Genomic DNA, 57,671 nt, shown 5'->3' on the forward strand with positions numbered 1-57,671 from the left:
CCCTTGCTCCTTCCTCAAACGACCGCTGCCGTGAGACAACAACGCTCAGTTAAGGGGCGAGCCATCCATAAAGGGGGTTCTGGACATCGACGCGGCGGATGGCGTGACGCTGTGGTACACCCGCCCGCTGACCGGGCCGGTGGCGATCGACTATGACGTTATGGCCGTTCAGGCGAGCGGGCCGCATGATGCGGTCAGTGACGTCAACGCCTTCTGGATGGCGCATGACCCTGCGGTGCCCGGCGGCTCCGTCCTCGCCCGGCCGCGGGATGGTCGCTTTGCCAGTTATGACGGTCTTGAGACCTATTATGTCGGGATCGGTGGCAACCGGAACACGACCACGCGGATGCGGCGCTATGTCGGGCGTGCAGGCGATCGCCCGCTCCTGCCGCAGCATGACCGTCGCGATCCCGCCGCGATGCTGGTCCCCAATCGCTGGACCCATATCCGACTGATCGCAAGCGGGCGAGAGATCGCCGTGGAGCGGGACGGTGTCCGGCTCTTCACGCTGGACGATGCCGCGCCCTATCGCCGGGGATGGTTCGGCCTGCGCACCACGCGCAGCCATTTGCGGGTCCGGTCGCTCAGGATCACGACGCTGACCCGATAAAACGGGGCCGGATCATCGTCGATCCGGCCCCGCCGCCTTTTAGAACTTCAACGTCAGGCCCGCGAAGAAACGCTGACCGGGATAGAAGACCTCGGACGTGCCGATATTCTTGATGAAGGTTTTGCCATATTCCTTGTTGATGTTCTGCATCTCCATGAACAGGCTGTAGTGCCAGTCCGGGAAGCGGAAGATGACCTTCGCGTCCAGATAGCCTTCCGCCTTGCGATAGAGCGGCAGGTTGCTGTTTGTGGAGTCGGCGACGGTCTGCAGCCAGTCGGAACGGTAATTATAGGCCAGGCGCGCGTTCAGCCAGCCCTTGTCGTAGAAGATGCTGGCGTTCCAGGTCCATTTGGACAGGCCGGGATAGTCGTTCAGCGGCTGGCCGGTCGCGACATTGGTCAGGTTGGTCCGGATCGCGCGGGCGAAGGTCATGTTGGCGCTGGCACCCAAACCGTCGAACGGGGCGGGCAGGAAGGTGAAGGCGGTCTGCGCGTTCGCCTCGATCCCGTCCAGCAGCGCGCCGAAGCCGTTGGCGGGCTGGCGCACGGTATAGGTTATGCCGTCGTTGAACAGGTCGACGCCGGAGCGCACGATGTTCTGGATGACGAAGCTGTTCTCGTATTTCTTGTAATAGCCCAGGCTGACCAGCGTATCCTTGTTGGGATACCAGGCCAGGTTCACTTCCCACTGGTCGGCGCGATAGGGCTGGAGCGCCGGGTTGCCCGCAGTGCAGACATCGTCGGCGGCCGCGACGGTCGCGTCGTCCAGACAGTTGATGTTGGGGACCAGGTCGGTCGGCCGGGGGCGCGCCATGTTCTTGGCCCAGTTGGCGCGCAGCACCAGGTTCGGCGTGAACTCCAGCGCCGCGTTGAACGCGGGCAGGATATCGACATAGGTATTGTTGAGCGACAATTGCTGTGCGCCCAGCGTCACCGTCTCGGTGCCGCCAGTCGCGGTGAAGCGGGTCTGGCGGCGGATGTTCGTGCCCGTGCCGACATCCTTGGTAAAGATGTAGCGGACACCGGCATTGCCGCTGATCCGCATGCCGAAGATCCGGGATTCCAGATTGCCCTGAACATAGCCCGCCGCGATCGTCTCGTCGATCTTGACCTGCGGGATCTGGGCCAGGCCATTGGCCTGACGGACGAGGTCCTGATCGAAGCCAGACAGGTCGTAGAACAGCCCCAGCACCTTCGGATTGAAGTTCGCATAGGCGAGGCGGTTCGGGACCGCAGAGGGGATGCCCTGCTGCCCTGTGAACATAGGCGCGCCGCCGGTCGTCGTGCCCAGCACGTTGATCAGGTTGGCATATTCGGTGCGCGTCAGATAATAGGTATTGCCATTCACTCGTTGCGGCACGGTATCGGCATTGACGACCTGTGTCGTGAACGAGACGTTGGCGCTCGTCTGATAGACGGCCGGGGTCGAGCCCGAAGCGGGCGTCAGCATCCGCGTGCCGCCACCCATATAGGTGTAATAGTCCGCCCAGCGGAACTGGCCGCCGAACTCGACACTCTTCAGCGGGCCGAAATCGGCATCGAAGACGCCGTCCAGTTTCAGCTGGTTCTCGGAATTGCCAGAGTCGCCGGGGCGATACTGGATGTTCGGCCCGGCCGGCGCTGTGTTTCCGGCGCGGGTATAGTCGGTATAGGTCGCGGGATCGGCCGGATTGACCGAGCTGGGATAGATAAGGACCGGCACGCCCAGGTCGTTGCGGCGGTCGACCTGCATCCCGGCGATGCCGGTGCTGACCGAAATGAGATTGGTGTTCTGGAGCGTGCGCGACTCGCTGCGCGACGCCAGGCCCTTCAACCGGAAGCGATCGACGTTCCAGTCGAAGCCGGTGATATAATAGCGCGAATTCTGGTTGTATTGAAAGTCGCGCCGCTGAACGCCCAGGATATTGGCCGAGCCATTATAGTTCGGGGCGGCCGCCGACCCGATGTTCACGGCGGACAGGGCCGTCGTGTAGCTGGTGACGACATGGTTGGCATCGACCGTCGACGTGCCCAGCTTCACCTGTGGCGTCGAGCTGGTCCCCAGCGACGGGTCGAGCTGATAGCGCTGGATACGGCTCATATCGAGCGCGTAGTTCACATCCTGCAACCGCTGGTTGCGGCTGTTGAACTGGAGTTCGGCGAAGGCGCGGAAATTGTGCGCGAACTCGTACTGGACCGTGATGTCGCCCGACAGGCGCTTGTCGCGACGCACGAGGTTGCGATAGCGCGGCGAGGTCGGGGCCCAGTCGAAGAACTGGTTTTCGCAGGCCGCGCGTCGGGTGGCGAAGGTCTGGCTGGCGGTCGCGCCCACCCCGGCGCAGCTGGCATAGGTGTTGAACGCCGAATAGGCGTCGTTGGCGACCGTCTTCTGATCCGAATGATCGAAATCGGCGAGGCGGCTATAGCCGGTGTTGCTGGCGTAATCCTGCCGCGTCGACACGTCGCTATAGGTGACGTTGGCCAGGACGCCCAGGCCGTCGATCAGGAAATGGGGCGTGCCGACCACCACCGTCGCACGCGGTTTCCAGTCCCGGGTCGTGTCCAGATGCTGTTCGGACAGGTTGATCGTGCCGAGCGCCTTCTTGATCTCCAGCGGCTTGCGCGTTTCGATCAGGACGGTGCCGCCCAGGCCGCCTTCGGTCAGCTTGGCCTGATAGCCCTTATAGACGTCGATCGACTTGACGAGTTCGGAGGCGAATTCCCGGAAGTCGCCGGCGCGGGCGCCCAGCGCCGAGGACTGGCCGACGCCGTTGATCTCCACGCGGTTGAGGTCGGGCTCGACGCCGCGGATCGAAATCTGGTTGCCCTCGCCGAATTCACGGCTGAGCTGGACGCCGGTGATGCGGGCCAGGCTGTCGCCGATATTCTTGTCGGGGAAGCTGGCGATGTCGTCGGCGACGATCGAGTCGACCACCGTGCCCGCGTTGCGCTTGCGGGCGATGGCGGATTGCAGCGATGCGCGGGTGCCGACGACGATGATGTCCTCGGGGCTCGCGCCATCCAGCGAGTCCGACGATTGGGCACGGGTGCCGCCCGTGCTCGTCTGGCCGTTCGCCCGGGCGTTCTGGGCGAGCGCGGGCGCGCCCAGCACCAGCCCGGCGGCCAGCACGCTCCAGGCCGACGTACGCAGCATCGTGCGCATGACGTGCCGGCCGTTCGTGTCGTGCGACCCGGTGATTGCGATGGAACCAGTCATGGCATCCTCCCTCTTGCCCCGGATGCCGCCGATGTTTCTCGGCTGACGATTACGGGGGCCCCTGATATGTGACACCGGTGTATATGACCACAATGTGGAATGCAATCATATAGATTGGAATTTTCTTGAGCGGCGCTATTCTGGTCTGCGTCGCGCCAAAGGGTCGATAAACGACTGGAATGGCGGCATTTGGGTCTGGAGGATGGACATGAAGGGCGCACGGGGCTTGAGGGGCGGCATCGCATCATGGGTGTCGCTCGCGGCGGCCGCACCATTATGCGCGGCCACGCCGACGGGGGAGCGGCAGGCGGAGCGATGGGACCGGGGCGTCGTTGCGGTCCCGGCCCAGGGTGGCGGTATTCTGGTCAGTTGGCGCTCGCTGGCGAGCGATGCGAAGGATGCGGGCTTCGCGGTGTATCGTGACGGGCAGAAGATCACGACTCGCCCGGTCACCGACTCCACCAATTTCCGCGATGCCGCCGGGACCGCCGCCAGCCGCTATGCCGTGCGCATGATCGCGACGGGCCCGGCGGGGGCGCTCAGTCCGGCCGTACCGGTCTGGGCGAAGGGCTATACTTCGATTCCGCTCGATCCGCCCCCGAGCGGCGTCACCCCGGATGGCGAGGCCTATAGCTATACCGCCAATGACGTGGGGCTGGGCGATCTGGACGGCGATGGCCAGCCCGATCTGGTGCTGAAATGGGATCCGACCAATAGCCACGACAACAGCCAGGCAGGCTATACCGGGCCGGTCTATCTGGACGGTTATACGCTGGCGGGCAAAAGGCTGTGGCGGATCGACCTGGGCTCCAATATCCGGGCGGGCGCGCATTACACCCAGTTCCTGGTTCAGGATTTCGATGGCGACGGCCGTGCCGAGGTGGCGATCAAGACCGCCGACGGCACGATCGACGGGACGGGACAGATGGTCGGCGATGCCAAGGCCGACTGGCGCGAACATGGCGGAGAGGTGCCACAGGCGGACAAGACGGGCGCACACCTCACCGCCGACGGCCGGATGGTGGCGAAACTCGCCGGGCGCATCCTGACCGGGCCGGAATATCTGACGGTGTTCGACGGGCGGAGCGGCAAGGCGCTGGCGACCGCGCCCTATGATCCGCCGCGCGGGCCCCGCAACGATCCGGGCTTTGCCCAGATGGCCAAGCTGTGGGGCGACGGCTATGGCAACCGGGTCGACCGTTTCCTGGCGGGCGTCGCCTATCTCGACGGGGGGCATCCCAGCATGATCTTTGGGCGGGGCTATTATGCCCGCACCGCGATCGCCGCCTGGGATTACCGGGACGGCAAGCTGACCGAGCGCTGGCTGTTCGACACCGACCAGCCGGGCAATCAGGACTATGCCGATCGCGGCAATCACCAGCTGAGCATCGCCGATGTGAACGGCGATGGGCGCGACGAGGTGATCTATGGCTCGATGGCGGTCAGTGCCGATGGGAAGGGGCTATGGACGCAGCCGCTCTATCACGGCGACACGATGCATGTCGGCGATCTCGATCCATCGCGGCCGGGACTGGAGAAGTTCGGCGTGCATGAGCAGATCGCGCATAATGGCGGCATCGGCTCGGCGCTGCTCGATGCGCGGACGGGGGAGATTCTTTGGACCAAGCCCGCCGAACACGATACCGGGCGCGGCCTGTCGGCCGATATCGACCCGCGCCATGTTGGCGAAGAGATGTGGGGATCGAACCAGCCCGACCTGTACGAAGTGCACGGCAAGGCCATCGGCCCGCATCCCCGGCAGACCAATTTCGCCATCTGGTGGGACGGCGATCTTTTGCGCGAACTGCTCGACGGCACGACCATCTCCAAATGGAACTGGAAGACGGGCAAGGCCGAGCCGCTGCTGGTGGCCGAGGGCGCAGCGTCGAACAACGGGACCAAGGCGAACCCGGCGCTTCAGGCCGACCTGATCGGCGACTGGCGCGAGGAGGTGGTATGGCGCAGCGCGGACAATCGCGAACTGCGCATCTACACCACGCCCTGGCAGACCACGCACCGGATTACGACGCTGTTGCAGGACCCGGTCTATCGCGCGGGCATCGCATGGCAGAACACAGCCTATAACCAGCCGCCGCATACCGGCTTTTACCTGGGCATGATCAAGCCGTCCGATAAGGCGGAATAACCCGGTCAGAGGACCGGGTTACGCCCCCAAAGCTGGTCGTAGCGCCAGCCCGACAGGTCCTCGACCACTTCGCGGGTCAGCGGGCTGGCGGGGTCGCGTTCGCCCGCGCGCAGCCGCTCGATCTCGTCCATCAGCACCGCATGAGATGCGGGGTCGAGCCGGAACCGCAGCGACACCCACAGGCCGAAGGCGAGCAGCGCCAGCGTGCCGCCGACCATGACGATGACGATCGCCTGGACGGTCTGCGCCGACTGGCTGGCCGCGCCGGTGACGAAGCCCGAGGCCTGCAGGATCTGGCCGACCATGATGAGGGCGGCGGCCTGCGACATCTTGCGCACGAAGGTCATGACCCCGGCAAAGGCGCCCTCGCGGCGGCGGCCGGTGACGATCTCGTCGACATCGGCCATGTAATTATAGGTCGCCCAGGGGATATAGTTGAGCGCGCCGCGCCCCAGCCCGGCAAAGGCGACGGGCAGCACGAAGACCCAGCCGCTGGCCCCCTGTCCGGTCCACCACAGTCCGAGGAACAGCAATACGCCTAGCGCGAAGCTGCCTACCGCGATCCGGTAAGCGCGGGCGGGCGAGGCGCGCAGCGCGAAGTTGATCGCCAGCAACACCGCCAGCGTCTGCACCGCATAGGTGAGGCCCGCCAGGTTCGACACGGCCAGCGTCGTGCCGCCGAGCGCGAAGACGACGAAATAGGCGAAGGCGGCGTTGAAGATGTCCTGGCTGATATAACCACCCAGATACATGCCCAGATGCAGCCGGAACGCGCGGATGCGCAGTGTCGAGAACAGGTTGCGATAGAGGTCGCGGATCGCCGCCAGCGGCGTCATCCGCTCGCGGGCCAGCGCCATGGTTTCGGCCGAACGCGGGCGTTCCCAGCTGAACAGGTACAGCATCGTCGCCGACGCCATGAACAGTACGGAGAACAGGATGCCCATATAGAGGTAGGTGTCGGGCGAATCCTTGCCGAGATGCTCGATCAGGCGGCCGGGCAGGATGGCGGCGAGGATCGCCGAGATCTGGCCGCACATGATCCGCCAGCCGGCGAACTTCGCCTTGGTCCGGTAGTCGCTGGCCATCTCGGCAGCGAGCGTCTCGAACGGGATGATCTCGAGCGCATAGACCAGCTCGAACAGGACATAGGTGACGAGATAATACCAGAAGCTTTGCCCCGCGACCCACATGATGGCGAAGGAGGGGAGCAGCGGAATGGCGGCCAGCACGAAGGCGCGCCGCCGCCCGAACTTGCGCCCGGCCCATGTGTTACCGAACCGGTCGGAGACATAGCCGATGGTCGGGCTGGCCACCGCGTCGAGCACGCGGGCGATGCCGAAGATCAGCGTCGCCTGCGCCGCCGACAGGCCGCAAAAGCTGGTGTAGAAGAACAGCACCCAGGTGCTGATGACCGCCATCGACCCGGCGCCGAGGATGTCGTTCGATCCATAGGCGGCGAAATTATACCAGCGGACCGGACGGGCGGGGGCGATGGCGGCGGACATCAGATATAGGTCCGCAGAAATTCGCCGAGCGCACAGATCGCCAGGCTCTGGCCGTACGGCATCGAGGTGAGCGCGATGTCCTTGTAGAATTGCATCGTGTCGCCCATCGCGGTGCCGAAGCTGACCTGCTTCAACTCGCCCTTGTCGTCGATATTGGCGAGAACCGCGCGGATCGCCTTGATTCCGACCGCCTCATAGTGACGCGGCAAATACCCCTTCCGCACGGCCTTCAGGATGCCATAGGCGAAGCCTGCGGTGGCCGAGGCCTCCAGATAGCTGGTCGGATCGACGATCAGCGTATGCCAAAGCCCGCTCTCGTCCTGATGCGCGGCCAGCGTCTTCACCTGCGCGGCCAGCGTGTCGATCAGGAAGGTGCGGAAGGCATCGCCCGGCGGAAGGTCGAGCATCTCGATGATCTCGGGGATCGCGATCGTGACCCAGCAATTGCCGCGCGCCCAGAGCGCGCCCGCGAAATTGTGCCGCCCGTCGAAGGTCCAGCCATGATACCAAAGCCCGGTCTGGCGATCGAACAGATATTTGATGTGGATGAGAAACTGGCGCTTGGCCTCCTCGATATAGTGCGGGCGATCCAAAATCTGGCCGATGCGCGCCAAGGGCAGCACGCTCATCATCAGCGTGTCGTCCCACATCTCCTGCGGGTTCTCGTCGTTGAAGACGATATGCTGGAATCCGCCTTCCTCGGTCTTGGGCAGGCCGTCATCGGCCATCAGCCATTCGGCCCAGATGTCGAGATAGGGCAGGTACGTCTGGTCGCCAGTCTGCTCGTAGAGGTTGGCGAGCGTCAGGAAGGGCGACATGGTGTTGATGTTCTTGGTCGGCGTGCCCGCGGCGAAGCGGTCCTCGAACCATTTCAGCATCACGTCCCAGGCGGCCGCGTCGCCGGTCTGCTCCCAATAGCGATACAGGCCGAACAGGCCGATGCCGTGCGTCCATTCCCAGTCGTTCCACCCCTTGGTGTCGATGACCCGGCCGTCCTCCAGCCGGAGCAGGAACTCGCCGGTCTCGTCCTTGATGTTGACGAGATTGTCGATCAGCTTGGCGATCTGCGCCGTCACCTCGGCGCGGGGGATGTCGTGTGTCAGGGCTGCCACGGGAAATCGTCTCCGAAGATCAATGGGATGGAAAAAGGTCGCGATAGGTGGGTGCGGTCACGTCGGTGACGCCCACGCCGCCGCGCGCGTGATGCAGGGTGACGAGCTTGACCGGCTCGATGGCGTTGCCGGGCGCGCCGTCGCTGGTGACGGCGAGAGCCAGCGTATTGCGGCCGCGATGGTGCAGGATGCCCTCTGGGATCGGGAAGACGCGCTGCGGCCCGACATTCGCGACGAACTGGCCCATGTTCCAGCCATTGACGAAGATCAGGATGCGGTATCGGCCGGGCGAGCGCGGGGTCTTCGAATCGCCGATCTGGAGGCCGATCGTCGCGTCGTCGTTCTTGGGGACGGACAGGTCGAAGTCGGTGCGATACCAGCTGGTGCCGGCATAGGACTTGGCGTCGGACAGCCTGACCGCCTGCCACGCGCTGTCGGGGAAGCCCGGCAGCGTCCAGCCCATGCGCTCGCCGTAAAGCCCGCCATTGTTGCTGGGGCCGCGCGCGACGTCCCTCAACTCTTCGCCGCCCGCGCGCCCCTGGATCTTCCAGGCGATCGGCACGGCGAAGCTGTCGCCGCCCGCTTTCGCCAGCGATACGGAGATCAGCCCGCGCGGCTCCTTGTGCGCGTCGTCGACGTCGAGGTCCCAGTTATGGCCGTTCACCCGCACCATCGCGGCGAGCACATGTTCGCCGGGCGCCTGCGCCTCGGGGGGAAGCGCAAATTCCGCGACCCCGGTGGTGATAGGCCGGGGCAGGCCGCCCGCCAGTTCGTGCTGGCCGATCAGTTTCCCGTCGAGGAAGAGCTGCAGCATCCCCGCGCCGCCCGCGCCGTAATGGATCGTCGCGGTCTTCGCCTGTGCCGAGCCGGTGAAGCGCCCGCGATACCAGACATCGCCGTCATGGAAGCCGTACGCATCGGCGCCGAGATTGGGCTGGCCGGTGGGCGGCCGAATGGTCGCGACATTGCGCGCCGTGCCTGCGGCTGTCCAGCCGGAGTCGTCGAAATCGGGGCGGGCTTCGGGCGAACCCTCGGCATAGCGCCAGCGTGCTGCCATCAGGTCGGGCAAGGCCAGGGTTTGCAGCGCGGGCAGGGGGCGCTTGGCGATCAGGCTGCCGCTGGTCGAGCGGGTAACGGCCACCGCCTGACCGTTCCAGCGGATCGAACGGACGGCGCCCCAGACCTCCAGCGGTGCGGCCGTCTCGGTATCGCCGGTCAGGTCGAGCGTGCCGCCACGCACCGTCGCATGGCGGACCAGCGTGGGGCCACGTTCCAGCAGGCCGTCCTGCCGGAAGAAGCTCTGCCCCGCTGCCACGTCGCCGATCAGCAACAGCAGCGGTGCGCGGCCGCCGCCTTCTATCCGCACGCGGGCAAGCCCTTGGTGCGTATACGTCAGGCGAAGGTCGCCCTTGGCTGGATCGAAGGCATTCGCGACCTGGCCCGCAATCACGGTGACCTTGGGCGCGCTGGCATAGCGCAGCACGGTCTCGCCCGGCTCGTCCGCTCGACCGTAGAACAGCACAACGTCCTCCACACCGTGGCGGATCGTCGTCTGGAGTTCCGAGGTGGAATAGACCAGCCGCTGCCGTTCGAGGTCTACCCCCGCCACCAGCAGCTTGGCATCGCGGCCATGAAGTTCGCTGGCGAAGCTGTATCGCCCGTCCGGCAGGTCCGCGGTGATGGTGAAGCGTGCATCGCCGGTCGCGTTGGACGGCTTGGGCGCGACGAACAGCAGGCGCGCGTCGGTATCGGGATTGCGGTCGTGATAGACCTGCACCGCGTCGCTGCCGGTGATGGTGACCGGCGGCGCCTTTTCCAGCCGGGCGAGATCGGGCACCGCGCTAAGGAATTGGCCGATCTGCTTCAGCTCCAGCGCCTTGGGCCGCAGGTTGCGCGCCTCGTCGATCGCCGAGCCATAGTCGTAGGAGGTGTAGACCACCGGTGCGGGCAGCCAGCCCCAGCTGGTGCCGCCATAGCCCATATAGATGCTCTGGATCGCGATGCCGTTGGCGATGTTGGTGCCGTAGAAGACGCGCTGATAGCCCGACCCGCGCTGGATCGCGTTGCACGGATACATGCCGTTCGACCCCCAATAGTCGAACCAGCCGCCGCCGAACTCCGCGATGAAGCCGGGAGTCCTGGGCGAGGCACTCGCGCCCCCCTTCGCCCCGCCAGGACCGTACAGACCCCAGTCGGGAGCGGGGGCACCCTTGGTCGGCTTGTTGTCGACACCGCACACGCCGCCGGGATAGCCGTCGAAGGCGTACAGCTCTTGCGGGCCAGGCACGGTCAGCGGCACGTCCGAGCTTTTGGGGACCCAATAGCCGTTGCGGCCCTGGTCGTTGTGGAACATCGGCACGGTGATGCCGTCGGCGCGCGCCTTGTGGTACAGGTGCTGCATGTAGCGGCCCTGTGCGGGTGTGGTCAGCGCCAGCTCGTTCTCGATCTGGTGCAGGATGACGCTACCGCCGCGTCCCAGCTGATGCCGCGCGATGATCGGGTTGATCCGGTCGAGCCATTCGTCGATGGCGGCGAGATATTCGGGATCGTCGGTGCGCGCCTTGCCCGGCTGGTTGACCAGCCAGCCCGGAAAGCCGCCACGCGACAGCTCGGCGTTCACATAGGGCCCGGCGCGGGTGATGACGTAGAGCCCTTCCTCCTGCGCCATGGTCAGCAGCCGGTCGATGTCGCGGATGCCGCTGAAATCGTAGACGCCCTTTTTCGGGCTGTGAAAGCCCCAGTCGATATAGATGGCGACGGTGTTGAAACCGCTGGCCTTCATCTTTTGCAATATGTCCCGCCACAAATCGGGCGAGGGCAGGCGGAAGGGGTGGAACTCGCTCGACCAGATCAGGGTCGGCTTGCCGTCGATGCGCAGCGAATAGCGGTCGTAGCTGACGCGCGGCGCGGGCGGCGCGGCCTGCACCGTCGCCCCACTCGCCAGCAACAGGGCAGCGGCCAGGCTCATGCGAAATGGAACATCGGGGTCAAGGGCGCCTCGACCGGGCGGTTGCCCGGCTGGACCTCCATCAGGTCGGCCATATAATCCCACCAGCGCTGCATGACCGGCTGGCCGGGCAGGTCCTCGCGCTTGTCGTCCGGGCGCAGCCGGAGAACGGCGAACAGCGCGTTCGTCTCTTCGTCGAGGAAGATCGAATAGTCGTAGATCCCGGCGTTGCGCAGCGCCTCGGCCAGGTCGGGCCAGATCGCGTCGTGGCGGCGGCGATATTCCTCCGCCATGCCGGGCTTCAGCATCATGCGAAAGGCGATGGGGCGGGTCATGAATCGTCTCCGGGAATGGGCAGGCCATGGCGATGGGCGAAGGTCGCGAAGCGCGAGAGCCAGCTATGCGGCTTTCCGTCCGGGCCGATCAGGCGCGGGCCGTGGCCGCCCGTCTCGACGATATGGAGTTCGGCCGGGCGGGGCAGAGCGTGGACCGCCTGGAACATCGCGATGCTGTTGGCGACCGGCACGACCGGATCGTCGGCGGCATGGCCTAGGAAGGTCGGAGGCATGTCGGCGGGCAGGTCCAACTCGGCGGAATAGCGCGCGGCCAGGGCGGCATCCGCGTTCCGGCCCAGCAGCTCGCGCTTGGATTGGCCATGGGCGAAGCTTTCCGTCATGGTGATGACCGGAAAGAGCAGTCCGACCACCCTCAGCGTCGTCGGTTGGCTGTCCGCCGCGTCGATCGGGTCATAGGTCTTGAGCGCCGATCGGGCGGCGAGCCGTGCCGCGAGATGTCCCCCTGCGGAAAAGCCCATCGCCGCCACATTGGCCGGGTCGATGCCCCATTCCCCGGCCCGCGCCCGGATCACGCGCAACGCGCGCTGGGCATCCTGGAGCGGCGCATCGGGGCCGGCTGCCCAGCCGTCGTGGGGCAGACGGTAGAGCAGGTCGAAGGCCGTCACGCCCAGGCTCGCGAACCAGCGCGCGACGGGGGAGGGTTCGCGACCGACCGCGACCCGCGCATAGCCGCCGCCGGGGATCAGCAGGACCGCCGCGCCGGTCGGCTTGGCGGCCGGGCAGACGGTCAGCATCGGCGTCGCGACATGTGGCCAAGCAATGTCGTCGGCCGCGCCATTGGGCGACCGCTTGACGAAGCTGTCGGCCACCGGCGGGTTCGGCATCCCCGGCGGCGTGGCGGGCCAGATCGGAAAGCGGCTGGGCGCGGGCGCCGCCACCGCCGCGCGCGGTGTCGCGGCCAGCGACAGCCCGGCGGCGATCAGGGTGCGCCTGCCAAGTATCAAGGGGTCTAGCGTCATGGTCAGTTTCCAGCCGGTCGTTCGCTGCTGCGCATGGTGCTGGCCGCCAGCCTGACACTCTCTGGTGCGGGCGGCTGGCCGGGGTCGAAGGAAGGCAGTTCGCTGCGCACGAATCGCGCGAGCGCGGGCATCGCCCGCATCCGCTCGGCAATATCGCGGGCCAGCACCCAGGCACCGTAATTGTCGTGATGCGTCGCATCGCGCCCGCCGTCGTTGAAGGCCAGCGGCGCACGCGCCTGGCCCAGCGCCTCGTAGAAACGGATCGAGTCCGCATTCAGGTCGATCACCGGCACATGCTCTTCCGCACCGACCGCGCGGACGGTTTGCGGATAATCGCCGAGGGTCGGCCGGATATGCCCGTCCGCCGTCCATTGCCGCCGCTCGGGCGATGTGACCAGGATCGGCGTCACGCCGCGCCGCCTCAGCTCGGCGATATAGGTGCGCAAATATGCGCGATAGGTCGTCGCGGCCTCGGCATAGGTTTGCGGCCACTGCGCCTTCTGGTCGTTATGGCCGAACTGGATCATCGCAAAGTCGCCGGGCTTCGCACTCGCCAGCACCTTGTCGAGCCGCAGCTCGGTTAGGAAGGATTTCAGCGTCTCGCCCGACTCCGCGTGGTTGGCGACCGCTATGTCGGGGGCAAGGAACAGGGGCAGCATCTGGCCCCAGCTCGCCGCGGGTTCGGCGGGCTGGTCGGTGACGGTCGAGTCGCCCAGCAGGAAGAGCGTCGGCACCTCGACCGGCGCGACCGCCACGGTGCGCAGGGCGGGTGCGGGGCCGAGGATTTCCAGCGTCAGCCGATCGTCCCAGTTGAACGACCCAAGCTCGCGGGGCTTCAAGCGCACAGCGTCGCCGCCCGGCGCATTGGCCGGTGGCATGGCCAGTCGTGAGTCGCGGACATTCACGATGAAGCGTCGCGTGACGATCTCGCCCGGCCGGGTGCGTACCGCGTCCAGCATCAGGCGGCGATTCTCGGCCTTGATCGTCGTATCGGTCGCACGGGCAGGATCGCCCAGCGTCACCGTTATGGCATAATTGCCCGGCGGCACCGCGACCGAGAAAAGATGGCGATCGGCCTCATAGCCATAATCCCGGTCGAACCGCCGATCGGCCGCGACCGTGATACCGTCCGCATCCTGCACGCCGGGCGAGAGAACGAACCGATGCGTTACGGACTGCGACTGGGCGGAGGCGTTCATGGCCATGCCCAGCGCCGCGATCACGATCAACCGGCGCATGACGGCCCGCCCGCAGGCGTCGTGCGGGTCAGCGCGGGGCGATCCTTCAGGATATGGCGGGCGATGGGCAAATGGGTCTGGACCAGGCCGTTCGCGACCAGATCGGCGATCCTGCGCGCGCCCAGCTCGCTGAAATGCGTGTCGTCATCGACCGCGTCGGTATAGCCGGGCAGCCCTTCGCCCTTGGCGTAATGGAGATAATAGACACGCGAGCCGTCCAGCCCCAGCTGGTCGATCCAGCGTTCGGACAGGGCCGCGAGGTCGATCAACGGAACCTGTTCTTCGGCGGCGACGCGCTTTGCCGCATCCGAATAGGTCGGAAAGCTGGGGATGACATGGCCGTCCTTGAACACGCGCCGCGTGACCGGGGTCAGCAGTACCGGCTGCGCCTTGGCGGCGCGGGCCACCGCGATGAAGCGTTTCAGATTGGCTTCATATTCGGGGATCGGGGCATAGCGTTCGGGCTTGGCCTGATTGGCGTCGTTATGCCCGAACTGGATGAGGAGAGTGTCGCCCGGCTTCAGGTCGCGGGCGATGGCGTCCAGCCGCCCCTCGGCCATGAAGCTCTTGGTGCTGCGCCCCGCCATGGCATGGTTGGCGATCGTGACTTCCGGTCCGAAGGCGCAGCGGAGCATCGAGCCCCAGCCCGAGAGGGGATATTTCTCGGGCTTATAGTCCTGTGCCGTCGAATCGCTGGCGATGAACACGCGGGCGGGGGGCAGGTCGTGCGGGGCGGCCCCGGCGAGCCATAGCGGCAGGGACGCCACCAAGAGTCCGACAGTCGCCCGATGACGCCGCGCCATGCATCCGCTCCCTAGTCCTGCCTCGCGAACCTCTTTGCGATCCGCTTTCCAAGACTATGCGCGTATATCCCACATAGTGCAAGTGGACTTTGGCATTTGGGATAGATTCAGCGGCGATCCTTTTCCCGCCAGCCGAGATCGCGGCTGATCGCATGGGCGGTACCCAGCACGTCGCCGGTCAGCGCGGTCATCCGTTCGTCGGACATATATTGCGCCGCGCTCGACACGCTGATCGCGGCAACGATGCGGCCGCTCGCATCGCGGATCGGGGCCGCGACGCAGCGTATCTGATCCTCGTTCTCCTCAAGGTCATAGGCGCAGCCCAAGCCGACATAGCCGCGCATCCGCTCCAGCCAGACATCGTAATCGGGGGCGTTGGGATCGCCCGCGCGCTCCTCTTCGAAGCGTTGCCGCCAGTGCCGGGCCTCGTCGTCGAGCATCAGCGCCTTGCCTAGGCCGGTTGAGGTCATGGGCTGGCGGTCACCCACCCGGCTGGAGATGTCGACCCGCCGGCGGCCGGGAATCTTGTCGAGATAGAGCGCCTTGTCGCCATCGCGCACGCCCAGATGGACGGTATCCTCCGATGCGGCCGCCAGCGCCTCGATATGGTCGCGGCCGATCTGCACCACGTCCGCCTGCCGCTGCGCGAGGAAGCCCAGTTCCAGCAGCTTGGGGCCGAGGCGATAGCCCTGGCGCGGGGTGAAGATCAGGAAGCGCCGGTCGATCAGCGCGCTTGCCAGACGGTGCGTGGTGCTGCGCGTGAGGCCCAGCCGGTCGGCCAGTTCGGCCAGAGCGATCGGCCGGTCGGCGACCTCGTCGATCAGGTCCAGGCCGCGCAGCAGCGTCTGGCTGCCGGTCGGGCCCTTGGTCTCTCCGGCGTCGGACTTGGCGGATTTGGCGGATGCGGGCATCGGAAAATCTCTCCTGTCGCGCCGCAGACTCTGCTGGCGCGTACCATATTGTGGAAGTGTTTGCCTGTAGTGTGGGGCGCTGTCGAGGGTAATCAGCGGGATTCAGGCCAGAATGGTGTTTCCCGCACTTTGCCCAAGACCACATCGTCGAGAATGACGGGTGGCCGGGCGTCCACTCCGTCATGCGACAGCGTCAGCCGATCGACGTGCAAGCCCGCGACATGCCGCGCCCACAGGCCCCAGCTTGGCAGCGTGCCGAACATGCTCGGTTCCGGATAGGCTTCGGGCAAGGCTTCGGGCACATGCCGGCGATCCGCTTCCGTGCCCCCGCCGCGATACCGCAGCCTGATGCGGGCCAGCGTCACGTCGCGAATGGGATGGCCGCGCAGGCCGGCCAGGATCAGGGGATAGCGATGGTCGATCCCCGTCGCGGTGATGTCGGCCAGGGTGATACCCTGCATCGCGCCGATGGTTGTGCCGGCCGGTCCACGTCCGCGCTGGCCGAGTCGCAGGAAGATCGGCGCGCTGGTCACATCGTCCATCGTCAGCCGTCGTGCAGTGACGCCCTTCATGACGCCGCCGTCCACGGTCTCCAGCGCCAGGCCGCGGCTATGGTAGAAGCGGCAATCCTCGATCAGGATGTCGCGAAAATCGCCATTGCTCTCGGTGCCGATCTTGATCCGGCCGGTCGGCCCGTCCCGGTCGGGGGCCAGCAACTGCGTCGTGGCCAACCGACCGTCCAGCATCGTGCCGCGATCGTACCCCGACACCGCGCAATCGCGGATGACGATGTCCTCGACCGGCATCGGATTGCCCATCGCGAGGCTGCTCTTGATGACGATGGCGTCGTCATTGGGCGTGTTCACCCGGCACCGTGTGACCCTGGCATCGCACACGCCGTCCAGGTCGATGCCGTCGCGCTCGCTGTCGATGGTCAGCCGGTCGAGCGTCACATGGGTGCATCCGGTCAGCAGCACCGCGATGTGACCGCCACCGTCGATGGTCAGCCCCTCGATCGTGACGCCGTGGCAATCGCGCAGGCCGATCGCCTTGTTGCCTTGCCCGTGCATGGCCTCGAAGTCGGGCTCGAGCGCGGCGATGGCGGCGGGGCTCATGTCGCGCATCGACAAGGGGCGTTCGCCCAGCTGGGCGCGCCAGCGCGAGCCGGGGCCGTTTCGGGTCAGCCCGCGTCCCTTGATCCGGCCCGGCCCGCCGATGGCGACATCGCGCAATCCGTCGCCCCAGATCAGGCTATTGTGCCAGTGGCTATGCCCGAAATCCTGGTAGAGCTGTTCCCCGCGCGGTTCGGGATCGTCATAGCGGCCAGGATGGCGTGCGGGATCGGCGGCTTCGATCACCGCCCCCTCGGCCAGCCGGAGCGCGACGCCGCTCGCCAGCCGGATGGAGAAACAGAGATAGCGTCCGGCGGGCAGCGCCACCGTCCCGCCGCCGGTGCGTGCGACATGGGCGATGGCGCGGTTGATGGCATGATGGTCCAGCGTCCGCCCGTCGCCCCGCGCCCCGGCCTCGCGCACGTCCAGCCATTGCCGGGCATGGACCGGCGCGGCGAAGTCCATCGTCAGGGCCGCGTCTTTGCGACCTCGACTGAATAGACGTGGCTCGCGCCCTGCATGTTGGAACGGAAGACCAGCCATTTGCCGTCGGGCGTGAAATTGGCATTGGGCTCCAGCCGGTAATCCTGCGCTTTCATGTTGACGAGCTTTTCCGCCTCGAACACGCCGGGCTGGATCAGCGTGTCGGCATCGGGTGCGCGGATGCCCGCGACATCGGGAATGGCGCGCGGGCGGAGAAGGTAGAGCCATTTGCCGTCGGGCGCATGGGCGACCATCTCGCTATCGCCACCATCGCCGGAAAAGAGCGTGCCGTCGGGCGAGCTGTGGAAATGCACCGACCATTCATTGCGGTTCAGGTGATAGCGGGTCCGCTTGCCGCTCGCGATCTCATAGCCAGCGACCCAGAAATCCTCGCCGCGCGGGGTTTGCAGGTCGTACCAGATTGTCCGTCCGTCATGCGAGAACCATTCGTGCCCGGCAATCTCCATGTTCATGGTGCGGGTGTGGATCTTGCGCGGGCTGTCATTGGGCCGATCGACGCGCATCAGCCAGAGCCGGTCGACCTTGTGCCAAGGCCCCTCGTGACAGAACATCAACAGGCCCGTATCGGTCGGCGAGAATTGTAGATGATTGAGCCAGTCGGTCGCGCGGTGGACGATGCGCTTCTGGCCGGTGCGCGTGTCGATGACGAACATCGCCATGGGCACCCGCGCCTCCAGCCGCTCGTTCATCCGCACTTCCTTGGCCTCGGCATAGGTCAGCCGTTTGCCGTCTGGCCCGGTCGCCCGGTAATCGGCCTGATCGTAGCGGGCATCCTTCTTGGCGAAGAGGGCCAGCGTGTCGGACGATGCCTTGGGATCGGTCTCGACCCCGCCCAGCAGCGTTTCGTCGGCGTTGATCGTCTGGATGTCGCCCTGCGCGATCGTGGCAATCTTGCGGGCTTTACCGCTGTCGATATCGGCGGCCCAGATGGTCTTGGGCCCCTGACCGTCGGCGCTTTGCGTCTGGTAATAGACGGTCCGCGTCCGGTGGCCGGTGAAGAGGAGGCGGAACGGCCCCGCGATCGGCACGATGGTCTTCAACACGCGGGTCTTCAGGTCGACCGAAGCGATGCCCCTGGGCGTCGAGATCAGCAGCTTGTCGCCCTGCGGCGTATAGCCGTTGAAGTTGAAATAGAGGCTGGCACTGCCCGGCTCGTCCGACAGGCGGACGATGCGGTGGCCGGTATCGGGATCGACCCACTCGCGCGGTGGCGCGGTGTCCGCCGCGAGCGCGACGGATGGGGCCGCCAGCGCCAGCAGCATCGCTGCCCCAAGCCTCATTGCAGGTTCACATAAGCGCCGCCATCGACCAGCAGCGCCGCGCCGGTGACATAGCGCGCCATGTCGGAGGCGAGGAAGACGGCGGGCCCCGCCATATCCTCCGGCACGCCCAGCCGCCCCAGTGGCACGCGGCCTTCCATATATTTGCGCTTGGCCTCGTCGGCGAGGTCGTCCTTGTTGATCTCGGTCAGGATGGTGCCGGGGAGCAGCGAGTTGCAGCGGATATTGTGACGGCCGAGCGCGATGGCCGCCGACTGCATCAGCGAATGCAGTCCTGCCTTGGTCGGGGTATAGTGCGTCTGATACTCCCCGCCGACGAGCGCGGAGATAGAGGAGACGGCGATGATCGACCCGCCATGGCCCTGTTCGACCATCTGCCGCGCCGCCGCCTGGCACATATAATAGCCGCCATGCAGGTTGACCTGCATCGTCCGCTCGAACGTCTCGACCGGCATGTCGAGGAAGCTGTGGAAGGGGCAGATGCCCGCGTTCGACACCATCACATCGACCTTGCCGAACGCCTCGACCGCGCGGGCGATGAAGTCGGTGGCGGTCGCAGGATCGGCGACGTCGCCCTGGATCGCCACCGCGCGGCGGCCATGCGCCTCTATGCCCGCGACGCACTGCGCCGCGCCGTCCGAGTCGCGCGCATAGTTGATCGCGACATCCGCGCCATGTTCGGCCGCGCCGATGGCGATCGCCCGGCCGATGCCCGTCGAGGCGCCGGTGACGACGACGGTTTTTCCTTCCAGCAGCTTCACGGCCTTGCTCCTCATCCTGTTCGTCTGCTCACTTGGCCGACCGGTTTTTGCAAAACAACCGATTGACCTTCAGAGTCTCAACAATTAGCATCCTATTCCATAAAGTGAGAAAGTAAAGCCGGGAGGATCGGATGCGGGGCGGTTGCCAAAGGACGCAGGCCAGCGAGGGCGGGCGATGAGCCTGTCGCGGATCAAGCATGTCCGCGCCTTCGTCGCGCGCGGGGCAGGGGCCGATTATCATGACCAGGGCGCCGGCCACTGGATCGACGATCACATCGCCACGCCGATGAGCCGCTATCCCGAATATCGCCAGTCGCGGCAGAGCTTCGGCATCAACGTGCTCGGCACGCTCGTGGTCGAGATCGAGGCCGAGGACGGCACGATCGGCTTCGCGGTGACGACTGGCGGCGAGCCCGCCGCCTATATCGTCGAGAAGCATCTCGCGCGCTTCCTCGAAGGCCGCTCGCCGGTCGAGGTCGAGAAGATCTGGGACCAGGTGTATTTCTCGACCCAATATTATGGTCGCAAGGGGTTGGTCGTGAACGCGATCTCCGGCGTCGACCTGGCGCTATGGGATCTGCTCGGCAAGCTGCGCGGCGAGCCGGTCTATCACATGCTGGGCGGCGCGGTCCGTGACGAGCTGCAATTCTACGCCACCGGCGCGCGGCCCGACATCGCCAAGGAGCTGGGCTTCATCGGCGGCAAGCTGCCGCTCCATCACGGTCCGGCCGAGGGGCTGGAAGGGATGGAGAAGAACATCGCGCTGCTCGCCGACATGCGCGCCAAATGCGGTGACGATTTCTGGCTGATGTACGATTGCTGGATGGCGCTCGACCTGGATTACGCCACCCGGCTCGCGCACCGCGCCTGGAACGAATGCGGGCTGAAATGGATCGAGGAGGCGCTGAGCCCCGACGATTACTGGGCCTATGCCGAACTGCGCAAGAAGGCCCCGCCGGGCCTGCTCGTCACCACCGGCGAGCATGAGGCGACCCGCTGGGGCTTTCGGATGCTGATCGACATGGGCTGCTGCGACATCATCCAGCCCGATGTCGGGTGGTGCGGCGGCGTCACCGAGCTCATCAAGATCGCCAACTATGCCGACAGCCGCGGGGTGATGATGATCCCGCACGGATCGAGCGTCTATAGCTATCACTTCGTCATCACCCGGCACAATTCGCCCTTCGCCGAATTCCTGATGATGCACCCCGGCCCGACCGAGGTGGTGCCGATGTTCGCGCCGCAGCTGCTGGGCGAGCCGGTGCCGCAGAATGGTCGCATCCGGGCGAGCGAACTCGACAAGCCCGGTTTCGGGGTCGAGCTGAACGCCGACGTGCCGCTCCACCGCCCTTACACCCATTGAGGATTTTCCCATGAAACTCTGCCGTTATGGTCAAAAGGGCGTGGAAAAGCCCGGTATGGTCGATGCCCAGGGGCGCATCCGCGACCTGTCCGGCATGATCGACGATGTCACGCCCGCCATGGTCACGCCCGAGGCGCTGGATCGCCTGCGCAGCGTGGACCCCGAAACCCTGCCGCTGGTCGAGGGCGAGCCGCGCTACGGCGTGCCGGTCGCCGGTATCGGCAAGTTCATCGCGATCGGCCTCAACTATGCCGACCACGCCAAGGAATCCGGGCTGGAGCCGCCGCCCGAGCCGATCTTCTTCACCAAGGCGATTTCCTGCCTGACCGGCCCCAACGACCCGGTCATGATCCCCAAGGGCGCGGAAAAGACCGACTGGGAGGTCGAGCTGGGCGTCGTGATCGGCAAGACCTGTCGCTATGTCGAGGAAGCCGACGCGCTGGATCATGTGGCGGGCTATGTGCTGGCCAATGACGTGTCCGAGCGGGCGTACCAGAAGGAGCTGGGCAGCCAGTGGGACAAGGGCAAGGGGTGCGACACCTTCGGGCCCGTGGGACCGTGGCTGGTGACGCCGGACGAGCTGGGCGACTGCCAGGACCTCGACATGTTCCTCGACGTCAACGGGCGGCGGATGCAGACGGGCAATACCCGGACCATGATCTTCCCGGTGGCGGAATGCATCGCCTATGTCAGCCGCTTCATCACGCTGCATCCCGGCGATCTGCTCATCACCGGCACCCCGCCCGGCGTGGGCGAGGGGCAGAAGCCCGACAAGATCTTCCTGAAGCCGGGCGACACCATGCATTTGGGCATCGCCAAGCTGGGCGAACAGCGCCAGACCTGCATCCCTTTCGCGATGGAGCTTCCCCAGTGACGATCTACGGGGGGCGCTTTGCGGGGCGGTCCGCGATCGTGACCGGGGCGGCCTCGGGCCTGGGTTGCGAGGTCGCGCGCCGCATCGTCGCAGAGGGCGGCACGGTCGTGCTCTGGGATGTCGATCGCGACAAGCTGGCGGTGGCGGCCGATGTGATCGGCGCAATCCATTACGAGGCCTTCGACATCGCCGATGTCGCGGCGGTCGAGCGGGCGACCGCCACCAGCGTGTCGGTGCTGGGCAAGGTCGACATTCTGGTCTGCTCGGCCGGGATCACCGGCGCGACGGCCAGCGTGCAGGACTATCCGCTCGACAGCTGGCAGCGGGTGGTGGACATCAACCTGAACGGCGTCTTCTACTGCTGTCGCTCGGTGGTGCCGCATCTGCTGGCGAACGGCTATGGCCGGATCGTCAACGTCGCCTCGGTCGCGGGCAAGGAGGGCAATCCCAATGCCTCGGCCTATTCGGCGACCAAGGCGGGGGTGATCGGCTTTACCAAGTCGCTGGGCAAGGAACTGGCGGCCAAGGGCGTCATCGCCAATGCGATCACCCCGGCGACCTTCGAGAGCCCGATCCTCGCCCAGCTGCCGCAAAGCCAGGTCGATTACATGCGCGGCAAGATCCCGATGGGGCGGCTGGGACAGGTGAGCGAGACGGCGGCGATGGTCTGCTTCATGGCGTCGGAGGAGTGCAGCTTCACCACCGCCTCGACCTTCGACACGTCCGGTGGACGGACGACCTATTGATGATCCCGTTCGTCGACGCGCATATCCATTTATGGGATTTGGGGCGGCTGCGCTATCCGTGGCTGACCCCGCCCTTCGTCGATGACGGGCCGAACGGCTCGGTCGAGGCGATCGCGCGGACCTATCAGCCCGCCGATTACCGGGCGGAGATGGCGCGGTGGAATGTCGTCGGCGCGGTGCATGTCGATGCAGGCGCGCATCCCGGGGACGCGCTGGCGGAGACCGAATGGCTGGAGGGGCTGGCCAAGGATGACGGACTGCCGACCGCCATCGTCGCCTTTGCCGCGCTTGACGATCCCGATCTCGATGCGACGCTGGCGGCGCATGTCCGGCACGGTCGCGTCCGGGGGATTCGCCATATCGTCAACTGGCATCCCGATCCGCAGCGCAGCTACATGCCCCATGACGTGACGCGCGATGAAGCGTGGCAGCGGGGCTTTGCCCGGCTGGCCGCTTATGGCTTGTCCTTCGACCTGCAATGCTATCCCGCGCAGATGCCGGGGCTCGCCAATTTGATTGCACGGCATCCGGACATTCCGGTGATCCTGAACCATGCGGGCATGGCGGTGCCCGGCGATCCTGACGGCATCGGCGAATGGCGATGGGGACTGGCGGCGCTGGCGGCCTGTCCGAACGTCTCGGTCAAGCTGTCGGGCTTTGGTTTTGCCCGGCGCGACTGGACTCCTGCTTTCGTGCGCGACACGGTCCGCACCGTCATCGACCTGTTCGGCATGGATCGCGCGATGTTCGCCAGCGACCTGCCGACCGACCGCCTGTTCGGCAGCATCGACGCACAGATGGAGGCCTGTCATGCCGCCGTTATGGACTTCAGCGAAGAGGATCGCCGCGCGCTGTTCGGGCGTAACGCCGACCGCATCTATCGCATGGGACTGGGCTGCTGACCGCGCCCGTTTAAGAGACAGGATTTGGGAGTGAACCGCATGTACGATCGCACTTACTACGCCACCCACCCGGACATGATGGAGTGCGTCTCCAATGACGAGCTGCGCGACCGCTATCTGATCCCGGACTTGTTCCGCACGGGCGAATGCGTGCTGAACTACACCCATGCCGAGCGTTTCGTGATCGGCGGCGTGGCGGTGGGCGATGCGCCCGTGAAGCTGCCCGACCAGACCGAGCCGAAATCGGCCGCCGGGCACCCTTTCCTGGAACGCCGCGAGCTGGCCATCGTCAATGTCGGCGCGGTCGAGGGCCGGGTGACGGTGGACGGCGAAATCTTCACATTGGGCAACAAGGACTGCCTCTATGTGACGATGGGCGCACGGGAAGTCTTCTTCGACGGGCAGGGCGCGCGTTTCTATCTCGCCTCCTGCCCGGCCCACAAGGCGTTCCAGACCCGCAAGCTGGGCATCGCCGACGCCAATGCGCTGGATCGCGGAAGCCTGGAGGAATCCAACGAGCGGACCATCTATCAGCTGGTCATCCCTGGTGTCTGCGATAGCGCGCAGCTGGTGATGGGCCTGACCGTCCTGAAGCCGGGCAGCGTGTGGAACACGATGCCCCCGCACATCCATGAGCGTCGCAGCGAGATCTATTTCTATTTCGAGCTCGACAATCTCGACACCGACCGCGTCATGCACTTCATGGGTGAGGGCGAGGCGACCCGGCATCTGGTGGTGAAGAACGAGGAAGCGGTCATCTCGCCGCCCTGGTCGATCCATATGGGTGCGGGCACCAAGGCCTATGCCTTTATCTGGGCGATGGCCGGTGAGAACCAGGACTATACCGACATGAACGTGCTCGACATCTGCCAGCTGGCCTGAGCGCGATGACCCATCCCTTCGATCTTTCGGGGCGCGTCGCGGTCGTCACCGGCGCGAATACCGGCATCGGCCAGGCGATTGCGGTCGCGCTCGCCCAGGCGGGTGCCGATATCGCCTGCGTCGGCCGGACCCCCGCCGAGGAAACGGTCGCCTCGATCCGGGCACTCGGCCGCCGGGCGGAGATCATCTCCGCCGACCTGTCGACGATCGAGCCCGTCGACCGGGTCGTCACCGAGACACTGGAGCGGCTCGGTCGCCTCGACATCCTGGTCAACAATGCGGGCATCATCCGCCGCGCCGATGCGGTCGACTTTACCGAGGAAGACTGGGACGCGGTGGTCGACACCAATTTGAAGTCGGTGTTCTTCCTGTGCCAGGCGGCGGGGCGGCACATGATCGCGCAAGGGTCGGGGCGGATCATCAACATCGCCTCGATGCTGACCTTTCAGGGCGGGATCCGCGTGCCGAGCTATACCGCGTCCAAGTCGGGAATCGGCGGCCTGACCAAGCTGCTCGCCAATGAATGGGCCAAACACGGCGTCACGGTGAATGCGATCGCGCCGGGTTACATCGCGACCAACAACACCGCCGCCCTGCAGGCCGACCCGGTCCGCAACACAGCGATCCTGGACCGCATCCCCGCCGCGCGCTGGGGCAATCCGGCGGACCTGGGCGGGGCGGCGGTCTTCCTGGCCTCCGACGCGGCGGCCTATGTCCAGGGGCATATCCTGGCCGTCGACGGCGGCTGGCTGGCACGTTGAGATGACGGGCCGGTCGGGGCGTTCCCGATCGGCCGTCATATCCTGCCGCACGAGCGACGGTTGCGGGTCTGGCGGTGCGCGGCCTTTCCCGGTCGTCAGGCCGCCAGCGCGTAGCGGCGGCAATGATCGAGATAGCCGACCTCATGCCGCCCTGCGAGTGCCACGACGCTTTCCCATAGCCAATTGGGGGTATCGAGCGCGGCGCGGCGGTCCGCCTCCAGTATGTCCAGCCATTCCATGCGGCTCTTGTCGTCCATCTGCCGGGCATGGGCCTTGCCTACCACAAAGGCCAGGTGGCGCGCAGCACGGACCGCCTCGCTATGGCTGAACTGATCGACCTCCAGCTTCAGGTCTTGCGGGGTCAGCTCGCGGATGAAAAGCGACCGGCCGCACATCCGGACGGGCATCATCCGCGTGCCGAGATGGGGGGACAGCGCACGGGCGGCCGCGACGACGCGCTCGGCATTGTCCTTGGGCATCTTTACGCCGGGCGCGGCGGGGGCGATGGGATCAGTCGCTTCCTTCAGGTCGACCAGCGCATAGGACCAGCGACCCTTGCCGGTCTTCAGCGCGACGATCGCGGCATAGCGCAACAGGCCCAGCGAGCTGCATCCCTTCATCCAATAGGCCGCATCGACCAGCCGGACCTCGCGGTCCTGCGGCTTGCCCTTCAGCGACAGGATCATGGCGGCGACATGCTGGTCGGCGAACAGCGCGGTCAGGGCATCGCGTTCGTCCGGTGCCAGCTCCCAGAATTTTTTGCCCAGTGGAATGCGCGGCTCGACCGCGTCCAGCCGCTCCTTGGCAAGGTGCCGCCAACGCCGCCCCAGAGCCTCCCGCTCGACGCTGCGCACGATATCGGAATCGGGGCCGTTATCCTCGCCGCCCGGATCGGCGATGGCGGCGGCATAGCCGTCGACCATTTCCTCCATCATCCGCATCGTCACCACGCCGGGCAGGTCCGATCCCCGCGCCGCCGTCGCCAGCGAGAGGCCGAGCCGGATCAGGTCATGCGCCGGATTGCCGATGACCGCCTGGTCCAGATCGCGGATCTGGATCTCGACCGCGCCCTTTCCGTTGGCGAGCGGCCCCAGATTGCCGAGGTGACAGTCGCCGCAAATCCAGATGGCGGGCCCCTCCGGCACGCGGCGCGCGGCGGCCGACTCCGCCAGCCAGTCGTAGAATTTCGCCGTATTCCCCCGAACATAGGCATGGGCCGATCGGGCCATTTTGAGATTGCGTTTGGTCGTGAGAAGGTCGCGACGCTCGGCGGGCAGGGGCATGGATGATGGGGCCTCGTTCGGATTATCCTGGGATAACGCCGACCAAGGCCGAAAGTAACGAAAGATTGCTGGATTTCGCTGCCGCGTCGGCGACGCGACAGCGATTGGTATCTGGCCGGGCTATCGCTTGAGCAGTGCCACGAACTTCGATTCCGGACAGACGGCGCCGCAACCCGGCACCGGCAGTACGGCGACATATCCGGCCCCCGGCGCAAGGCTGCGTAGCTGATCGAGCGTCTGCGAGCGGTAGAGCGCGCGCACATAGCGCTGGCCCTTCGTATTGACCAATCGTTCGAAGATGATCGCACCGCCGGGAAGGGGATCGTCGGCGGCCAGGCGCGGCACCTGCCAATGTAGGTCCAGCAGCCCGCCCAGATTGGCGACATTGGTGTCGTGGCCCGAAATCATCGTCACCACCGGGCCCTTCTCGGCGGTGAGCGCATCGGCGATCAGGGGCGTCAGCAGCGCCAGATTGGCCTTGGCGATATAATGCGGCCGCGCGAGCAGCCGGAACTCGGTGGCATGAAATTCGGCGATGCGTCCGATGTCGGCGGGCGTGGCGCGACCCCAGCCGACCTCCGCCATGGATTTGCCCTCGGCATATTCCAGCAGCAGGATCTGCGCGGCGGTCGAGGCACGGTCGAGGGCGCCTGTCAATTTGGGCCGCTTGCCGGGTTCGACGGGGGCCAGGCCGCTGGGCAGATGCGATACGCCGCAGGACGGCGTCACCGGTGCGCAGAGAATGGTATCGAGCCGGGTAAGCAGCGGGCGGAGCCGGGCTTCCTCGGCCGCGATCCCGCCTTCGCCGCCTGCCTCGGACAGCACCGCCGCCCGCGCGGTCGCCGGATCGAAGGCGACGCCCGGCTGATCGAGCGGGGAGAATAGAGGATCGGGCTCGTCCTGCGGCTTGGCCTCGATCGCAATCGGGCAGCCGGGGGCGAGGGCGGCGGCATAGGCCCGCGCCGTCTCGATCGTGCGCTCGTCGCTATCGGCGACGATCCGCACCTTCGTGCAGCCACTGCGCGGCAACACACCCGCCTGGATCCAGCGGGCCCTGTCGTCCGTGCCGAGCAGCGCCACCCCTGCGCGACCATGTTCGGTCAGATAGCCGGGCTTGACCGACCAGCTGGGCCAGGGCGCGCTGGCGGTGCCGGCGGGCATCGGCGTCGCCTTGGTCGGCGGCCGTACGCCGTGGCGCATCACCAGCACGACGCGGTCGAGCTTCATACCCGCAGGCAAGGCCGGTTCCTGGGCAGCGACCGGAGCGGCGACGACCAGCGCGGCGCCGAGGAGGATGGACTTCATCACGACTGGGCTGATCCTCTAGAAATGGAGCTGGGCGCCCCAGCGGAAGCTGTATCCGTAACGTTCACGCTCGACCAGTTGCGCGCGTGTGCCGATATAACGCCGCCACGGCGCATCGGTGAGGTTCAGCGCCTGGCCGAAGAAGGTCAGCTGCGGCGTGACTTCATAGGACAGGTTGACGTCGAGCTGGCCGTTGCGGTCGGTATATTGGTCGGCCGCCGCCGTCGCACCCAGCGTGTCGAGATATTTCGATCGCAACGAATAGGCCGCCCGGACCGCCAGGCCATATTTTTCGTAAAAGACCTGCGCCGTGCCGACGTCGCGCGACTGGAGGAACAGCGGGAAGCGCCCGCTGCGCCCGCCGGGGATATTGCCCTCGCCGTGTCCGGTGATGTGCGCATAATTGGCCGACACGCCGAACCCGTCCAGCACGCCGGGCAGGAAGGTGAAGCGCACCTGCATATTCGCCTCGATGCCCTGCAGCACCGCCTGGTCGACATTGGTCGCCTGCGTCACGGTCACGCCGGTCAGCGCCTGCCCGGCAAAGGTGCCGTTCACGTTCAGTGTCGCGCCGGTATAGATTGGATCGTCGATATGCTTGTAGAAATAGCCGAGCGAGATCAGCCCCTGTCCGGGCAGATAATATTCGATCGCGCTGTCCAGATTGATCGCCTTGTAGGGCTTCAGGTTCGGATTGCCGAGGGTGACGCTGTTGGGCGACGTCGTCTGGTCGACCAGCACATAGGGGGCGAGATCGGGATAGTTGGGCCGGCCGAGCGCGGTGGTCGCCGCGGCCCGGACGATCAGGCCCTCGGTCACTTCCCACTTGGCGTTCACCCCGGGGAAGATGTTCGTGTAATCCTTCGACCCGAACGCGTTATAGCCGCTGTTGAGCGCGGTCGTGGCGGTGATCAGCTTGCCCTTGCTCCGGTCGCTCGTATGCTCGACGCGGACGCCCGGCACGATGGTAAAGGCGCTGAAATGCGCCGTCGCCATCGCATAGCCCGCCCAGATCCGCTCCTGCACGTCATAGTCGTTGGCCAGGCTATTGGCGCGGCTCGACCCGATATTGGCGGTGATGATGCCCGGATTGGCGGCGATATAGGCCTGGCCCGCATCATATCCGACCCGCACGGGGAAGACATACCGGTCGTAGAAGCTGGTGTCGCCCAGATAGGCGACATTGGCCAGCGTGAAGGTCCGGCCGCTGGTCAGCCCATAGGTCAGATAGTCGCGGTCGTTGGTCTTGTGCCGGTCGAGATATTTGACGCCCAGCTTGATGCTGCTGTCGTGGCCGATCGCGAAGGGCAGGGTCAGGTCGGCGCGGCCCTGCCACAGCGTCTCAACGGCGTTGCGGTGGTCGTAATTGACGCTGTTGAGCGAATAGGCGGTCTGGTTGGCGTTGGGCTGGACCGTCGGGATGAAGTTATAGGGGGTATCCGACACGTCATAATTGACGGTCAGCGCGCTGCCGCCGGTGCGGAAATTATATTCGGAGCGCAGCGGATCGCGCTTCTGCGCCCGCGTCCATCCGCCCGCCAGGTCGAGCGCGGCGTCGCCGAGCTCAAAGCTGCCGCCGCCCTGGACGGACTTGGTATTGTCCGTCTCCTGCCGCCGCCGCACGCGCTCGCTGCCCCGGCCTCGAAAGGTGCCGGTCGTCGCGCTGGTCGCCAGCACGTTCGACTGGTTGTCGATGATGAGCTGGTCGCGCGTCTCGTTATCGTCGAACCGCGAAAGCGTGCCGCGCAGGAACAGCTTGACCGCATCGGTCGGACGCCAGTCGAGATTGAGGACGACGCCCTGCCGGGTACGGACCAGGTTATAGTCGCGCAGGCCCGCCTGATCGGGCAGGACGACGCTGGGCACCGACGATCCGGCAGCGGTGGTGACCGAACGCCAGTTGGTCGAGCCCTGGAAATTCTCGGACTCGATCGGGCGGTGCGAGTAATTGACCGACAGGACCGCACCGAATTGCTGGTCCCGGCCGAAGCGTCCGCCGACCTGGACATCGCCCTCATAGGGATGACCGCCGTTCAGGTGATAGGCGCCATATTGTGCGCGTGCGTCGGCGAACAGAGGTGCCTTGCGATCAAAGGCGGTCAGGGTGCGGATATTGACCTCGCCGCCGATCGCATTGGCATCCTGATCGGGGGTCAGCGACTTGGTGACGATCACCGAGTTGATGAGCGCGGAGGGGATGTCGTCCAGCTTCACCTGGCGGCCGTCCGGCTCGGGCGCGGGCAGCGTCAGGCCGTTGAGCGTGACGTTGACCAGGTTCGGATTGACGCCGCGGATGATGACATAGCGGCCCTCGCCCTGGTCGTTGGCGACCGACAGGCCGGGCAGGCGGCGTACCGCCTCGGCGACATTCTGGTCGGGCAACTTGCCGACATCATTGGCGTAGAGCGCCTCGACGACGTTATCGGCCTGGCGCTTCGCCTCGATGGCCTTTTTCTCACCCTGGGCGGTGCCGACGACGACGATTTCCTGGCCGTCCTTCGCATCGGGTTCGGCCGCAGGGGACGTGGTGCTGGCGGTGCTCGCCACCATCTGCGCCTGGGCGGTGTTCGCCGACAGCATGCCGAGCGCGGAAACACCCGCGAGCAGCGCGAAGCTCTTCATGTCTCAAATCCCCCATCGCCGCATATCCGGCTTTGTCGGGGGCGCTACGACAGATTGGCGACAAAATGGGGAAGGGTCGGTTACCGGTTCGTGACAATCGGCGGGCGGCTATGGTCGTATCATATCTGCCATAGCCACCCACCCGCCATCCTTACCGCGTGAAGCGCAGCCCCACGAAGAAGGTGCGGCCGATCACGTCATAGACGCCAGCCTGATAGCTCAGCTCGAAATTGGCGCCGCCCGCCTCGGCACCCGGAATACGCGGGGGCTTGCGGTCGAAGGCGTTGTTCAGGCCGCCCGACAGCTCCATATTCTTGGTCAGGCGCACCCAGCCGAAAAAGTCGTTGTAGAAGACGTTCGGCGTGAAGACCGGGTCGTACTTCGCCGCCGTGATCGTGGTCGCCGCCTTCATCGGCGAGAAGTGGCGCAGCGTCCAGGTCGTGCCCCAGGTCGGCTGCGAATAGGTGGTGCGGATCACGCCCTTCCAGGTCGGGCTGCCGAAGACGCCGCGATATTCGGTGATCGTGTTCGGATCGCTGGGGTCGAGCGTGTAGCGGCGGTTGAGCAGCCGGGTATAGTTGGCGTTGATCGACAGATTGCCCGCCCCCGCGCCCAGGCCGAACCGCTCCAGATCGGTGGCATAGGCCAGGCCGAAGTCGATGCCGCGCGTCAGATACTGCGCCAGGTTCAGCTTCTGCGTGACCACCGACTTGATGTTGTTGCCCGCGTCACGGGTGACGAGCGCGCAGAATACGTTGGTCAGGCTCGGCTGGTCGACGCACTTGTTGATGATCGTCTGCGCGCCGAAGGCGTCGATCGCGTTGCGCAGGTCGATGTCGTAATAGTCGACGGTCAGCGACAGCCCGCGGATGAAGCGCGGCTCGATCACCGTGCCGACGGTCAGCGTCCGGGCGGTCTCGGGCTTCAGCGCCAGATTGCCCTTCGAGATGATGTCGCGATAGATCCAGTAGTTGCTCAGGTCGCTGGGGTTGATCGCCTTGCAGTTCGGCGCGGTATATTGCGTCCGGGTGATCCGGTTGGCGAGATTATAGGCATTGCAGGGATCGGTCACCCACATGCCGCCGACGCTGCTGGCGGTGAACAGCTCGCCGATATTGGGCGCGCGGACCGCTTGGCCATAGGTGGCGCGGAAACGGATATCGCGGATCGGCGCCCATTCGCCGCCCGCCTTCCACGTCGTGGTCCGGCCCGCCGTACTATAGTCCGACAGGCGCACCGCGCCGTCGATCGACAGGCTGTTGAAGAAGGGCGTGTCGCGCAGGATCGGCGCATGGAGTTCGCCATAGGCTTCCTTGACGCTATAATTGCCGATCAGCGGCATCTGCGTCACGCCCAGGGTCGGGTCGTATTTCGGGCTGTCGGCGTTGTATTCCGCCGATACGCCGATGTCGTTGCGCTCCTTGCGATATTCGGCGCCGATCACCGCCTGGACCGCACCACCTGGCAGGTCGAACAGCCCGCCCGAGACATAGCCCGAGGCGACCTGCTGCGTCATGGTCGACTTGGCCCAGCTCGACGTGTACTGGATATAGTTGATCATCGGCTGGGTCAGCGTGACGAACGGATTGATCGGCACGCATCCGTCGTTCGGGCTGGTCAGCGTGCTGCGGCAGATCGCATTGCCGCGCGCGTCGGTCGTCGAATCCAGGCCCTGATACCAGCGGGCATAGGAGGTGGCGTTGAAGTCGCGCACCTGCTGCTCGGACCGCCCATAGGAATAATAGGCGGTGTAGTTCCAGTTATGTGCGAGCAGGCGGAAATCGCCCTCGGCCCCGGCGACCGCCTGAATGGTCTTGCGGCGATACTGGGTTTCGGGCGTGCCGACCTCCATCACGCGCCGGGCGAAGTTGACGCCGCCGGCGGGCACGGTGCCGCCCGCCGCCTGGCGCATCTGGTCGGTGATATAGGGGCTGTCAGCCGGGACGGCGTCATAGCCGAAGCCGGTCAACGGCGCATAGGCCGCGGTGGAATAGTTGCGGGCGAAGCTGACATTGCCGAACAGCTTGAACGCATCGCTGAAGTCGTAATGGCTGGCGACGCGGGTCGAGAAACGCTCCGAGGGCACCGACAACAGCCAGCCGTCATAGCGGCCATGATATTCGCTGCCGTCACCCGCCAGCAGCGTGCCGAGCGCTTCGCTGGTATTGGCCATATTGACCGACTGCGGGTTCAGGAAGCCCGCCGGACCCAGATTGGGCGCGCGCAAGCTGCCATTGGCCGCGACGGCATAGAGCTGCTTGTTGAGGATGACCTGCGCCGAGTCGGACGAATAGATGTTATAGTTTCCATCATAGATGGAGTATTTCGTCGCCTCCTTGGTCTTGCCGTAATAGGGATAGCCCTGCGCCGTCCAGGGGCGGTCCGCACCGCTGACCAGACCCGGCTGGTTGTCGTAAAAGGCGTAGAAGGTGACATTGCCGCGACTATCGGCAAAGTTGCTGCCCGCCAGCAGGTCGAAGCCATATTGGTTCATGTCGTCGCGGGTCGACGCATTGTAGCGGAAATTGGACTCCAGTCCCTGGAAGTTCTTCTTCAGGATGAAGTTGGCGACGCCCGCGACCGCGTCCGCGCCATAGAGCGCGGAGGCGCCGCCGGTCACGACCTCGACCCGCTCGACCAGGCTGGAGGGGATGTTGCTGAGATCGACCGCCGAGGTGCCCGGGATCGCGGGCACCTGGCGATGGCCGTCGACCAGCACCAGCGTGCGCTGCGTACCCATGCCACGCAGGTCGAGCGCGTTGATGCCGGCATTGCCCGCCAGATTGCTGGTCTGGTTCGTCTGGGTGATCGCCAGTGCGGGCAGCTGGTTGACGACGTCGGTGATCTGCTGCGACCCGACCGTCCGGATGTCGGCGGCGGTCACGACCGCGACGGGCGAGGGGCTGTCCTTCGCATCGCGGCGGATGCGCGACCCGGTCACCAGCACTTCGCCGCCGTTACCCGCATCGTCGGTCGAGGCCTGGGTTTGGGTTGTCTCACGCTTCTCGGTCTGCGCGCACAATTGCTGTGCATAGAAAGCGCAGCCGAGCATCAAGGTCGTGCGAAACGCACTTTTGCGAACAATCATGTCTCTAGCCCCCTTAAGTATTTCGTATACTGAATATGCAGCGGGGCGATCGAGTCAAGTGACATATTGGGAATGAAGGGGCGATTTCCGGCTTCTATTTCGGCAGCAACCCGCTGGACGAACGGCCGCCGTCAGGGTCGGGCGCGTAGCCCGGAGCGAAGTGATCTCACCCCTTGGCGGCGACGGCGCCCAGTTCTTCCAGGTCGAGATCATGCTCCAGATCATGGAGCGTCTCGTCGTCGATGCGACCGGCGCGGTGAAGTCGGACCAGCTCGACGCGCCCGGCCGCGACCGCGGCGATGATGACGTCGAAATGGCTCGCGATCGCCGCCTTCAGTTCCTCGGCGGTGCCCTCGAAGCTCTGGCCCGCTCGGGCCCGCGTCTGGTAGCGTTTCAGCAGCTGTGGGTGGATCAGCTGCCCGGCCTCGTCATGGGCGATGCGCTCGACCGCCGCCAGTTGGGCCCGGAACATCGCCTGTTCGGCCGCCTGCAAATCCAGCGGGGGCAGGGCGGCCGGGTCCTCGGCGGGGTCGGCGTGACGGATGATCCAGCCGAGCGAGGTTCCCTGCAACAGGACGGTGACGAGGATCACGATAAAGGCGGTCACGAGCATCAGGTCGCGCGCGGGCATCGCCTCCGGCAAGGACAGCGCGACCGCCAGCGTGACCACGCCACGCATCCCGGCCCAGCTCATGACGAGCGCCGCGCGCGGGCCGAGCGGTCGGGCCTGGTGCCATCCGAGACGGCGGAGGACCGCGACCAGGCCATCGGTGCCGAAGACCCATGCAAAGCGCGCGACGATCACCGCCAGGACGATCATCGACACGGGCCACGCCATGGTGTCGAAGACGACGCGCAGGTCGCCCACCCGCTCCAGCAGGCCGCGTAGCGACAGCCCGATCAACGTGAAGACGGCGGCCTCCAGCAGGAAGACGAGCACATGCCAGAAAGCCAGCGCGCGGATGCGGACGCTGGCGCTATACACGACATGCTGGTGCCAGCCGCAGGTCAGGCCCGCAGTGACGACCGCGATCACGCCGGAGACATGCAGCATTTCGCCGACGATATAGGCACTCCACGAGACCAGCAGCGTGGCGGCGATCATCAGCGTGTCGTCGCCCAGTCGCCGGAGCGCGACGACCCACAAGGTCCCGATCGCCGCGCCCACCGCGATGCCGCCCAGGACCAGCAGGAAGAAGCTGCCCGTCGCGGCGCCCAGGGAGAAACTGCCGGTCAGCACGGCGGCGACGGCGAAGCGGAACAGCACCAGCCCGGCGGCATCGTTCAACAGGCTTTCGCCCTCCAGCAGGGCGGACAGGCGGCGCGGCAGGCGGACCTGTTGCAGGGCGGCGCGTGCCGACACCGCATCGGGCGGCGACAGGATCGCCCCCAGGGCGACGCAGGCGGCCCAGGGCAGGGTGGGCACCAGCAGCTTGGTGACGATGGCGACGACGGCGGTGGTAAAGAACACCGCACCGATCGCCAGCGACAATATGCCGACCATATGACGGCGGAACGGCGCGATGGCGGTGAACCAAGCGCCGTCCATCAACAGCGGCGGCAGGAACAGGACGAGGACCAGTTCCGGGTCGATCGCGATGCTGGGGAGCCCCGGCATGAAGGCCAGCGCGCCGCCCCCGACGATCAGCGCGGCGGCGGGCGGCAACGATAGCCGCTGGGCGAGATAGTGCAGCACCACCACGACCAGGAACATCGCGATGATCAGTTCAAAGCCTTGCGCCGCACCCATGATGTTGTCCCCCCGTTGCCGGATCGGGGCAAAGCGCAAAATCGGCTTTCGATCAATAGGTTCGGGCCCTGGTCGGCCGGTGGCGCCCGATCACTTCGCCCGGACGGTCCGATCGGCGCGGTAGCGGAGCAGGTCCTCGACCGCATCGGTCTGAAGCAGGCGAACGCCCTGGTCGGCCAGGCGGCCCCAGACGCTCTCGGGATCGTGACGGGCCTCGGGGTCGCCGCCCATGCCGGTGACGAAGCCCTTGAACAGCGTATTGATCCAGACCGGCACGCCCAGCGCCCGAGCCTGGGTCATGACGGCAGGCAGGGTGGTCACGGGCAGGACCGGCAATTCGATCGCAATCGGCTTGACCGGCCCGCGCATCTGGTCGGCGATGATCTGCGGCACGTCACCGGCCTGGCGGTCGGTCGTGATCGGGATCACGGCGAACGGCACGCGATCATAGGGGGCGATCGAGGCGAGCGGTACCGAGGCGATCCCGGCAAAGGTCTTCACGATCACCCGGTCCTGCGCACCCGCCCGGTGCACGGCGTCGACCACCTCGCCATAGACGGCGTCCTTCACGTCCAGGTTCAGGACGATGCGGTCCTTGGCCAGTGCCAGGATTTCGTCGAGCGTGGGCACCCGCTGATCGGTGAGGGGCGTCGATGCCCCGCCTTCGTCCTGGCGCAGGTGCAGCGCCTTGATCCGGGCGAGCGAGAGGTCGGCGACCTTGCCGGTGCCGTCGGTGGTCCGGTCCACGCTGTCGTCGTGCATGATGACCAGATAGCCGTCGCGCGTGCGTCGTACGTCCGTTTCCATGACGTCGGCGCCGAGCTTCGCACATTGCATCAGCGCGGCGGGCGAGTTTTCCGGCGCGGTGCCGAAGCCATGGCGCGGCGCGGCCTCGTGGCAGCCGCGATGCGCGATCACGATCAGCCCGCCCTTGGGGTCGTGGAGGCGTCGCAGGGTTTCGACGGGGTCGGCATGGGCGGCGGAACAGGCGCACAAAGCGAGCGCGGCGACGAAAAGCGGACGGAACATGGCGGGCTTTCGGAATAGGGAGCAGGGCGGGGCGACCGACGGGCCGCCCCGGTCAACAGGTCAGCGGACGCTCACCACTTGCGGCTGACGATGAAGCGGACATTCCGGCCGAACAGCGGACGACCGAAGATCGCGGTCGGCACGCCCTGGCCGAAGCGGTCGCCCGCCGTGTTCCCCTCGGTAAAGCCGTGCGCGTTGGTGACGTTGTCGCCCACGACCTGGAACTGCCACGGCCCCGACGACACGATCCCGCCCAGCCCGAACGACCCATAAGCGGGCAGCGCGGTCGTGTTGAAGAAGTCGGTATAGCGCTGGCTGACATAGTCGTAGCGGCCGTAGATGCTGACATCCGCGCCCCCGACCTGGAAGTCGGCGGTCGGCCGGACGTTCAGGAACAACTTGGGCTCGCGGACGATCTGCTTGCCGTTGGCGCGGCTGCCGTCGAGGCCGGTATTGCTGCTGAAGTTCAGGTAACGCGGGTTCTGGACCGTGACCGACCCGGCGAGCGAGAAGGGTCCGGCCAGCTTCAGGCGACCATCGGCCTCCATGCCCTTGGTCTCCGCGGTGCCGATGAAGTTGGTTGTCACGTCGGCGCGGCCGGTCGCCGGGTTGAAGCCCGCAAAGCTCGCGTTGAGCGGATCGAACTTGGTGTAGAAGCCCGTGACGTAGAGATAGGACCGGCCCGAGGCGAGCTTCACACCCGCTTCGTACAGCTTGGCCTTGGTCGAGACGATGGCGGGCGTCGGATAGTTGAAGGCGAGTGTCGTGTTCGGCGGCACCTCCAGCTGCGACGCGCGCAGATACATGCCGATATGGCGGCTGACGTCGAAATTGGCGCCGACGGTCCAGTTGGTCGCCTGCTGCTTCAGCTTCAGCGTGCCGATGCCGCCGGTGAAGCCGCGCGTGCTGTTGTCGGCCAGCGTGGTCGCGTCACCCAGATTGTACGAGCCGGTTAGGCGGGCATAGCCGCCATAGCTGTACCATTCATGCCGGATCCCGGCGTCGAAGCGCAGCCGGTCGGTGATGTCCCACGTATCGGTGCCGTAGAGCGCGATCACCTGTCCCTCGACGCTGCCCGCATTGAGCGACACGGCATCGTTCAGCGAGCCGCGATCGGTCACATAACCCTGGACCGCGCCGTTCGCCGAATAGGCGGCGAGGTCGAGCACCTTGGGCTGCGACTTCACCTGGATCAGATAGTTCTGATAGGCGGTGAACATCTTCTGGCCCCAGGCCGAGGCATAGGTGCCGATACGGATGTCATGGGTGCCGATGCCGGTCTCGAACTTGCGCGTGACCGACAGGTCGCCCTGCGTCGAATAGAAGTCGGTCTGGATCGAGCGATATTGCGCCTGCATCACCAGTCCGGAGTCGGTCGAGGGATCATAGGCGGTCAGGCCGTTGGTCCCTGCGATGCTATAGCCCATGCGCGCGACGCCGGGGCCGAACGCGCTGGTCGCCGCCGCCAGATAGCCATTGGCGAAGCTTGCGCCGTCGACCGGGTTCGAGGTCGAGTAGAAGGCGTCGAAATGCACCTTGCCCATGGTCAGCCCGCCCTTGGCGGAGACGTGCCAGTCGCCATGATCGCCCTCATAGTCGAAGGCGACATTGCCGAACTGGATGTGGCGGCCATTGGCCAGGTCGCCGCGCTGGGTCTGGATCGTGCCCGAGGCATCGCGATAGCGGATCGCGACGTTGCGCAGGTCGGGCGTGTTCAGCGTGCCGTTGAAATAGTCGAGATACTTGTCGAGGCTGACCGATGGATTGCGCGGGTCGTTGGTCGGGATCGACAGATAGAAGACATTGTGGTCGTCGGTATACTGGCCGGAAAGCTTGATGAAGCCGTTGGGCAGGTCATGCTTGATATTGGCGCGGATCTGGCCACCGCGGTCGCTGGGGAAGCCGGAGTCGCGATAGCCGTCATGATAGCGGATGAAGCCGCCGACCGCATAATAGGTGTCCTGGTTCAGCGGGCCCGCCTGATAGGCGTCGAGCCGGTAATAGCCGGTGTCGCCGACCGTCGCCTGCACCTTGCCCCGCGTGGTGTCGGTGCCAGTCACGGTGATGACGTTGGCGATCGCCGCCGCCGTGCTGGCATAGATCGGCGCCGGACCGCCGCGAACCACCTCGATCCGGTCGGTCATCAGGTCCAGGCGGTTCATGCCGTCGCCCTGGTTGAAGAACCAGCCGTCCAGTTCCTGGAACAACGGCAGGCCGTCCTGCTGGTAATAGAGGAAACCGCGATCGGTCGGGATGCCGCGCACGCGGGTGATGTTCTGCACCTCGCCGCCGGTCGCTTCGACATGGATGCCGGGCAGCGTGCCGATCAGGTCGGTCGTGCTCTTGGGCGCCAGCTTCTGAATGTCGTTCTGCGACAGCGAATTGACGGCATAGGACACGTCGAAACGCCGCTGCTGGCGCGCGGAGCCGGTGACGATGATGTCCGAATGGTCGGTTTCCTTCGCGGTGCTTTCCGGCGCGCCCGACGCGGCGGCGGCCTGATCCTGTGCGAAAGCGGGCTGGGCGGCGAACGGCGCGATGCCAAGGGCCGCGCTCAACAGCAATTTGGTCTTCATGGTAACCCCCATTGGTCGGAATGAGGGGGCCCTTGGGCGTGAAGGATGACAATTTTATTTGCTTACATGTAATTAAATCGCATGGAGCGCGGACGTCACAGCATGGACCGGGATCATCGCGGCGCCGATGACCACCGCCCGGCTGCCGATAGACGAGGCCAGGATTTCGGGCAGCGTCGAGCGATAGCCGTCCTGGCGAAGCCGCGACCGTTCCGCCAGGCCCGAGGCGATCCGTTGGATGAGCGGTAGGGGAAGCGCACCGGATATCACGATCGCGCCGGGGTCGAACCAAGCGGTCCCGCTCATGACGGCCAGGTCCAGCTGCGCGATCACCCGGTCGGTCCAGGCGTCGATCAATGGGCCTTGGCTGTCCAGCAATCCCTCGATCTCGGCCAGCGAGTCGATCGCGATGCCGGCGTCGCGCAGCACATGGAGAAGGTCGATCCCCGAGGGGCGGGCATGATGGCCGGGAAAGAGCCGTCCGACCTCTCCGGCATTGCCATATTCGCCCAGGAACAGTTCGCGCTCGGTCATGATGCCCCCGCCGATCCCATGGCCGAGGAACAGCGTCAGCACCGACCGATAGCGACCGATGACGCCCGGCTGATAATATTCCGCGAGGGTCGCCGCGCTGGCATCGTTTTCGATCCAGACGGGCATGTTCAACGCATCGCCCAGCGTCTCGGCAAGCGGCAGCTCGTTCCAGCCCGCCACCCGGTCGACGACCACGCGCCGCGTCCGGTCGCCCGGCAGGGCATAGCCGGGCACCGCGACGCCCAGCCCCAGGAACTTGCCGCGCATGAAGCCATGGGTCGCGGCGATCGCCTGCAACCGCGCCTCGACGGTTCGGGCGAAGACACGCGGATCGGGGCTGTCGAACGGCGTCGTGTCATGCACCAGCGGCACCCCGCGAAAGTCGACGATCACCAGTTCCAGCCAGCCGGGATGGGGCGTCGCGCCGATCGCCCAGCCGCCCTGGCCCGACACGGTCAGCGGCACCATCGGCCGACCGCGTGCCGGCGCGTCGCGCGCGTCCATCTCCTCGACCAGATCGAGCGCGAGCAGCGACTGGGTCAGCCGCGTCATCGTCGCGCCGTTCATGCCCAGCAGGTGCGCCAGCCGGGTGCGCGGGGCCCCGCCTTCGATCCGCAACTGCATCAGGATGCGGCGCTGCGGCTCGCTCAACAGGATTTGCGGGCGATGGGGTCGGGACATGGGCGGGCGATATATTTCCACCATGTCAAATAAATGAAAGCGATATGCGATAGAGGCGGCGGATCATGGCCTCGCTAGGTTCCGACATCCCCGTCCCGTCCTCGCATTCCCTGGCCATGCAGGTGGCGTACAGCGCCGCCAATCTGGGCAAGAGCGTGGTTTGGACCAGCTTCGACAGCATCATGCTGTTCTACCTCGTCTCGATCGCCGGATTCGGGCCATTGTCGGCAGCGGCCTTACTCGCCGCGGCGTTGACATGGGACGCGCTGTTCGACCTTCAGGTCGCGCGCTGGGCGGATCGGCGGGGCGATCGGAACCGCCTGGCCAGGCTGGTGCTGTTCGGCGCGCCGCTGTGAGGGATCGGCTTTTGGTGCATCTTTCTGTTTCAGGCACCGGGCGCAATCGCGACGGCGATCATCGCGTGCCGTGTCGGCTATTCGCTGTGCGATGTCGGGCACAACACGCTGCTGATCCGCGTCGCGCGCGCGCCGGGCGATGCGGCGCGGGTATCGGGCCTGAGGCTGTTGTTCAGCGCGGGCGGCGTGGCCCTGCTTGCCCTGGTATCCGGGTGCAGCCTGTCGCTGGCCGCACCGGAGGCGCAGCGCCATGCCTTTGCGTCCGGCGCGGTCTTTGGTGCCTTGTTGTATGTCGGGACCCTATTCGGTGCGATGCTGGCGACGCGCAACCTGGCCCCGCCATCCGTCGGGACTGGCGGACCACGGGCGATCGTGCCGCTGCGCAGCTATTGGCGGAACGCGCCCTTTCGCCGCCTGCTGTGCGTCATCGCGGTGCAGGCCGCCCTGGTGCCCCTGTTCCAGCGGGCGCTGCCCTTTTTCGGGCAGGCCGTTCTGGCCGATGCCAGCTGGGCGGGGCCTGCGTTGCTGACCGTGACCATCGCCCAGTCGCTGGCGCTGCCCGGGTGGATGATGCTGGCGCGCCGGTGGACGTCGCGACGGATCGCCATGACGGCCTATGGCATGACCATCCTGGCGATGGTCGGGATGACCGTCATGCCGATCGGCCTATGGGGAACGGGTATGCTGACCCTGCTCGGCGTGTCGATGGGGGGCATGAACCTGGCCATCTGGGCGCTGCTCACCGAGACGGTGCAGCAGTCGATGGCGGCGGGGACGCAGGAGGAGGGGACGCCGGTCGGGCTGTTCCTGGCGGTGCTCAAGGGGGCAGCAGCGGCCGGGAACCTGTTGTTCGGGGCCATCGTCGCAGCGGGAACGGTTCGACTGCCGGGCCAGAATGGTACCGAGGTCGAACTGGTGCCGCTGAGCGCCACGATCCTGCCGGTCCTGGGAAGTGTCCTGGCCCTGGCGCTGCTCGCCATGGGCAGCCGTCGCGCCCCACCGGCGTGATGGAGGGCCCGCAAACCGTCAGGCGGCGGCGCGTTCCTCGTCGATGATGGCACGCGCCAGGACGGCGCATTGCCCGCATTTGGGCTGACGGCCCAGCGCCTGGTACATCTGGCAGGGGGTCATCGACCCGGCCCGTGCGGCGTCGCGAACCTGCGACTCCCGAATGGCATTGCATACACACACGACCAAGGGGGCTCTCCATTAAAAGCCCGCCCCTCATAGCGCTAATGATAGTGGCTCGCAAGGCTCTTGCGAGGCGTTTGCAGATATCAGGTCGTTTTTCCGCGGGCCGCCAGCCGCCAGACTCGTTCCAGCGGCCCCTGTCCGAAGCGGTCGAGCCAAGGCTTCGACCAGAGCAGCATCAACGCCCAGACCGGCAGGACGAGCCAGTAGAGCTGGGCCCGGTCCCAGCGGGCGAACTGGCTCAGGCCATGGCCATAGAAGATCAGCGTCATGATGATGCTGGTCCCCAGATAGTTGGTGAAGGCCATGCGCCCGGCCGCGGCGATCCGGTCGGTCCACCACCGACCCGGCCGCAGGACGAGCAGCAGCAGCGCGGCATAGCCGATCGTCCCGATCAGCCGGAACGGCACGTTGAGGAACAACTCCACCAGCACGACCGTGCGCACCTCGAAGCCGCTGGCGATGATCGCAACCGTCATCGCGCCATAGGCCGCCACCGACAGGCCGATTCCGATCCCGGCACAGCGACGATAGGCGAGGGTCGACCAATCGCCGGTCAGGAAGCCGGACTTCAGCGCCGCCATGCCGAGCAGCATGGCGCTCAGCGTATCGGGACCGATCTGTATCAGGTCGAGCAGCGGATTGCCTTCATGGGCCCAGCGAAAGGCGGTCGCATCGCCCCATGATCCCCGCATCGCGGTGATCTCGGGCATCAGCCGCGCGACGCCGGGCGCTCCGAACGCGTTCTGGTAAAGCTGCCACAGCGAAACCGCCTGCGGCGTATCGCGCGCGGCGGCGGAGGACAGGCCCATGCATTCCAGCCAGCCCATTGCCATCGACAGCCCGGCCATGGCGATGGCAGCCGCGAGCAGCCGACGCGCGCTGAGCCCGACAAAACCCAGCGCGACCACGCCGACCAGCGCGTAATGCGCCAGGATATCGCCGCTCCAGATGAAGGTGCGATGGACCATGCCGAACAGGAAGAGCACGGCCATGCGACGCAGGTGCAGCGAAGCGCCGTTCTGCCCCTTCTCTTCGGCGCGCTCCAGGATCAGCAGGGTCGACGCGCCGAACAGGAGGGAGAACAGGCCGCGCATCCGCCCGTTGACGAAAATCTCGGTCAACGCCCAGGCGGTCAGATCCGCTGCGCCGCTGCCGCCCCAGGCCAGTGGATTGGAATAGGCGGGATCGGGCAAGGCGAAGCCGGGCAGATTGGCCAGGAGAATGGCCATGACCGCAACCCCGCGCAGGGCATCGAGCGTGAAGAGCCGGCCCATTGGGGCGGGGGCGGGAAGGGGACCGTGGGCCAAGGAAAAGCTCCGTTCAGGCTCGGGGGCTTAGCGGGTGAGGATCGCGATGCAACCGCCCCGGGGCTCCAGGCATTGCCAGACCATGGGATTATCACCTCGCCTGACCGGCCGCGCCACCGCCCGCGCCCATCATTCGCCTGTGGCGTCGGCCTTTCTGCGCAAGATCGAGCCCTTCTTTGCTGGGCGCGAGGTCACGGGCGGGCCGTTGCTGGTAGCGACCATCCTGGCACTGGTTCTGACCAACAGCCCCTTTGCGCGGGCGTTCGAGGGGTTTTGGGACACGCCGGTCAGCGTCGCGTTCGGCGCGCGCCGTGTGTCGCATAGTCTGGCGGAGTGGATCGACCATGGCCTGCTGCCGCTGTTCTTCGTGATCGTCGGCGCCGACGTGAAGCGCGAGATGGTGATGGGACCGCTGGCGCAGTGGCGCAGCGCCGCCTTTCCCCTGGCCGGAGCGGTGGGCGGCATGGTCGTGCCGGTCGGGCTCTATCTGGTCGTAACGGGCGGAACCCCGGCGGCTGCGGGATGGGGCAGCGTCATCACCACGGACACGGCCTTTGGCCTGGCCCTGATCGCATTGTTCGCGACCAGCTTGCCCGCTGGGCTCCGCGCGTTGATGCTGGCCTTTGCGGCGGTGGACGATGTCGGCGGGCTGTTGGTCATCGCCTTCGCCTATAGCGGTGCGATCGACCCTTACGGATTGATCGTGGCGGGCGCCGCTTTGGCGGCCATTGTCGGGCTGCGGCGGGTCGGCTGGGTTTCGTCGGTGCCTTATGTTTTGCTCGCGCTGATCATATGGGGCGGCGTCCTGGAGTCGGGCATCCATGCGACGATCGCGGGCGTCCTGATCGGGCTGACCGTGCCGGTGCGGCCGAGGCTCGACCAGCGCTCCTTTGCCGAGCGCGTTCAGCCCCGGGTCGACGCATTCCAGGACGTGCATGGCGCGGCCGAGCGAAGTGAGGATGATGGCACGCAGGAGGCGCTTCGTGAACAGGCCGAGGAACGGCTGGGCTATCTGCAGGAGATGGCCTCGGCCACACGAGAAGCGAGCAGCCGCCTGATCGAGATACTGACGCCTTGGGTGAATTATGTCGTGTTGCCGCTGTTCGCGCTGTCCAATGTCCGCATCCATGTCTCGGGCGAATTGCTGGGCATGATCGGCAGCCCGCTGGTGCTCGGCGTCATCCTGGGGCTGGTAGTGGGAAAGCCGCTCGGGTTTCTGGGCTTCACCTGGGTCGCGAGCGCCCTGGGCGTGGCGCGGCGGCCCGATCAGGTCAGCTGGTCGATGGTGATAGGCATCGGCGCGTTGGCCGGGATCGGTTTCACCATATCGCTCTTCATAGCCGGCTTGGCCTTTGGCGAGGGCGAGATGCGGGAGGCGGCGTCGCTGGGCGTCCTGATCGCCTCGATGCTGGCCGCCGCGATCGGCTATGCGATCCTGCGATTTTGCGCGGAGCCCCGGCACGCGGCCGAGGCTCCGGCACAGGCTTAGGCGAGCGCGGCGTCGGCGCCCATCAGCGCGGGGAAGAAGCCTTCATGCGCCCGGCGCAGATCGTCGAGCGTCACGACGAAATCGCCGTCTTCGCGCTCGAAGATCAGGCGCGTGCCCGCCGTGCGACCGATGCGCTCGACCTCGACACCGGCTTGATGCGCATTGGCGAGGAAGTCGATCAGCGCGGTGTCCTCGACCGTGGCGACATACAGGCCCTGATCCTCGGCGAAGAGCTGGCGGCAGGCTTCGCCGGTTTCCGGGAACTGGATCAGCGCGCCGATATTGCCCGCCAGCGCCATCTCCGCGACCGTCACGGCGATGCCGCCGTCCGAGACGTCGTGCACGGCGGTCAGGTGCCCGGCGGTGATCGATTCGCGGACCAGGTCGCCGGTGCGGCGCTCGGCATTCAGGTCGATCGACGGGGGCGGGCCCGCGTCGCGGCCTTCGATCCCATGCACTTCGCGCAGCCACAGCGACTGGCCGATCTCGCCCTTCGGCGTGCCGATCAGGACGATGACGTCGCCGGTGCCCTTGAAGGCGATGGTCGCCGACTTGGACCAGTCGGCCATCAGGCCGACGCCGCCGATCGCCGGGGTCGGCAGGATCGCCGAGCCGCCGCCGGTCGCCTTCGACTCGTTATAGAGCGACACGTTGCCCGACACGATCGGATAGTCGAGCGCGCGGCACGCCTGGCTCATGCCGTCGAGGCAGCCGACGATCTGGCCCATGATTTCGGGACGCTGCGGATTGGCGAAGTTGAGGCAGTTGGTGATGGCGAGCGGCTTGGCGCCGACCGCCGTGATGTTGCGCCACGTCTCGACCACGGCCTGCATCCCGCCCGTGACCGGATCGGCATAGCAATAGCGCGGGGTGCAGTCGGTGCTCATCGCGAGCCCCTTCTGCGTGCCATGGACGCGGACCACGGCGGCGTCGCCACCGGGGCGCTGCACCGTGTCGCCGCCGACCATATGGTCATACTGCTCCCAAATCCACCGGCGCGACGCGATATCGGGCGAGCCCATCAGCTTCAGCAGATCGGCCGCCGGGTCCTGGCAACCGGGCGAGGTGATCGCGGCCGGGACTTGCGTGGGCACATGGGGGCGGTCGTAGAGCGGTGCGTCATCGGCCAGCGGGGCGAGCGGAATGTCGCACACCACTTCGCCCTTGTGGCGCAGAACCATGCGGCCGGTTTCGGTGACATGGCCGATGACCGCGAAGTCCAGCTCCCACTTGCGGAAGATCGCCTCGGCGAAATCCTCGCGACCGGGCTTCAGCACCATGAGCATCCGCTCCTGGCTTTCCGACAGCATCATTTCGTACGCCGTCATGCCCTCTTCGCGCTGGGGCACGTCGTCCATGATCAGCTCGATGCCGACGCCGCCCTTGGAGGCCATCTCGACCGACGAAGAGGTCAGGCCTGCCGCGCCCATGTCCTGGATCGCGACGATCGCGTCCGAGGCCATGAGTTCGAGACACGCCTCGATCAGCAGCTTTTCGGTGAAGGGGTCGCCGACCTGCACGGTCGGGCGCTTGGCGTCCGCATCCTCGCCGAAATCGGCCGAGGCCATGGTCGCCCCGTGGATGCCGTCGCGGCCGGTCTTCGACCCGACATAGACGATCGGATTGCCGACGCCGCTGGCGGCCGAATAGAAGATCTTGTCCTGATCGGCGACGCCGACGGTCATCGCATTGACCAGGATGTTGCCGTCATAGGCTGGGTGGAAGTTCACCTCGCCACCGACGGTCGGCACGCCGACGCAATTGCCATAGCCGCCGATGCCGTGCACCACGCCCGAGATCAGGTGGCGCATCTTGGGGTGATCGGGCCGCCCGAACCGCAGCGCGTTCAGGTTCGCGACCGGGCGCGCGCCCATGGTGAACACGTCGCGCAGGATGCCGCCCACGCCCGTCGCCGCGCCCTGATAGGGCTCGATGTACGAGGGGTGGTTGTGGCTCTCCATCTTGAAGATGGCGGCCTGGCCGTCGCCGATGTCGATGACGCCCGCATTCTCGCCGGGACCGCAGATCACCTGGGGCCCTTCGGTGGGCAGCTTCTTCAGGTGGATGCGGCTCGACTTGTAGCTGCAATGCTCGGACCACATGACCGAGAAGATGCCAAGCTCGACGAGGTTCGGCTCGCGGCCCAGCGCGGTCAGGACGCGCTGATATTCTTCTTCGGACAGGCCGTGGTCGGCGACGATCTGGGGCGTGATCTCGGTCATGGCCCGCGCCTTTAACGCGGTGTCGTGGGTTCGTCACTATGGCTCTCGCGCGAAGATGCTATCCGAAGTGCACCGCCAGCGCGATCGCCAGCCCCGACAGGGCCAGCGCGCCCGCGATCCAACCCGCGCCGGTGCGGATCGCGGCTTCGATGCCGATGGTCGAAATGGCGGCCTGTTCGCTTTCCAGCTTGCGCGTCGTCGCACGGATCAGGCGGGGCAGGTCGTCGCCCAGCCTGTCCAGCTCCAGCCCCAATGCGGCGGCGCGGCGGGTCCAGCGTTCGGGCGACAGCCGCGCCTGGACGATCCGTGCGCTGGCCCGGCTCAGCGCGGCGGACAGGTCGAAGTCGGGCTGGATGCCGCTCAGTACGCCGTCGATGGTGATCAGCGCCTTGAACAGCAGCAGCATGTCGGGCTGAAGGACGATCCGCTCCTCGCGCAGCACCGGGAAGATGTCGCCCAGGATCGCAGCCAGCCGCAGCGCACCGCCGCCGTGGCGCGCGACCAGTCGGTTGGCCACGGCCTGGAACCGTTCGGGCGAAATATCATCGGTTTGCGACCAGTTCTTCAGTGTCTCCGCAAGCAGCACGGGGTCGCTATTGGCGATCGACTGGGTGAAGGCGATCACCTCCTCGCGCCGGCGCGGGCTGACATGGCCGATGAGCCCCAGGTCGAGCATCGCGATGCGATTGCCCGCCAGGCAGAGCAGGTTGCCCGGATGGGGGTCGCCATGGAACCGTCCGTTGATGAGCGTCATGTCCAGCACGATGTCGGCCCCCGCCGAGGCGATGGCGGCGGGATCAATCCCCGCTTCGCGCAGCACGGCGGCGCTGCGCGGGGGCACGCCGTCGACAAAATCCATGACCAGCAGCGTTTCGGAGCTGTGCGCCCAGTGGATCACCGGTACGACGACCCGGGGATCGCCCGCAAAATCCTCTCGCAACCGGTCGGCGTTGCGGCCCTCATTGGTGAAGTCCAGCTCCTCCAATATGTCGCGGCCGAGTTCGCGCACCATGCGGACCGCGCCGTAGCGGCGGGCCTCGGCATTGGTGGCCTCGATCATGGCCGCCAATTGGGTCAGCAGACGAAGGTCCGCCTCCATGACGGCACGGATACCGGGACGCCGGATCTTCAGGACGACTTCGGTCCCGTCGGCCAGTGCGGCGCGATGAACCTGAGCGATGGAGGCAGCGGCGAGCGGCGCGGCGTCGAACCGGGCGAAGGCGGTTTCGGGCGATTCGCCCAGCGCCGCCTCGACCTGTTGGCGCAGTTGATCGAAGGGCAGGCGAGGCGCTTCGCTGTGCAGCCGCTCCAGTTCAACGATCCATTCGGGCGGCAGCAGGTCGGCGCGGGTGGCGAGTATCTGCCCCAGCTTGACCCAGACCGGCCCCAGCGCCTCCATCGCCTGCCGCGTACGGGCGGGCAGGTCGAAGGGCAGGGCATCGGGATCGCCCCGCGTCGGATCGAAGCCCAGCCGTGCCAGCAGCACGTCGAGCCCGAAGCGGGAGGCGGTCGCGATCACCTCGGCCAGCCGGGCGCGGTCGCGCGCCGCCACACGGATCGCGCCCAGCATCATGGCCTCAGGCGTAGGGCGGCTGGGTATAGCCCGCCGGGCTGAGCGTGAAGATCTCGCAGCCCTCTTCGGTGATGCCGATCGAATGCTCGAACTGCGCCGACAGCGAGCGGTCGCGCGTCACCGCCGTCCAGCCATCGTCGAGCAGCTTCACGTCCGGGCGGCCGATATTGATCATCGGCTCGATGGTGAAGATCATGCCGGGCTTCAGCTCGGGGCCGGTGCCGGGGCGACCGACATGGACGACTTCGGGTGCGTCATGGAACAACAGGCCCAGGCCATGGCCGCAGAAATCGCGGACCACGCCATAGCGGTGCTTTTCGGCGTGGCGCTGGATCGCATGAGCGACGTCGCCCATGTGATTACCGGGTTTGGCTTGTTCGATGCCCAGCATCAGGCACTCATACGTTACCTCGACCAACTTGCGCGCCTTCAGCGGCACGTCGCCGATCAGGTACATGCGGCTGGTATCACCGTGCCAGCCATCGACGATCGGGGTCACGTCGACATTGACGATGTCGCCCGACTTCAGCGCCTTTTCGGATGGAATGCCATGGCAGACGACATGGTTGATCGAGATGCAGGTCGAATGGGCATAGCCGCGATAGCCCAAGGTCGCGGGCACGCCGCCGCGATCGGCGATGAACTGATGGACCAGGCGGTTGATCTCGGCGGTGGTGACGCCGGGCACCATGTGCGGCACCAGCATGTCCAGCGTCTCGGCGGCCAGACGGCCCGCCTTGTGCATCCCGTCGAACGCCTCGCGGCCCCAGAGCTTGATCGCGCCGGTTCGTCCCTGGGGGGCCTCGGCGGAAACGGTCACATAATCGGTCATTCGCGCGATATAGCGTGGCGCGGCTGGTTTTGCGAGGCTATGTCCGGACCATGACTTCCGCCTCTTCCCCCGAGCGTATCTGGACCGCCGCGCTGGTCGTGATCGGCGACGAAATCCTGTCGGGCCGTACCCAGGATAAGAATGTCGCACAGATCGCCGCTTGGCTGAACGTGCAGGGCATCCGGCTGGCCGAGGTGCGCGTGGTCGCCGACCAGACCGAGGCGATCGTCGAGGCGGTGAACACGCTTCGGGCGCGCAACGACTATCTGTTCACCACGGGTGGCATCGGGCCGACTCATGACGACATCACCGTCGATGCGATCGCCGAGGCGCTGGGCGTGCCGGTGATCGAACATGCCGAGGCACGAGCGATACTGGACGACTATTATGCGACGCGCGGCGGTGTGACCGAGGCGCGGGCGCGCATGGCCCGGACGCCCGAAGGCGCATCGCTGATCGTCAACCGCGTATCCGGAGCGCCCGGCATCCATGTCGCCAACATCTTCATCATGGCGGGGGTGCCGCACATCACGGCGGGCATGCTCGATTCACTGACGGGCACGCTGGAGGGTGGCCGTCCGGTCGTGTCGGGCACCATCGGTTGCTGGGTGGGCGAGAGCGAGGTCGCAGAACTGCTGCGCCGGGTGGAAAAGGCGCATGACGGTGTGGCGATCGGCAGCTACCCCTTTTTCCGCGAAGGCCGCACCGGCGCCAATTTCGTCGTGCGCAGCCCCGATCCCGCCCAGGTCGAGACCTGTTTGCGCGACCTGACCGAAGCGCTGGAGGCGGCAGGTCATCGGGTAGTGCCCGGCGGTATCTGATACCCGGCCGATCGACGGATTTTTAGGGATTACGGGATAGCGTGTCCGCCCGCAGTCCTACGATACGACGCATGTCGATCATTAGAGGAAGTTGAGGATGGCCCGAGCGCCGGTTCTCGTCACCGGCGTGGCCGGTTTTATCGGTCATGCCACGGCGCATCGCCTGCTCGCGCGCGGCGAGCAGGTGGTCGGTGTCGACAGCGTCAACGATTATTACGACCCGGCCTTGAAGGACGCCCGGCTCGCCACATTCGCCGGGCTGGACGGCTTTAGTTTTCATCGGCTGGACATCGCCGATGCCGGAGCGGTCGGCGCGCTCGTCCGCGATCTGGGAATTACCCGGGTCGTCCATCTCGCGGCGCAGGCCGGAGTCCGCTACAGCCTAGAAAATCCTTTCGCCTATGAACGCTCCAATCTGGCCGGGCATCTGGCGGTGATGGAGGCTTGCCGGCATCAGCCGGGGTTCGAGCATCTGGTCTATGCCTCGTCCAGTTCGGTCTATGGCGACAAGCCGATGGGCGGCGCGGGCTTCCGGGAGGACGAGCCCTCGGTCTCGCCCGTTTCGCTCTATGCCGCGACCAAGCGGGCCTGCGAATTGATGAGCCAGTCCTATGCGACTCTCTATGGCTTTCCGCTGACCGGACTGCGTTTCTTCACTGTCTATGGTCCCTGGGGGCGGCCGGACATGGCCTATTATTCGTTCACCCGCCGGATTCTGGCGGGGGAGCCGATCGAGGTGTTCGGCGAAGGCCGTATGGCGCGCGACTTCACCTATATCGACGACATCGTCGACGGCATATTGGGCGCGCTCGACCGTCCGCCCGAACGCGGCGATCACCGGGTCCTCAATATCGGCGACAGCCATCCTGTCGGACTGATGGATATGATCGGCACGCTCGAACGCGCGATCGGTCGCGAAGCGGTCAAGATCATGAAGCCCATGCAGCCCGGCGACGTGACGGCGACCTATGCTGATATATCGCGGCTCCATGCGCTGACCGATTATGCACCCAAGGTCCGGCTGGAAGAGGGGCTCGGCCGCTTCGTGCGGTGGTATCGGGAGTATCACTGCGCCTGACGCCTTCGCCATGAGAGGAACTCATGGCTGGGGCGAGATATGATACTTTGTGGGCCGTGAGCGGCCATGACAAGCCTGCGTGCATCGCTTCACCGAAGGATGTCACGATGCGCACTCGCTCTATGCTTATGCCGTTTCTTGGTCTGGTCGGGATGGCGTGTGGAGGGCCGGGCGGCGCGAGCGAGGGGAAAGGGGCCCCGGTGCCGGTGGAAAGTCGATGGCAGCCTGCTGCTGGCCTGAAACAAATTCCCATCTGGCCCGGTGCGGCGCCCGACGGCACGTTCCGCCCGCAGCCGCCCGAAAGCGTCCAGACCTATGACGATCCGGCCGCTGCGGGCGGCACGTCGCAGGCTGTCCTCAACATCGCCGTCCCGACGATGACGATCATGCCCGCCAAGGGGCGGCCGAATGGCACGGCCGTGATCGTGTTTCCCGGCGGCGGTTTCCAGAAGGTCTTCATCGACCTGGAAGGCACCGAGATTTGCGCCTGGCTGACCGCCCAGGGCGTGACCTGTATCGTGTCGAAATATCGCGCACCAGGCGGCAACGACTTTTGGGACGATGTGACCAGGCGGCACATCACCCCGAAGATCCCGCGCGCGCTCCAGGATGCACAGCGCACCATCAGGCTGGTCCGGGCCAAGGCGCCGGAACTGGGGATTGATCCGCATCGCATCGGCGTCTTGGGCATGTCCGCTGGCGGCTATCTCGTCGCGCAGACCAGCAACATCCTGACGCCGACCTATCGTTCCGTCGATGCCGTCGACCGGGTCAGCAGCCGCCCGGACTTCGCCATCGCCCTGTATCCGGGGCATATCTGCCGGGATAAGGGGGCGTTCGACCCGAGCCTGCCGATCAGCAAGGCCGCGCCGCCGACCTTCATCGTCCAGGCCTGGGACGATCCGGTCGATCCGGTCTGCAACAGCCTGATGTACGCCACCGCGTTGGACAAGGCGGGGGTGTCGACCGAGGTGCATCTGTTCGCCAAGGGCGGTCACGCCTTCGCGCTGCGCCATGGAACCGAACCCGTCGGCCGCTGGCCGCATCTGGCCGAGCTGTGGCTGCATCAGATCAAGATGCTGTAGGGGCCGCCGCCCCGGGGAGCGGACATGCGTCGCATGATCCGCCCCGAAACGGCGGCGGTGGCGGCTCAGTCCTCGGCGATCAGGCTGTCGCGGCGCGTGTCGCGCATCCGCAGATAGACGATCAGCGAGATGCCGATCATCACCGTGACGTACCAGTAGAAGCCATGCTCCCACCCGGCCGCCTTGAATTTCAGCGCGACGAACTCCGCCGTGCCGCCGAAGATGGTATTGGCCAGCGCATAGGGCAGGGCGACGCCCAGCGCGCGGATATGGGCCGGGAACATCTCCGCCTTCACGACCGCGTTGATCGAGGTGTAGCCGGTCACGATGATGAGGGCAGCCATCACCAGCAGCCCGGCCGTGAACTTGTCCTGGGTATGCTGGAGCGCGGTGAAGATCGGATAGGTGAACAGGACGCCCGCGACGCCGAAGGCGATCATCAGCGGCTTGCGCCCGATCTTGTCGCTCAGCGCACCGGCGACGGGCTGGAGCAGCATGAAGATGAACAGCGTGACCGCGTTGATCTCGGTCGCGGCTTCCTTGGTGAAGCCGCTGGTGTTGACCAGGAACTTCTGCATGTAGATTGAATAGGCATAGAAGGCGAGCGTACCGCCGGCGGTCAGCAGCATGACCAGCGCGGTTTCCTTCGGATGGTGGCGCAGCAGGGCCAGGAAGCCCGATTTGGGCGCGTCCGTCGCCTTGGCGTTCTTGAAGCTCTCGGTCTCGGCAAGGCCGCGGCGCAGGCGGAACACGACGACGGCCAGGACCGCGCCGACCAGGAACGGAATACGCCAGCCCCATTCCTCCAGTTCGGGCTTGCCCATCACGTTCTGGAGCAGCAGCAGCAACAGGATCGCGAGCAACTGGCCCGAGATCAGCGTGACATACTGGAACGACGAGAAGAAGCCGCGCCGGTCCTTGCCCGCCATTTCGGAGAGATAGGTCGCGCTGGCCCCATATTCGCCGCCGACCGACAGGCCCTGCATCAGGCGCGCGAGCACGAGCAGCGTGGGGGCGAGCACGCCGATCGTGGCGTAACCGGGGGTCAGCGCGATGATCAGCGAGCCCAGGCACATCAGCGTGACCGACAGGGTCAGGCCCGCCTTGCGACCATGGCGGTCGGAATAGACGCCCATCACCCAGGCCCCGATCGGCCGCATCACGAAACCGACCGCGAACACGGCGGCGGCGCTCAGCAACTGCGCGGTCTGGTTGTCGCTGGGGAAGAAGTGCGGCGCGAAATAGAGCGTGAAGGCGGAATAGACATACCAGTCGAACCATTCGACCAGATTGCCGGTCGATCCGCCGATAATGGATTTCAGCCGGGAATTGGTGCTGGGCGGGGCGGCGCCCGCCGCATGGGTCATAGGCATCGTCGCCATGTCGTCTCTCCCATTATGGTTCATTATTACGGTCCGTATCGAAAATGGGCTCAAAGCGCCGGAAAGTCGGTGACCGCGTCGGTCGGCGCGGCCGTGGGATTTTGCCGTCGGGCATGGAGAGGCTGGCCGGCAGGCGCATCGCTGCGCGCGACCAGTCGCAAGATCGAACGTTGGCCGTCGTGATCCGGGGAAATCGCCATTCTGTCCTCTCACGCCCGATTTTTCGGATGCTGAGTCAGCATGCGTGCGAGAGGCAGTGGGGTAAATCACCTGCGTGAAAATTAAGGAAAATACATAAATACAATAGGTTATGCGTGATTAACGAGCTTCGTGATGCCAAGCTCGTGCGAGTTTCTGCATAGCGTCGGATGGCAAATTGCAGCATCTTGCAAAGATGATCGCGCGCCGCATCCCTCCTCCGATTCTGGCCGGTGGTTTTTCCATCGTCATCGGCCTGTTGGCATGGCTTGCGGCATCGTTTTGGCTCGGGCGCGCGGCACAGGACGATCTGCGCCGAGAGGCAGAGCGCGTCGCCCTGCAGCAGGTGCGGCTGTTCTCCAGCGATCTGGCGCAGTTCCGGCTGCTGCCCCTGGTATTGGGCGAGTATAACGATCTTGGTGAAGCGCTGCGCCAGGGCGATCCCGCCGCACGGCGCCGAATGGATGCCAAGCTGCATCTGCTTGCCGAGCGGACCGGCGCGCCGGTGATCTATCTGATCGACCGCTCGGGTGAGACCGTGTCCGCCTCCAATACCGGGACGGCGGAAAGCTTTGTCGGGCGCAATTACCGGTTCCGCCCTTATTTCGTGCGCGCCATGCAACAGGGGCCGGCGGAATATTATGCGGTCGGCAATGTCAGCGGCCGCCCCGGCCTGTTCCTTGCCCGCCGGATCGGTCCGGCCGCCGACCCGGCCGGCGTGATCGTCGTGAAGGTCGAGTTTGACTCGCTGATCCGCATCTGGCGCAGCGATCCAGGCCAGACGCTGGTGATGGATCGGCGGGGTATAGTCCTGTTCGCGACCGATCCCGCCGAACGTTTCCGCACCACCCGGCCTTTGACCAGGGCGGAGTTGACTGACATCGCCAGCGCCGCGCAGTTCGGCTACGTCCCGCTGCAACCCAGACGCTATGTGGTGACGGGTCGCGGCTTGGCGCGAATGCCGGGAGGGGTGCGATCCGTGATCAGCGCGGTCGCCATGCCGATGCCCGGCTGGAGGCTGTTCCATGCCATGCCGGTCGCCGCCGCGCTGCGCGAAGCGGCCAATCTGGCGCGGCTGATCGGCCTGGTCGCGGCGCTCATCAGCGGGCTGGTCGCGGCCTTCCTGCTCTGGCGCATCACCCGTGCCGCCGATGCCGCGCGCGAACGGGCCCGGCTGGAAGCCGCCGTCGCCACCCGGACCGCCGAACTCCGCGCCGAGATCGCTGAGCGGACGCGGGTCGACGAGCGGTTTCGCGAAGCGCGCGAGGAGCTGGCCCAGGCCAATCGTCTGGGATCGCTGGGATCGATCACGGCGGGGTTGGCGCATGAGATCAATCAGCCGGTGGCGACCATTCGCACCCTGTCGGAAAATGCCCGCGCGCATTTGGCCAGCGGCAGGCTCGACCGGGTCGCCGCCAATCTCGACACCGCCATCGGCCTGACCGCCAGGATCGGCGCGATCACGCAGGAGATGCGGCGCTTCGCCCGGCGCGGCACCGGGACGATCGAACCGGTGCCGCTAGACGCGGTGATCGCGGGCACGCGCCTGCTGATCGGCGACCGGTTCCGCACCGCCGGTGTCGCGCTGGAATGGCCGCCGCCCGGACAGTCGAGTGTGATCGCGGGGCGGGTGCGGCTGGAGCAGGTGCTGGTCAATCTGCTCCAGAATGCGCTCGACGCGGTGAAGGAGCGCGCGGAGGCGCTGGTGGCGCTGACCATCGAGGTCGAGGACGACCGCGTCGCGCTGATCGTCGCCGATAATGGCCCCGGCATCGACCCGGCCATTGCGGATCACATCTTCGAGCCCTTCGTCACTGGCAAGCCCGACGGGCTGGGACTGGGGCTGGGTATTGTGCGCGACATCATCGAGGCGTTTGACGGCACGGTGGCGGTGGTCCCGTCGCCGCTGGGCGGGGCGGCCTTCCGGATGACGGTCGCGCGGGCAAGGGAAGTAACGCCATGAAAGTCCTGCTGATCGACGATGATGACGCGCTTCGTGCCGCCATCGCCGATACTTTCGTCATCGCAGGCGTCGAGGTGGAGGCCCATGCCGAGGCACGGAGCGCGCTTGCGGCGATCGACGTCGACTTTGCCGGAATCGTCGTCACCGATATCCGGATGCCGGGCATGGACGGCCATGCGATGTTCGACGCGGTCCGGGCGCGTGACGCCGAACTGCCCGTTCTGTTGATGACCGGGCATGGCGACATCGCGATGGCGGTGGCCGCGATGAGCAGGGGCGCCTTCGACTTCATCGCCAAACCCTTCGCGACCGACCATCTGGTGGCCAGCGTCCGCCGCGCGCTGGACACGCGTCGGCTGGTCCTTGAAAACCGTCGGCTTCGCGCGGCGCTCCCGGCGGCCGAGGAGGATTTTCCCCTGATCGGCACCACGCCGGCCATGTCGTCCTTGCGCGACGCGGTGCGGCAACTGGCGCAAGTCGAAGTCGACGTTTTGATCGAGGGGGAAACCGGCACCGGCAAGGAACTGGTGGCGCGGATGCTCCATCGCTGGAGCAAGCGGCGCGGGCGGGAATTCGTGGCGATCGACTGCGCCGCGCTGCCCGACCAGCTTGCCGACGAAGCGCTGTTCGGCGGGCGAGCCCAGGGCGGCCGCATCGAAGACGCCAATCGCGGCACCCTGTTCCTCGACGAGATCGATAGCATGTCGAGTGCGGTGCAGGGCAAGCTGCTGCGCGTGATCGAGGAACGCGAACTGCCCCCGATCGGCAGCGGATCGCCGCGCAGCGTCGATCTGCGCATCGTCGCCGCGGCCAAGGGCGACCTGTCCCAGGCCTGTGCCGAGGGGCGGTTCCGCGAGGATCTGCTCTATCGGCTGGAGACCGTCCGCATCCGCATTCCCCCTTTGCGCGAACGCCGCGCCGACGTGCCGCTGTTGTTCAGCTACTTCCTGCAGGAGGCGGCGGAGCGTTTCGGTCGTCCGGTCCCGCCGCTGACCGCCACGGTCGAGGCCAGGTTGATGACCGATCCCTGGCGCGGCAACGTCCGGGCGCTGCGCAACTTCGCGGTTCAGACCGTTCTGGCCCTGCCCCACGCCGAGAATGACGAGGCCAGCCTGCCGCTGGCTGACCGGGTGGCCCGCTTCGAAGCCGCCGTCATTGCCGAGGCCCTGCAGAGGGCGGCGGGCGACGTCGGCATCGCGGCGGAAGCGCTGTCGATGTCGAAGCGCAGCCTCTATGACCGGCTCCAGCGTTATGGTCTGGATGCCAGCGAGCATCGTCGATCGAGCCAGCCCTGACCGTCCGCCCGGGCCGCTCGGATCTACCCATGTCGGATACCGTGCCGGTGCGCCCGGCGGACCGGCGCCTTGTCCAAAAGCAGGACGGTCGCATAGTTGCGGTAAAGGCGTGTGCTTGCAAGACGTGGGTCGAATATCGCGCGCTCGTCCGGCGGGGCATGACGCCAAAAAAGCAGGATGGTGTCGGACGGCATCACGCTTTCGCCCGCCAGCAACGCGACCTAGCCTGCACCGACGACGAGCGGCTGCAAATCGCGCTTGCGGGTCCAGGGTCAGGGGTACCGGGGCAAGCTCCCGTTCCCGGTGCCGGTTGCCATCGACAACCCAAAGGGCTGGTCCATATTATTGGGTCTTAAGGATATTACCGAATCCGTCGCGTCGCCATCCCGGCACTTCTGGGTTTGTTCGCCATGCCCCCCCCACCACACGTCCCCCGATCTTCGCACGGCCTTGGTCCTGAACGCCTATAAGGCCGGGGGGCTATGCGGCGCAGCATTAGGCCGGCATCGCGCGGGATTGGATCGTCGGCACCTCGGCAGATCCGATCAACGGCGCGATCATCCCTGGCAAGGCCCTGGCGGTTTGCCGGTCGCGGCTGACGGAGCTGTGGCGGCCCGAAAGCACCGGTACCATCGGCCTGCTGGCCTGGCTCATGGGCCCGGACAGTCGGAGGTGCAGCGGTGAAGTGATTGCGATCCTGCTCGGCGAACGACACATGGTGGAGTTTTTCCGGTCGCTCCCATGCCGCGGCAAGCCCTGCGCTAAAGCCGTGGGGCTGAACCGGTATGCGGGAAAAACTCGGGCCCGACATGCGCGTTTCGACAGGGCTGCACATATCGGGCGCTCGTGAGTTCCAGGCACAAGGCAGTCGTGCCCGCACCTATCAAACAGGCGGCGATCGCGCCTATTGCGAGTTTGCGCGTAACCCGGGCTCCCGACGCCGGACGGGGTGGCGCGATCGTAACCACGCCTTCGTGGCATTGTTCGGTCGCCACATCACGCAACCCGGCCAACAGCGCCCACCCTGCCTCAATCTTGGCG

42 protein-coding genes and 1 pseudogene are annotated in these 57,671 nt (G+C 66.2%); 16 read left to right on the plus strand and 27 right to left on the minus strand.

All coding sequences use genetic code 11. The features are described from left to right. Window positions 1-73: 73 nt before the first annotated feature. Window positions 74-610: pseudogene (locus QZ546_RS13165) on the plus strand (DUF6250 domain-containing protein); the annotation flags it as partial. Between the two features lie 39 nt (window positions 611-649). Here the strand turns inward: QZ546_RS13165 and QZ546_RS13170 are convergent. Further along, window positions 650-3,805, minus strand: a complete 3,156-nt coding sequence (locus QZ546_RS13170; RefSeq protein ID WP_294238292.1) for a TonB-dependent receptor — start codon at window positions 3,803-3,805, stop codon at window positions 650-652. 208 nt (window positions 3,806-4,013) lie between these two features. On the opposite strand from QZ546_RS13170, the gene QZ546_RS13175 reads away from it, so the two are divergent. Next, window positions 4,014-5,951, plus strand: coding sequence for a rhamnogalacturonan lyase (locus QZ546_RS13175; protein ID WP_294238294.1), 1,938 nt, complete (start codon window positions 4,014-4,016; stop codon window positions 5,949-5,951). 5 nt (window positions 5,952-5,956) lie between these two features. Here the strand turns inward: QZ546_RS13175 and QZ546_RS13180 are convergent, their stop codons facing one another. The 11 genes from QZ546_RS13180 to QZ546_RS13230 all read right to left on the minus strand — a co-directional run bounded on the left by QZ546_RS13180 (window position 5,957) and on the right by QZ546_RS13230 (window position 19,439). Beyond that, window positions 5,957-7,459, minus strand: coding sequence for an MFS transporter (locus tag QZ546_RS13180; protein ID WP_294238409.1), 1,503 nt, complete (start codon window positions 7,457-7,459; stop codon window positions 5,957-5,959). After that, on the minus strand, window positions 7,456-8,568 hold the full coding sequence (locus QZ546_RS13185; protein WP_294238296.1) for a glycoside hydrolase family 88 protein: 1,113 nt from the start codon (window positions 8,566-8,568) through the stop codon (window positions 7,456-7,458). Before QZ546_RS13185 ends, QZ546_RS13180 begins: the two co-directional genes overlap by 4 nt. Before the next feature lie 19 nt (window positions 8,569-8,587). After that, entirely contained in the window at window positions 8,588-11,536 is a 2,949-nt protein-coding gene (locus tag QZ546_RS13190) for a beta-galactosidase (protein ID WP_294238298.1), read from the minus strand. After that, a complete protein-coding gene (gene rhaM / locus QZ546_RS13195; protein WP_294238300.1) occupies window positions 11,533-11,850 on the minus strand; it encodes an L-rhamnose mutarotase in 318 nt (105 codons plus the stop codon). The genes QZ546_RS13190 and rhaM overlap by 4 nt, the downstream gene beginning before the upstream one ends. Then, window positions 11,847-12,830, minus strand: a complete 984-nt coding sequence (locus tag QZ546_RS13200) for an alpha/beta hydrolase (RefSeq protein ID WP_294238302.1) — start codon at window positions 12,828-12,830, stop codon at window positions 11,847-11,849. The genes rhaM and QZ546_RS13200 overlap by 4 nt, the downstream gene beginning before the upstream one ends. 2 nt (window positions 12,831-12,832) lie before the next feature. Then, the gene (locus QZ546_RS13205) at window positions 12,833-14,068 is read right to left on the minus strand and encodes a rhamnogalacturonan acetylesterase (protein ID WP_294238305.1); all 1,236 of its coding nucleotides are present in this window, start codon (window positions 14,066-14,068) and stop codon (window positions 12,833-12,835) included. Continuing rightward, window positions 14,056-14,871: a rhamnogalacturonan acetylesterase gene (locus QZ546_RS13210; RefSeq protein ID WP_294238306.1), complete on the minus strand. Its 816-nt coding sequence runs from the start codon at window positions 14,869-14,871 to the stop codon at window positions 14,056-14,058. The genes QZ546_RS13205 and QZ546_RS13210 overlap by 13 nt, the downstream gene beginning before the upstream one ends. Window positions 14,872-14,978: 107 nt before the next feature. Next, window positions 14,979-15,782, minus strand: a complete 804-nt coding sequence (locus tag QZ546_RS13215; RefSeq protein ID WP_294238309.1) for an IclR family transcriptional regulator — start codon at window positions 15,780-15,782, stop codon at window positions 14,979-14,981. 92 nt (window positions 15,783-15,874) lie between these two features. Beyond that, a complete protein-coding gene (locus QZ546_RS13220; RefSeq protein ID WP_294238312.1) occupies window positions 15,875-17,359 on the minus strand; it encodes a glycoside hydrolase family 28 protein in 1,485 nt (494 codons plus the stop codon). Window positions 17,360-17,361: 2 nt separating this feature from the next. Continuing rightward, window positions 17,362-18,678 (minus strand): oligogalacturonate lyase family protein, encoded by a 1,317-nt coding sequence (locus tag QZ546_RS13225; protein ID WP_294238313.1) that lies wholly within the window; start codon window positions 18,676-18,678, stop codon window positions 17,362-17,364. Then, on the minus strand, window positions 18,675-19,439 hold the full coding sequence (locus tag QZ546_RS13230; protein ID WP_294238411.1) for an SDR family NAD(P)-dependent oxidoreductase: 765 nt from the start codon (window positions 19,437-19,439) through the stop codon (window positions 18,675-18,677). Before QZ546_RS13230 ends, QZ546_RS13225 begins: the two co-directional genes overlap by 4 nt. A 175-nt stretch (window positions 19,440-19,614) precedes the next feature. Here QZ546_RS13230 and rhmD point away from each other — a divergent pair, with 175 nt between their 5' ends. The 6 genes from rhmD to kduD are packed head-to-tail and all read left to right on the plus strand — an operon-like array spanning window position 19,615 to window position 24,967. Beyond that, a complete protein-coding gene (rhmD, locus tag QZ546_RS13235) occupies window positions 19,615-20,802 on the plus strand; it encodes an L-rhamnonate dehydratase (RefSeq protein WP_294238316.1) in 1,188 nt (395 codons plus the stop codon). A gap of 10 nt (window positions 20,803-20,812) precedes the next feature. After that, the gene (locus tag QZ546_RS13240) at window positions 20,813-21,676 is read left to right on the plus strand and encodes a fumarylacetoacetate hydrolase family protein (RefSeq protein ID WP_294238319.1); all 864 of its coding nucleotides are present in this window, start codon (window positions 20,813-20,815) and stop codon (window positions 21,674-21,676) included. Further along, the gene (locus QZ546_RS13245; RefSeq protein ID WP_294238320.1) at window positions 21,673-22,422 is read left to right on the plus strand and encodes an SDR family NAD(P)-dependent oxidoreductase; all 750 of its coding nucleotides are present in this window, start codon (window positions 21,673-21,675) and stop codon (window positions 22,420-22,422) included. The genes QZ546_RS13240 and QZ546_RS13245 overlap by 4 nt, the downstream gene beginning before the upstream one ends. Continuing rightward, on the plus strand, window positions 22,422-23,324 hold the full coding sequence (locus QZ546_RS13250) for an amidohydrolase (protein WP_294238323.1): 903 nt from the start codon (window positions 22,422-22,424) through the stop codon (window positions 23,322-23,324). The genes QZ546_RS13245 and QZ546_RS13250 overlap by 1 nt, the downstream gene beginning before the upstream one ends. 39 nt (window positions 23,325-23,363) lie before the next feature. Beyond that, complete coding sequence (kduI, locus tag QZ546_RS13255) at window positions 23,364-24,206, plus strand: 5-dehydro-4-deoxy-D-glucuronate isomerase (RefSeq protein ID WP_294238326.1); 843 nt, start codon at window positions 23,364-23,366, stop codon at window positions 24,204-24,206. A gap of 5 nt (window positions 24,207-24,211) precedes the next feature. Then, window positions 24,212-24,967 (plus strand): 2-dehydro-3-deoxy-D-gluconate 5-dehydrogenase KduD, encoded by a 756-nt coding sequence (gene kduD, locus QZ546_RS13260; RefSeq protein ID WP_294238330.1) that lies wholly within the window; start codon window positions 24,212-24,214, stop codon window positions 24,965-24,967. 95 nt (window positions 24,968-25,062) lie between these two features. On the opposite strand, the gene QZ546_RS13265 is transcribed toward kduD, so the two are convergent. The 8 genes from QZ546_RS13265 to QZ546_RS13300 all read right to left on the minus strand — a co-directional run bounded on the left by QZ546_RS13265 (window position 25,063) and on the right by QZ546_RS13300 (window position 39,835). Continuing rightward, the gene (locus QZ546_RS13265; protein WP_294238333.1) at window positions 25,063-26,250 is read right to left on the minus strand and encodes a DUF2252 family protein; all 1,188 of its coding nucleotides are present in this window, start codon (window positions 26,248-26,250) and stop codon (window positions 25,063-25,065) included. Between the two features lie 120 nt (window positions 26,251-26,370). Then, window positions 26,371-27,555, minus strand: a complete 1,185-nt coding sequence (locus QZ546_RS13270; protein WP_294238414.1) for a histidine-type phosphatase — start codon at window positions 27,553-27,555, stop codon at window positions 26,371-26,373. An 18-nt stretch (window positions 27,556-27,573) separates the two neighbouring features. Next, complete coding sequence (locus tag QZ546_RS13275) at window positions 27,574-30,177, minus strand: TonB-dependent receptor (protein WP_294238336.1); 2,604 nt, start codon at window positions 30,175-30,177, stop codon at window positions 27,574-27,576. 151 nt (window positions 30,178-30,328) lie between these two features. Next, a complete protein-coding gene (locus QZ546_RS13280; protein WP_294238338.1) occupies window positions 30,329-33,265 on the minus strand; it encodes a TonB-dependent siderophore receptor in 2,937 nt (978 codons plus the stop codon). 166 nt (window positions 33,266-33,431) lie between these two features. Next, the gene (locus QZ546_RS13285) at window positions 33,432-35,015 is read right to left on the minus strand and encodes a Na+/H+ antiporter (protein WP_294238340.1); all 1,584 of its coding nucleotides are present in this window, start codon (window positions 35,013-35,015) and stop codon (window positions 33,432-33,434) included. 90 nt (window positions 35,016-35,105) lie between these two features. Then, a complete protein-coding gene (locus QZ546_RS13290) occupies window positions 35,106-36,044 on the minus strand; it encodes a glycerophosphodiester phosphodiesterase family protein (RefSeq protein WP_294238343.1) in 939 nt (312 codons plus the stop codon). Between the two features lie 71 nt (window positions 36,045-36,115). Continuing rightward, complete coding sequence (locus QZ546_RS13295) at window positions 36,116-38,620, minus strand: TonB-dependent receptor (RefSeq protein ID WP_294238347.1); 2,505 nt, start codon at window positions 38,618-38,620, stop codon at window positions 36,116-36,118. Window positions 38,621-38,692: 72 nt separating this feature from the next. Then, window positions 38,693-39,835 (minus strand): ROK family transcriptional regulator, encoded by a 1,143-nt coding sequence (locus QZ546_RS13300; protein ID WP_294238350.1) that lies wholly within the window; start codon window positions 39,833-39,835, stop codon window positions 38,693-38,695. A 65-nt stretch (window positions 39,836-39,900) separates the two neighbouring features. Here QZ546_RS13300 and QZ546_RS13305 point away from each other — a divergent pair, with 65 nt between their 5' ends. Together QZ546_RS13305 and QZ546_RS13310 are read left to right on the plus strand one after the other, a co-directional pair. Then, on the plus strand, window positions 39,901-40,191 hold the full coding sequence (locus QZ546_RS13305) for a hypothetical protein (protein WP_294238353.1): 291 nt from the start codon (window positions 39,901-39,903) through the stop codon (window positions 40,189-40,191). Between the two features lie 57 nt (window positions 40,192-40,248). Further along, on the plus strand, window positions 40,249-41,199 hold the full coding sequence (locus QZ546_RS13310; protein ID WP_367113533.1) for an MFS transporter: 951 nt from the start codon (window positions 40,249-40,251) through the stop codon (window positions 41,197-41,199). Window positions 41,200-41,217: 18 nt separating this feature from the next. Here the strand turns inward: QZ546_RS13310 and QZ546_RS13315 are convergent, their stop codons facing one another. Together QZ546_RS13315 and QZ546_RS13320 are read right to left on the minus strand one after the other, a co-directional pair. Further along, entirely contained in the window at window positions 41,218-41,388 is a 171-nt protein-coding gene (locus QZ546_RS13315; RefSeq protein ID WP_058745717.1) for a (2Fe-2S)-binding protein, read from the minus strand. 80 nt (window positions 41,389-41,468) lie between these two features. Further along, window positions 41,469-42,614 (minus strand): DUF418 domain-containing protein, encoded by a 1,146-nt coding sequence (locus QZ546_RS13320; RefSeq protein WP_294238360.1) that lies wholly within the window; start codon window positions 42,612-42,614, stop codon window positions 41,469-41,471. A gap of 160 nt (window positions 42,615-42,774) precedes the next feature. On the opposite strand from QZ546_RS13320, the gene nhaA reads away from it, so the two are divergent. After that, window positions 42,775-44,181 carry a Na+/H+ antiporter NhaA gene (gene nhaA / locus QZ546_RS13325; RefSeq protein WP_294238363.1) on the plus strand — a complete coding sequence of 469 codons (1,407 nt, stop codon included), beginning with the start codon at window positions 42,775-42,777 and terminating at the stop codon, window positions 44,179-44,181. Here the strand turns inward: nhaA and purL are convergent. Genes purL through map form a run of 3 tightly spaced genes read right to left on the minus strand, consistent with a single transcriptional unit; the run spans window position 44,178 to window position 48,808 of the window. Continuing rightward, the gene (gene purL / locus QZ546_RS13330) at window positions 44,178-46,403 is read right to left on the minus strand and encodes a phosphoribosylformylglycinamidine synthase subunit PurL (protein WP_294238366.1); all 2,226 of its coding nucleotides are present in this window, start codon (window positions 46,401-46,403) and stop codon (window positions 44,178-44,180) included. The genes nhaA and purL overlap by 4 nt on opposite strands. 58 nt (window positions 46,404-46,461) lie before the next feature. Next, on the minus strand, window positions 46,462-47,973 hold the full coding sequence (locus QZ546_RS13335; RefSeq protein WP_294238420.1) for an AarF/UbiB family protein: 1,512 nt from the start codon (window positions 47,971-47,973) through the stop codon (window positions 46,462-46,464). A gap of 7 nt (window positions 47,974-47,980) precedes the next feature. Beyond that, complete coding sequence (map, locus tag QZ546_RS13340; RefSeq protein WP_294238369.1) at window positions 47,981-48,808, minus strand: type I methionyl aminopeptidase; 828 nt, start codon at window positions 48,806-48,808, stop codon at window positions 47,981-47,983. 50 nt (window positions 48,809-48,858) lie between these two features. Between map and QZ546_RS13345 the strand changes: the two genes are divergently transcribed. The 3 genes from QZ546_RS13345 to QZ546_RS13355 all read left to right on the plus strand — a co-directional run bounded on the left by QZ546_RS13345 (window position 48,859) and on the right by QZ546_RS13355 (window position 51,792). Continuing rightward, window positions 48,859-49,629, plus strand: a complete 771-nt coding sequence (locus tag QZ546_RS13345) for a molybdopterin-binding protein (RefSeq protein WP_294238371.1) — start codon at window positions 48,859-48,861, stop codon at window positions 49,627-49,629. 97 nt (window positions 49,630-49,726) lie between these two features. Beyond that, window positions 49,727-50,707, plus strand: coding sequence for an NAD-dependent epimerase/dehydratase family protein (locus tag QZ546_RS13350; protein WP_294238375.1), 981 nt, complete (start codon window positions 49,727-49,729; stop codon window positions 50,705-50,707). A gap of 200 nt (window positions 50,708-50,907) precedes the next feature. Then, window positions 50,908-51,792 carry an alpha/beta hydrolase gene (locus QZ546_RS13355; RefSeq protein ID WP_294238378.1) on the plus strand — a complete coding sequence of 295 codons (885 nt, stop codon included), beginning with the start codon at window positions 50,908-50,910 and terminating at the stop codon, window positions 51,790-51,792. A gap of 65 nt (window positions 51,793-51,857) precedes the next feature. Here the strand turns inward: QZ546_RS13355 and QZ546_RS13360 are convergent, their stop codons facing one another. After that, window positions 51,858-53,165 (minus strand): MFS transporter, encoded by a 1,308-nt coding sequence (locus QZ546_RS13360; RefSeq protein WP_294238423.1) that lies wholly within the window; start codon window positions 53,163-53,165, stop codon window positions 51,858-51,860. 59 nt (window positions 53,166-53,224) lie between these two features. After that, window positions 53,225-53,374 carry a hypothetical protein gene (locus QZ546_RS13365; RefSeq protein ID WP_294238381.1) on the minus strand — a complete coding sequence of 50 codons (150 nt, stop codon included), beginning with the start codon at window positions 53,372-53,374 and terminating at the stop codon, window positions 53,225-53,227. Window positions 53,375-53,550: 176 nt separating this feature from the next. Between QZ546_RS13365 and QZ546_RS13370 the strand changes: the two genes are divergently transcribed. Then, a complete protein-coding gene (locus QZ546_RS13370; RefSeq protein ID WP_294238383.1) occupies window positions 53,551-55,335 on the plus strand; it encodes an ATP-binding protein in 1,785 nt (594 codons plus the stop codon). Further along, on the plus strand, window positions 55,332-56,630 hold the full coding sequence (locus QZ546_RS13375; RefSeq protein WP_294238386.1) for a sigma-54 dependent transcriptional regulator: 1,299 nt from the start codon (window positions 55,332-55,334) through the stop codon (window positions 56,628-56,630). Before QZ546_RS13370 ends, QZ546_RS13375 begins: the two co-directional genes overlap by 4 nt. Window positions 56,631-57,671: the final 1,041 nt, after the last annotated feature.

This window comes from uncultured Sphingomonas sp. (assembly GCF_913062585.1).
Taxonomy (GTDB): Bacteria; Pseudomonadota; Alphaproteobacteria; order Sphingomonadales; family Sphingomonadaceae; genus Sphingomonas.

Bases quoted from the DNA above. Each gene is read 5' to 3' on its own strand.
- QZ546_RS13295 (WP_294238347.1), bottom strand. From the start codon at position 38,620: ATGAAGACCAAATTGCTGTTGAGCGCGGCCCTTGGCATCGCGCCGTTC.
- QZ546_RS13170 (WP_294238292.1), bottom strand. From the start codon at position 3,805: ATGACTGGTTCCATCGCAATCACCGGGTCGCACGACACGAACGGCCGG.
- QZ546_RS13275 (WP_294238336.1), bottom strand. From the start codon at position 30,177: ATGAAGAGCTTCGCGCTGCTCGCGGGTGTTTCCGCGCTCGGCATGCTG.
- QZ546_RS13375 (WP_294238386.1), top strand. From the start codon at position 55,332: ATGAAAGTCCTGCTGATCGACGATGATGACGCGCTTCGTGCCGCCATC.
- purL (WP_294238366.1), bottom strand. From the start codon at position 46,403: ATGACCGAGATCACGCCCCAGATCGTCGCCGACCACGGCCTGTCCGAA.
- QZ546_RS13360 (WP_294238423.1), bottom strand. From the start codon at position 53,165: ATGCCTATGACCCATGCGGCGGGCGCCGCCCCGCCCAGCACCAATTCC.
- QZ546_RS13250 (WP_294238323.1), top strand. From the start codon at position 22,422: ATGATCCCGTTCGTCGACGCGCATATCCATTTATGGGATTTGGGGCGG.
- kduD (WP_294238330.1), top strand. From the start codon at position 24,212: ATGACCCATCCCTTCGATCTTTCGGGGCGCGTCGCGGTCGTCACCGGC.
- QZ546_RS13205 (WP_294238305.1), bottom strand. From the start codon at position 14,068: ATGCGCCGGTTGATCGTGATCGCGGCGCTGGGCATGGCCATGAACGCC.
- QZ546_RS13200 (WP_294238302.1), bottom strand. From the start codon at position 12,830: ATGACGCTAGACCCCTTGATACTTGGCAGGCGCACCCTGATCGCCGCC.
- QZ546_RS13220 (WP_294238312.1), bottom strand. From the start codon at position 17,359: ATGGACTTCGCCGCGCCGGTCCATGCCCGGCAATGGCTGGACGTGCGC.
- rhmD (WP_294238316.1), top strand. From the start codon at position 19,615: ATGAGCCTGTCGCGGATCAAGCATGTCCGCGCCTTCGTCGCGCGCGGG.
- QZ546_RS13190 (WP_294238298.1), bottom strand. From the start codon at position 11,536: ATGAGCCTGGCCGCTGCCCTGTTGCTGGCGAGTGGGGCGACGGTGCAG.
- QZ546_RS13280 (WP_294238338.1), bottom strand. From the start codon at position 33,265: ATGATTGTTCGCAAAAGTGCGTTTCGCACGACCTTGATGCTCGGCTGC.
- QZ546_RS13215 (WP_294238309.1), bottom strand. From the start codon at position 15,782: ATGCCCGCATCCGCCAAATCCGCCAAGTCCGACGCCGGAGAGACCAAG.
- map (WP_294238369.1), bottom strand. From the start codon at position 48,808: ATGACCGATTATGTGACCGTTTCCGCCGAGGCCCCCCAGGGACGAACC.
- QZ546_RS13265 (WP_294238333.1), bottom strand. From the start codon at position 26,250: ATGCCCCTGCCCGCCGAGCGTCGCGACCTTCTCACGACCAAACGCAAT.
- QZ546_RS13305 (WP_294238353.1), top strand. From the start codon at position 39,901: ATGGCCTCGCTAGGTTCCGACATCCCCGTCCCGTCCTCGCATTCCCTG.
- QZ546_RS13240 (WP_294238319.1), top strand. From the start codon at position 20,813: ATGAAACTCTGCCGTTATGGTCAAAAGGGCGTGGAAAAGCCCGGTATG.
- QZ546_RS13365 (WP_294238381.1), bottom strand. From the start codon at position 53,374: ATGGCGATTTCCCCGGATCACGACGGCCAACGTTCGATCTTGCGACTG.
- QZ546_RS13285 (WP_294238340.1), bottom strand. From the start codon at position 35,015: ATGGGTGCGGCGCAAGGCTTTGAACTGATCATCGCGATGTTCCTGGTC.
- QZ546_RS13210 (WP_294238306.1), bottom strand. From the start codon at position 14,871: ATGGCGCGGCGTCATCGGGCGACTGTCGGACTCTTGGTGGCGTCCCTG.
- QZ546_RS13290 (WP_294238343.1), bottom strand. From the start codon at position 36,044: ATGTTCCGTCCGCTTTTCGTCGCCGCGCTCGCTTTGTGCGCCTGTTCC.
- kduI (WP_294238326.1), top strand. From the start codon at position 23,364: ATGTACGATCGCACTTACTACGCCACCCACCCGGACATGATGGAGTGC.
- QZ546_RS13350 (WP_294238375.1), top strand. From the start codon at position 49,727: ATGGCCCGAGCGCCGGTTCTCGTCACCGGCGTGGCCGGTTTTATCGGT.
- QZ546_RS13225 (WP_294238313.1), bottom strand. From the start codon at position 18,678: ATGAGGCTTGGGGCAGCGATGCTGCTGGCGCTGGCGGCCCCATCCGTC.
- QZ546_RS13335 (WP_294238420.1), bottom strand. From the start codon at position 47,973: ATGCTGGGCGCGATCCGTGTGGCGGCGCGCGACCGCGCCCGGCTGGCC.
- QZ546_RS13345 (WP_294238371.1), top strand. From the start codon at position 48,859: ATGACTTCCGCCTCTTCCCCCGAGCGTATCTGGACCGCCGCGCTGGTC.
- QZ546_RS13175 (WP_294238294.1), top strand. From the start codon at position 4,014: ATGAAGGGCGCACGGGGCTTGAGGGGCGGCATCGCATCATGGGTGTCG.
- QZ546_RS13320 (WP_294238360.1), bottom strand. From the start codon at position 42,614: ATGGCCATTCTCCTGGCCAATCTGCCCGGCTTCGCCTTGCCCGATCCC.
- rhaM (WP_294238300.1), bottom strand. From the start codon at position 11,850: ATGACCCGCCCCATCGCCTTTCGCATGATGCTGAAGCCCGGCATGGCG.
- nhaA (WP_294238363.1), top strand. From the start codon at position 42,775: ATGGGATTATCACCTCGCCTGACCGGCCGCGCCACCGCCCGCGCCCAT.
- QZ546_RS13300 (WP_294238350.1), bottom strand. From the start codon at position 39,835: ATGTCCCGACCCCATCGCCCGCAAATCCTGTTGAGCGAGCCGCAGCGC.
- QZ546_RS13270 (WP_294238414.1), bottom strand. From the start codon at position 27,555: ATGAAGTCCATCCTCCTCGGCGCCGCGCTGGTCGTCGCCGCTCCGGTC.